Origin of the sequence: Luteolibacter algae, from assembly GCF_042683045.1 — a bacterium.
Classification (GTDB): domain Bacteria; phylum Verrucomicrobiota; class Verrucomicrobiia; order Verrucomicrobiales; family Akkermansiaceae; genus Luteolibacter; species Luteolibacter algae.
Map to the genome: position 1 here is coordinate 173015 of NZ_JBHUIT010000003.1, position 57671 is coordinate 230685.

Below are 57671 nucleotides of genomic sequence, written 5' to 3' on the forward strand. Positions count from 1 at the left end.
CTCGCGAGCGCTCACGCCGCCGCTAAGCCAAGCAATCCCACAACGTTACTCTCAGCCATTTTACAAAACTCCCGATGAATCGCCACTCCGCCATCCTGATCCTTCCGTTCATCCTTTCCCTTCCATTGTATTCGCAGAACGAGAATGCTCCGGAAATCCCGGGAATCATCCAGCCTCCTATCGCGGCTCCGGCTCCCAATGCCCAGCAACCGGACATTGCAGTCCAGGCGCCAAATCCGGCCGACCTTGGAAATACCCTGATCAAGGAAAGCATCGAGCAACTCAAGCTCTCCGGAAACGATTTGGCCGCACTTTACCGGAAATACACCGGCAGACGTGTCATCGTTTCCTCCGCAGCCGCGGAAGCGGAATTTTCCTTCATCCAGCCGGCATCCCCACAGGATCCTCTCACTTATGCGGAAGCAGCAGCCCTTCTCAGAAAAGCTGCCACGGTCGAGAATTTCGTCTTCGTCCCGGATGCATCCGATGAAAATCTCGATATCCTCACGCTTGCCACTGCGGGACTCAAGCCCACCGGGCGCGGTGTGAAAGTCTACACGGATAGCGATGTCCTTCCCGAAGGGGACGCCGTGATTTCCTATGTCATGAGCTTGAACTACATCAAGCCTGATGAAGCCGTCCGCACCTTCACCCAGATCATCGGGCAATTCGGAGCGTTTGGTTCCATCGCCGCCGTGCCAAACGCGGCATCCGTGGTTATTACAGAAAACACCTCCCTAATCCGCCGATTGATCGATCTCAAGGAGGAAATCGACAAGCCCTCCTCCCAAGTGGCCACCCGCTTCATTCCGGTCCGCTACGCGGATGTCACAGAGCTTTCCACCACGCTCAATGAACTCCTCGGGACACAGCAGGAGGCCACCCGGACAGCCGGTGTGCAACGCACCCAGAATCAGGCACCACAAGCCGCCGGACTACCGGCGGACGGCATCACCGGCTCCAGTGGATCTGGCGAGGAAACCCCTGTCCAGATCATCCCTGACGCCCGCACCAACCGTCTTTTCGCCATGGGGCGTCCTGTCGATCTGCTTTTCATTGAAGGACTTGTGCGTGAGTTTGATACCGAGTCAGACCAACGGAACTTCCTCCGCAGAAAGCTGAAATTCCTCGCTGTTGCCGACTTCCTTCCTATTGCGGGAGACGCGCTTACGCGGGCGTTTTCCGGCACCGGCAATACTGATCCGAACGCGGCTACCCAGGGTGGAAACAACAACCGTCAGAACAACACCCGGCAAAACAATAGCAACAACCTGTTCAACGGCGGCGGCAATACCGCACAAGGCGGAAATGGTTCTGGCAGCTCATCCGGAGCTAGCCGTGGGAACGCACTCTCGGATCCCCAGGTAAACTCCGCACCTGAGTCGTTGCTCATCGGCCGCACTCTTCTCGTCGCCGATAATATTACCAATTCTGTCATCGTCCAAGGCCCACCATCCGGAGTGGAAATCATCGAAAAGCTTCTCGACCAAGTGGATGTGAAAGCGGATCAGGTCATGATCTCCACGGTCTTCGGCCAGCTCTCACTGGGCAGCGGTGTTTCCACAGGAGTAGACTGGCTGAGAGCCTATCGCGGTAACGACAATGGCGGCGTGGCAGGTTCTTCAATCGGCGGTGGCGCAAACGGAGCCGATAATTCCGTGAACCCTACCAGTCTTACCTTGCCTTTCGTAGGCGATGTGGCCGGAGCTTTCCCAGGGCAAAACGGCCTCTCTCTCTACGGCAAGATTGGCGATTCACTTGCGGCCTATGTCAATTTGCTATCCGACTCCAGCGATTTCACCATCCTATCCCGTCCGTCGATTTTCACCGCAAACAACCAGCGCGGGACGATCTCTTCCGGACGCCGCATCGCGATTCCCACTTCCACAACCCAAAACACCGTTGGGCAACCGACCACCAGCATTGAATACCGTGATGTGGTGCTGAAGCTGGAAGTCATTCCTCTGGTAAACTCCGAGGACGAAATCACTTTGCAAATCTCCCTTATCAGCGATGACGTCATCGACACCTCGGTAATCAACGGGGTCGGCACCGTGCCTATCATCGGCACCCGCGAATTACTCACAACAGTCACCGTGCCGAACAATCAGACCATTGTTCTGGGTGGGCTCATTACTAGCAGTGACACAAAAAGTGTAAGCGGTATCCCCCTACTCAGTGATATCCCAGGTCTCGGCAGGCTTTTCTCGACGACGACTGACACCGTGGACCGTGATGAATTGATGATCTTCATCCAGCCCTCCATCGTAAACAGCACCAATACTCTCGACTACGTTCAAAGCGATATGGACTCCCGTTACAACGTGTCGGATGAAACCCGTCGCTTTGCCGATGGCACCATGCTTCCACCGCTCGATGTCATTGAGGAAAAGGGCGGCAGTCCGCGCCCGGTGGCCAGGAAAGAAGTGCCTGTTGCCACTCCGGTGGAAACCGAGAAAAACTACAATAGACCCTCTCTGCGCCCAATCTTCCGCCGCTGAGACCCACTTCTTAAAATCTACTTGCGGGCGGAGAGCTTTTCTCCGCCCTAGCCGGAAACGATCGAAACTCCAGGGATCACGCTTGAACCAGCGCCTGATCGAAGTCTTTCCAGACTGGATCGATATTCTGGTTCCGAAGCATTTCCGCGATTTCCGCAGGGCTACGGGTATCGTGGATCTGGAATTGCTCGGTGGCTTTTTCCTTGCCGGACTTTTCCGCCAGCTCCACCCGACGCCCTTTCACCGTGAGGTGCAGATCCTCTGATCCGGCTCCGGTGTAGCCTCCCGGCTCCGTGCGGGCACCTGCCGACATGTGGGTGATTCCCAGTGAAGCCATCGCATCCCGCAGCGGTGCGGGCTCCCGGGTGGAGAGCACGATCGCGACCTGGGGGAAGATGATCCGGAAAACTGTCACCAGCCGGAGTAGATCGGCATCTGGCAGGTAGCGATTCGGATCCGGCTCGTATTGATAGTTCCCCGCGTAGGGGCGCATCCGCGGAAACGCCACTGAAAACTGCGCTTTCCAGCAATGCTTGTAGAGATACTCAAGGTGCGCTGCCAGTGCCAAAGCCTCGTATCTCCAATCCGCCAGACCAAACAAAGCGCCAATCCCGATTCGTCGGAAGCCTCCGGTATATGCGCGCTCGGGGCAGTCCAACCGCCAATTGAAATTCTTCTTAGGACCTGCGGTATGCAGTTTCTCGTAGGTATTCCGATGATAGGTTTCCTGATAGACAATCAACCCTTCCGCCCCGTGTTCCACGATTTCCGAATATTGATCGTCCTCCATCGGGCCGACTTCCAATGCAAGGGTCGGGAAAAGCGGAATGAGCGCATCCAGGCATTTTTGCAGATAACCTTCTGAAACGAACTTCGGGTGTTCCCCCGCCACCAGCAACAAATTGCGGAAGCCTTGATCGTGAAGGTATTTTGCCTCCGTGACCACCTGATCAACTGTTAATGTTGTCCGGAGAATCGCTGAATCCCGTGAAAACCCACAGTAGGAGCAATTATTGACACACTCGTTGGAAACATACAGCGGAGCGAAAAGGCGCATGGTTTTACCAAAATGCTGCCGGGTCGTCTGCTGGGAACGACGTGCCAGTTCCTCCAAAGACACTCGATCATCGAGCAACGCAAGGAAGCGGCGCATCAGCGGTGTGGGATTGGCAATCAGCCCGGGAAAGTCAGCGGAGAATGACATGCGGGGAACGTGTAACATCAGACCCGGAACGTCCACCCCTGAACGTGCAGATTTTTCGGCTCAATTCACTTCGAATCGCTTACCGCTGGAAGAATCGCAGAAAAGCGGGATACTTGGGTGCACCCCGCCAGCCCGTAAATTTGAATTTCCTTGCCCATCTCTACCTCGCCGAAGCTTCGGATGAATCGCTCGTTGGCAATATACTGGGAGACTTTGTGAAAGGCAGACCGGAGACGCTCCAGGATCGCTTCCCGGAAGGAGTGATCACCGGAATCCGGCAACATCGTGCAATCGATGCTTTCACCGATTCCCACTCCAGCTTTGCTCGCTCCCGGATTCTGCTCCCGGCCCACCGTAGGCGCCTGGCCGGGGTGGTTGTAGATGTTTTCTACGATTACTTCCTTTCACAGCAATGGATAGGAGGAGAAAAAGCCCGAAAGGATTTTATCCATCACTGCTACGATACGTTGCGAAAACATGATTCCTGGTTCAATCCACTTTTCCGTGAAGCTCTCCCGCGGATGATTTCGGAAAACTGGCTGGAATGCTATTCCAGTCTCCCGGGTCTCGCGTTGACTTTCCGTAGAATTGCCAGCCGTGGCCCGGCGGCAAGCCCAGTCCTCGGGGCAGAAGAGGATCTTGCTAACCAGCTCTCGGCATTTGAGGCGAATTATTCAGAATTTTTCCCCCAGCTATGTCGATTTTCCCGGACTTGGACGAAGACGCACGCTTAGACCTTACGCAATTAAACTCCTATTGCGAGTTTATCGCGTTTCATTGTTGACCCTAATGCAAGTTCTTTGCACTTTTTCCCGCGCATGTCCAAATTTCTCCTCACCACCGCCGTTTTAGCTGCTTCCGCGATCCACAGCGCCGCACTGGAAGATCACCACCAGCATTCCCATGACCAAGCCGCACCAACCGGACAGGGAGATTGGCTTGAGCCCTTTGAGCACGTGCATTTCAGCAAAAGCGGCACCCCCGTGGTTCACTCCTTTGGCATCGAGCCCGCGCTCACCGGCCGGGACTTTTTCCTCAGTCATAGATACCGCAAAGGTGATGGCACGCATGAACACGAGATCGAGGCGGAACTTGAGTGGGCGCTGACCCGCCGACTGGGGCTAATTTTCGAGCTTCCCTACGCCTACGTCGATGAGGAGAGTGTTGGCACCAGCGAGGGATTCGGCGATCTTGCTATCGTGCCCCGTGCTTTGGTTTATGAAAGCGAGCGATTCCTTCTCACCGCTCAAGTGGAGGTGATCGCCCCCACGGGTGACGATGAAATCGGCGGCGAGACATCCATCGCCCCGGGCTTTGCCGCCTGGCTGGATCTCGGAAACTGGTGGACGTTGAATAGCCAAGCCTCCGTAGAACACGTGTTCGCGGAAGATTCCAGCGAGTTCGTGTTTGGCTTCGGACTTGTGAAAACCTTCGGAAAAAGCGGTGTGGCCACTCACTCACATAGCCATCATAGCTCTGTTGGTCTGCTGAATCTCCACGCCGAAGTCGCGGGAACAGTAGGACTGAACGGCGACGAGAAAGGCAGAATCAATGCCGAAGGCCTGCTGGGAATCAGCTACGGGCTCAGCTCCCGCCTCGATATCCGCGCCGCTTATGAGTTCCCGCTCACTTCACCGGAGGATTTCGATCACGGTGTGGTTACCGGCATCATTTACCACTTCTAGTCTCGCAGATCACATGGGTTCGCTATTGCGAAATCCCGCACAGCCGTGAACTATCCGCCCGTGTCAATTTTCCTGGCGATAGAAAGTTCTTGTGATGAAACGGCGGTCGCCATCCTACGTGGCGAGCCCGGTGGTGTGTCCGAAGTATTGGCTAGCGAGATCGCCTCCCAGATCGAGGAGCATCGGGAGCACGGCGGAGTCGTGCCGGAGCTGGCCTCCCGCAGTCACTCGCTGAGCCTCAACGGCCTGGTGGAGCAGGCACTATCCACGGCGGGGATAGCGATGGCGAACATTGATGTCTTTGGCGCCACGATGGGCCCCGGCCTGGCCTCGTCGCTTCTTGTCGGCAGCACGGCCGCAAAAGCGATGTCTTGTGTCTCCGGGAAACCATTCGTCGGGGTAAACCACCTGGAAGGTCATTTGCTTTCACCTTTCATGGACAGAACGGAAGTCCCCCGCCATGTGGGGCTGATCGTCTCCGGCGGACACACCTTACTGATGGAAGTCAATTCTGCCGGAAACTACACCAGACTAGGCAGCACCCGCGACGATGCGGCAGGCGAGGCTTTTGATAAGGTGGGAAAAATGCTGGGCCTCCCCTATCCCGGCGGGCCGGAGATCGAAAAGGCAGCCAGAAACGGCAATTCCAGGGCCTATGATTTCCCCCGGTCCATGATGCAGGGTGGTGAACTCGATTTTTCCTTTTCCGGGCTGAAAACCGCAGTGCTTTACACCCTGCAAAAGGATCGGCAGGCGAAGTTGGAAGACATCGCGGCATCCTTCCAAGCCGCTGTGGTAGAGGTCTTGGTGGATAAAACCATTCGGGCGGTGAAGCTGGTGCGGGCGGAGACGGTCGGTATCTCAGGCGGGGTCAGTCTCAACCAACAAGTCAGGAATGCCTTCATCGAGCGCTGCGATAAAGAAGGCCTTGAGCTGGTGATCGCTGAAGGCAGTGTCTGCACCGACAATGCGGCAATGATCGGTTTTGCCGGCCTGCTCAAATACTTTGCGGGGAAAATCGATGGATTGGACGGCGATATCGATCCAAACCTCAAACTCTGAGGAAAAGTCCGCTTTTGTCTGGCAAGAGCGATCCATGCCGGACAAATTTCCACCGCATGAAATACAGGGCGCTGATTTTTGATTTCGACGGGACGATTGCCGATACGCTCGGAGAAACCCGGAAAATATTCAACGAGCTGGCTCCTGATTACGGGATCCGCCAGGTGGAAGAACACGAAATGGCAGCCTTTCGCCACCTTTCCCTGAAGCAGATCCTTTCAGAACTGGATATCCCGAAGCGCCGGGTGCCTTCGATGATCGCCCGCGGCACCGGCATCATGCGCGCAAATATCGATCGCCTACAGCTCATCGAAGGCATGAAGGAGGCACTGATTGATATCCGCGAGCATGCGGACAGCTTTGGCATCCTCACTTCCAACGCCACTGCCAATGTGGATGTCTTCCTGCGAAACCACGGAATCCGTGATCTCTTCGAGTTTGTATCGTCCACTTCAAAACTGACAGGGAAGGCACGGCATCTACGCGCGATCCGTAAGACCTTTTCCCTGCGATCCGAGGAAATGTGCTACATCGGCGATGAACTCCGGGACATGAAGGCTGCCAAGAAAGCAAGAATCCCCCACGCCGCTGTCAGCTGGGGCTTCAATTCACGGGAATCTTTGGAAAAAGTGAACCCCACTCACATTTTCAATCATCCCAGCGAGTTTGCCATACTGAAAGGCTGAATCACTGGCTGATTGACAGAACAGCACGGCATTCGACAGGGTCTCCCCATGTCAGAAGAGAAACAGGTGGAAGAGACCAAAATCGTGGACGAAACGGTGACGACCCACACCGAATCCGTGCAGCTGGATCCTGAGGTCACCCCCGCCGAAGGCCCTGCGGAGGAAAAGAACAAGATGGCCGGGATGATGACTCCCATCGTTTTCCTTTTGTTCATGATCTTCGCGATGGTTGTGGTGCTTGTCGTTAGCAACATGAAGCGCGGCAAAACCTCTACTCAAACAAACCTGGCAGACGACCCGGCCGTCGCCGCGCTCAAAGCCGATGTCGACGCGCGCCGCAACGAGCTCAACCGCCAGCGCATGGCAATGGGACTCCCACCCATCGAAGGCTCTTCTGAGCCACTGGAAAATATTGCAGAACGGCTCAAGAATGATGCCGATACGCTGGTGAATCTATCCAACCGTTTTCAGCAAATGCTCGCGGAAAAAGATACGGAACTCTCCAGGCGCAATAGCGAGATTCTACGCCTTGAAAAACTCCGCCAGGATGTCTCCGCGGAAAATTCCCGCATCCAGGCGGAGCTCCAGAGAGCGCTTCTGGGCAGTGCGGACAACGAGCAACTCAAGCGCATGTTCAACGACGTCAAGTCCCAGAGGGACGCACTCTCCGATGAGCTTGCGACCACTCGTAAAAAGCTCAATGAAATGTCCGGCAGCGTGAATGAGGAAGAATTTGCAGATCTTCAGCGGCGCTTCCAGGAAACGCTCCGGTCGAAGGAATTCTTCGAAAACCGTGTCAAGGAGCTCGAAGCACAGCTGGGAAAAATGAACCTTTTTGCCAAATCGGAAGACGAGCTTCTTCCAGCTGCCGTGGAGTTGTTCCGTAGACTGAGGAAGCTGGAAGGCCTCCCGGATTCCGACCTGACGACGGAATACAGCAAGCTCGGCGTCGATCTGGGAGCAAATGTTCTCCATACCCTCCACTTCAAAACCGGCTCCAGCGAGCTGACACAAACCGAACAGGATCAACTGAAACATATCATCGAAGACGATGTCCCGGATGGCGATCTTGTCTTGATTGTCGGCTATGCCTCTACCACTGGCGATGCAGCTGCCAACGAAACACTTTCCTCAAACCGCGCCACTGCCGGTGCTGAATTTTTTGCCAGCCGCAAGCGTTCCGGACAGCGCGTCCAAGCCGTTTATCTCGGCCAGACGGATCGCTTCAGCAGCCGGATTCCAGAGCGCAACCAAATTTGCGAGGTCTGGAGAATCCGCCAGAAGTAAATTCCAGCTTTCCCGACACGAGACCTGACACTGATTTTCCGGTGTCAGGTTTTTTTATGCAAAATTCTCTTCACTTCGACATGTCAACCGATTAGTTGTCACCACTGCCCCAAATTTTGGAGCAGTATAAAACCCAAAAACAAAACCCAAGCCTAGTATCCCGATACCCCGGCAAGCAGGCGGTAAACATTGCTTACCCCAGCCTACCGAGTGCGGGATACAAAGCAGAGCGCTGTCGATAAAAATCAGGTCCCCTATTTTTCTCGGCAGCGCTTCTGCCCCGGCCAGCCGAACCTCCCGGCAAAAAAACCAAAACTATGAAAAGCTTTTCACCGAAAAGTCGACTGAAGGCTACCCGTGTAGGCCTCGGCATGTTCTCCCTTGCCAGCACACTCCTGGCGAATCCGCCCGAAGTCTCGGCAGTCGGGAACCACATCGAAGTGAAATTACCGGACACCGCATCGTCCGATTTCCGCATGATCGAATGGTCACCGGATTTGATCAATTGGGAGCCCATTGCCCGCCGCCATGGAGCCAGCTGGGAAAATCTTTTTCCCTATGCCTTGCCGATCAGAACCACCGGCAGCAACCAGGTGCTGACGGACTATCCCGATCAACCCTCCGGCTACTATCGGGTTGTCACTGAAAGCGGATCCGGCTTGTCCAACATGGAAGCCGCTTCACGCTTTCTCCAGCAGGCAACCTTCGGGCCGACAAGGAACATGATGGCGAGCTTTCCCGGGATCACGGAGCCAAGCGGTTTCAATGAAGCTCCTTACGTTTTTTTTGACCAATGGATCACCGCGGAAATGGCAAAACCGGTCGGCTCTCTAAGGGCCTACTGGCGGCAAAGGTCGAATCCGGACTTCGTCAACATGACCGGCAATTCCCCGTCCGAGGTAGGCCATAACCCCGCTTACGGACAGGAATTCAGCTATTATTCATCCGGCACGGTCGATCCCAGTCCGAGGATTGTTACGATTTTCAATACCAAACAAGCCATCTGGTATCATCATGCCATCAGTGCGGATGACGCTCTCCGGCAGCGTGCGGCATGGGCATTGAGCCAGATATTTGTCATGTCCACCGCTGGCTTCAGCGGCACAGATACCGTCGAGTGCTGGCTGGCTTACTATGATATTTTCCAGCGCAATGCATTCGGGAACTTCCGCGATATTCTCGAGAAAGTAACCTACCACCCGATGATGGGCGATTACCTTTCCTACACAAATAATCAAAAAGCGAACACCTCCACCGGCACGTTTCCCGATGAGAATTACGCGCGTGAAATCATGCAGCTCTTCACTATTGGTCTGTGGCTGCTGAACCAGGATGGCACTGCGGTTCTCGATGCAAACGGGAACCAGATCCCAACGTATGATAATGACGATATTTTTGAGTTTGCAAAAATTTTCACCGGCTTCCGGAAACAGGCGAACCGGGACAATGTGGAAAACAAAAACGGCACCGGAAACCGGGTGGATCCGATGAGGCTCCAGTCAAGCTGGCACGATTTCACACGCAAAAAGCTACTGGATTATGATGGTCCCGAGGGGCCTGCGACCGCGCCGATAATCGGTCCCTTTGATTCCAACGATGCGGGAATGCGGGAGGAAGTCTCTGTGTTTCTCGACCATTTGTTCAACCACCCGAACACCGCTCCTTTCATCGCAAGGAACCTGATTCAACGGATGACAGTTTCAAACCCGTCCCCACAATACATACACGATGTGGCCGGTGCATTCATTTCCGGCAGCTACAATGGGACTGGCTCAAACCAGCGTGGCGACATGGGTGCTGTTTTCCGGGCGATTCTCCTTCATCCCGAAGCCCGTAATCCATCCTTATCGGGCGATCCCGGACACGGGCGGCTACGCGAGCCATTGATCCGCCTCATCAGTGTGGGGAGAGCGTTCAATCTCACCCCCTCGCCCGGAACCGTGAACTGGAAAACCAACCCGTTGGAAATTTTCACGTTCAAAAACACGGATGAAATCGTCGGCCAAGAGCCATTCGGCTCACCCTCGGTATTCAATTTCTACCTTCCTGACTTCCAGCCACCAGGCATTATCTCAGACCGTGGCCTCTATGCTCCCGAGTTTGAGATTCATACCGATGTTCTGGCCATTACCCTGCAGAATGCCTTACACGAGCTGGTGATGGACGATTACAAGCCCACGCTGTTCTACAACAGTGCCCACTCCGATCTGGATCTGAGTTATGAGATCTCGCTCGCGGCCGATAATCCATCCGGGCACCATGCTCTCATCAATCATGCGGCGACAATGTTGGCTCCCGGGAGGTTGCTGGAAACAAACCGCGCCACTATTTTCGATGCCATTGATGCGATCAATGGGAATAGTAATTCCGATCGGGAAAAGCGCGTCCGGCTGACTCTATGGCTCATCACCCTGCTGCCGGAATTCAATACACTCCAATAAATCCCAAGCCATGAAACCGAACCTAAACCGCCGACAATTTCTGCAGCAAACCAGCTGCGCCGCCGTGGGGACGGCATCCCTATTCTCCACACTCCTTTCCCTGCGGCTCACTGCTGGTGCGGCATCCGGCGGAACATTTGGAGATTACAAAGCGCTCGTCTGCCTCTTCCTTTCCGGGGGAAACGATTCCTACAACATGTTGGTCCCGCGTAATTCCGGAGCCTACTCCGCCTACAGCTCCGCCCGCTCCTCGCTTGCTTTGCCGAAGTCCGATCTCTTGCCTGTTACCAGCACTGGCCAGGCTTATCAGGAATTCGGCATCCATCCGGAACTTCCCTACCTACAAACCCTGTATAACAACGGAAATGCTGCCTTTGTTTCCAACATTGGCACCTTGATCGAGCCTACCAGCATCTCATCCTATCAGAATAAATCCGCCAAGCTTCCCACAGGGCTATTTTCACATGCCGATGAACGGCTGCATTGGCAGACAGTCGTTCCACAAATCCGTGGTGCGGGTCCGAAGGGATGGGCGGGGCGCGTGGCCGACTGCATGGCGCAAGTCAATTCCACTGGCTCAATCGCCATGAACCTCTCCCTATCCGGAAACAATGTGCTGCAAACAGGAAAGAGCACGGTGCCTTATATGACTTCGCCCAAAGGAGTCGTTTTGCTGGATGGCTACGATCCGACAAATCCCGGCGATCCCAGCACCATCGCTGTGAACAGTATTCTCAGCCAAAATTACAAAAACCTGTATCAAAAGACTCTCGCCGAGAAAAACCGGGGATCGATAGACACTGCCTTCGCATTTGATAGTGCCGTTAGTCCTTTGAGCACCACGGAAAACTTCCCGAATACTACAGTCGGCAGCCGTTTGGAAACGATCTCGAAGGTGATGAAAGCAAGAAATACGTTGGGCATGAACCGGCAGATTTTCTTTGTGGAGCGCGGTGGATGGGATCACCACAGCGCGGTTCTGAGCAACCAGCAGAATCTTTTTTCCGAAGTCGATGCAGCCATCGAAGCCTTTTGGAAAGAAATGAACCAGCTGGGACTACAGAACGATGTCGTCCTTTTCACCGCCTCGGACTTCGGGCGCACGCTGACTTCAAACGGTAGTGGATCGGATCACGCCTGGGGCGGCAACCAGTTTGTCATCGGCGGCAGCCGCACAAATGGCGGTCCGCTCAATGGTGGAAAAATTTATGGAGAATACCCGGATCTTTCGAGCGGCAGCTCATTGGACATCGGCCGCGGGCGATTGCTTCCGACCACTTCGGTGGATGCCTATGGCACAGAGCTAGCCTCCTGGTTTGGCGTTCCCAATAGCGAACTGGAAACCGTATTCCCGAACGCCGGGAACTTTTTCAACCCATCCACCACGCCACACCCTCTGGGAATGCTCGCATGATCCGGAACTCTTCACCTACCACCGCCACTTGTGCTTTGGTCTTCAGCCTCTCCTTTGCTTCTCTGGCTTCCGCCGGTCTTTCCCTGACCACCTCCACCTTTGACAATGATGACGATGGCTGGCGTCCCTGGGCAACTTCCACGGAAAGTCCGATTACCGCTGGAAATCCTTATCTGAAGCTGGACTCAGATGGAGCGGAAGAAAGGGGCAGGCTCATCACCTTCAGTAGAGAAACGGCGTGGACCGGAGATTACATCTCCATGAACGTTACGGCTGTTGAGCTGGATGTCGCGAATTTCAGCAGTAGCGATACCTTGCACCTGCGGGTAGCTCTCGGCACCCGGGCTTCTCCCATGCAATCCGGGGGGACTTGGTTTGTGAGCTCCGCCGCCGTCATTGTCGGGACCTTGTCGGACTGGACCCACGTATCCCTCTCTGTGGCGGAAAACGAGCTTAGCCGGGTGGGAAATTTTGCCGGGGAAATAGGCACCGACACCTACGCGGAAGCACTTTCCAATATCCAGACCATCAGACTTTTTTCCGCCGTCCAAATTGGCACGGCAATCGGTGATGAGTTTATTGGTCCTGTCGGCTTTGATAATATTTCACTGATTGTTCCTGAGCCCTCCTCCTCCGCATTCATCGTATTCTCCTCACTGATTTTTTGCCTACGCAGAAAACGCAGACATTAAAAAACCAGAGAGCAGCCGATGCCACCCTCTGGTTTGTGAATTGAATCCGGTAGGTTTCTCTACTCGGAAACTTTCGCCGGCAAATCGCCCATGCTCTCTGCGGCAGGAGCTTGATCGTGCTCTTTGCCATGCTCCACACCCTCTTGAGCCGGACCGTTCGGCAGAACGATGAAGCATAGATAGAGGATAATAGTTGGGACCAAAGCTCCTAGGAACAGATAAAGGGGAGAAACACCGCCTTTGAAGAAGCGAGCAAGAATGCTCTGGCCCGCAGGGTTCGGAGCATTCGCAATGACTGTCAGGCCACCACCTGTTACAGCACCGGCGACAACTGCATGCTTCGCAGTGATCGAAAGTCCCTCAACCTGCGAGGCAAGGTAGGTGATTGCCGCATTGTCATTGAAAGCGGTAAGAATTGTGGATCCAAGCATCAGGGTGGAATCACCCAGAGAGCGGATCACGGGATCAATCCACCAACCTTGCAAGCCACCGTGGATGATCAGACCAGCCAGGAAGAAGCCAACAAGGATAGGGCTCCGGAGCGATACCGAATTTTGGTGATGTCTTGTCGACATGCGGAATGCCAGGAAGAACAGGAAGCCACCCACGAAAAGAACCGGATAGTGCGCTGTGTATACTGTCCAAGCCAGGAAGACGAGATGCACCATGGTGATCCAGGTAGGGATATCGTCTTCACGCTCCTGCCATGGGAGGCGTCGGCCATCCTCGTCCTCGCCTTTTGCTTGATTCACGCTGAGCTGTTTAAGCTCCTTACGGAAGTAAACGTAGTAGCAGAAAGTCGCGATGAAGATCCCGGTGACTGCTTTCCAGCCGAAATGCTCAAGCATGAAAAGCGTGCTCCACTCCCACGTTGCAGCTACCATCAGCACCGGTGGAGCAGCAAAATTTGTCAGAGTTCCGCCGACTGAAATATTCACAAACAGCAAGCCGATAGTCGCATACGCGAACTTCTTCGAAGGATGATTGCGATAGAATTTTTTCGCCAGCAGCATTGCGCCAATGGTCATTGCAGCCGGTTCGGTGATGAAGGAACCGAGAATCGGAGCTACAATCAAAACGCTTACCCACCAGGCGCCAGGCGAGCCCTTGCCGAGGCCGGCAGCCTTTGCCATTAGTTTTTCCGCAAACCGGAGAACCGGGCGGCTGGCGGCAATCGCCATGATAACCGCCACAAACATTGGTTCGGTGTAGACCCGGTCATTGTTCACATAGAGTTTGAAATCCTGCCACGAATAAAAATATGCGGCCGCTCCCGCGAGTGCCAGCACCCAGAGTCCGAAAATTGCCTCCACTTCGCCGAGGAAATGGAAAACTGTCGCACCAAAGGAAACTTCATCCTCACCGTCGGGATGCGCGTCATCCTTGGGCCCGCGGATGCGGAGCCTCTCCGCATGTTCCACTTCAAGCTTGTGGGCAATCTTGTTAAGCGGGCCCGCGGCGAATGTATGCAGAATCGCGAGCAGGAAGATAATGGTGGCCGCCACGTTGAAAGGATTCTGGGAAGCTCTCGCTTTCAATACATCCATCAATCCACCTTCCACTTCCGGGTAATTTTCCGTCGGCATTGGCAGATGCGAATACTGCACGGAGCCATCCGCGAATGTATAAGCAGCCTCTTCGGAAGAAGCTGCCATAAGCTCGCCTGCAGGCATCAGGAATAACAGCAATAATAGAACTCGGATGAAAAATTTCATAATACAGGCGTAGCCAATAGACTGACATCAGCAGTTCCGCAAGGCGAACTTGGAACTCCCGCCCAAGCTTTACATTGGCAATTCGTGCCAGACGGGGTTAGTCCTCTCTGGCGGGAATCCGCAAATACTATCTCATGGACAAAAACCTCACCGTTATCAAAGCAGGCACAGGAATCCTTACAAAAGTCGCAGACGGCACAATTGATCGCGCGGCGCTCGTTCATCTGGTTACCGCAATTGCGAAACTCATGAAGAGAGGACACCGGTGCGTTTTCGTATCATCGGGCGCGGTCGGTTCCGGAGTTTCAGCGATGGGTCTTACCGAGTATCCGCAGGATATCATCACACGCCAGGCATGTGCCGCTGTCGGCCAGGCCCGCCTGATGAGGATCTACACCTCGCTCTTTGCGAACTTTGACATTTCCGTGGCCCAGATTCTTTTGACGGCCGGGGATATCAAGGGACCACAACGCGCTGGATATATTCTCAACACGCTCAACCGCCTCATCGTCGAGCCACGTATTCTACCGATCATCAACGAAAACGACTCCGTCGCCATCCGCGAGCTAAACTTCGGAGACAATGACATGTTATCTGTCAGGGTTGCAAAACTCATCGGGGCAAATCGCGTCATTCTCCTCACAAGTGTCGATGGTCTGCTAGATCCGGAGACCAACGAAGTTATTCACGAAGTGGACGATATCGACAGCGTCTTCCAGCACGTCCGCTCGGACAAAGGGAAATTCTCCATGGGTGGAATGGCATCCAAATTAAAAGCCGTAAAATTCGCGGTCGAAGAAGGCATCGAGGTGCACATTGCCAACGGCCGGGAGCCGCACAGACTTTCCGAAATCGTGGCAGGCAAAGGCCTGTCCACACGTTTCAAACCCCAACTCAGCTGATTCATGCCAGACAAGATTACCGAACAAATTCACGAAATGGGTCGTCAGGCCCGCGCCGCTTCCTATCAGCTATCCCAGCTCTCAACGGAAAAGAAAAATAGCATCCTCCTAGCAATGGCTGCCGGCCTGCGCGAAAGCTCCGCGGAAATTTTATCCGCTAATGAAAAGGACATCGCCGCTGGAGAGGAAAAAGGTCTTTCCTCCGCTATGCTGGACCGGCTTCGCCTCGATGAAACACGCCTCGGGAATATTGCAGAGGCGCTGGAACATGTGGCAACGCTGCCGGATCCCGTCGGGCAGGTTCTCGATGCATGGGACCGTCCGAATGGCATAAAGATCGAGCAACTCCGCGTCCCCATCGGCACGATCGGAATCATCTACGAAAGCCGTCCGAACGTCACTGCGGATGCAGCGGCACTCTGCTTCAAGACTGGCAACGCCACCATCCTCCGTGGGGGGAGCGAGGCCATCCATTCAAACCGGGCCATCGCCACCGCTTTGCAAACCAGTGGAGCGAAGGCGGGCCTTCCGGATCATTCCATCCAGCTCGTGCCATTCACGGACCGCCAGAGTGTGGCGGCCATGGCTGGTATGGATCAGTGGCTGGATCTAATTATCCCACGTGGTGGAAAAGGGTTGATCGAGACCGTTGTGTCACTCGCACGCATGCCTGTCATCAAACACTACGATGGTATCTGCCACCTTTTCGTCGAGAAAAACGCTGATCAGGAGATGGCGGTTGCGCTAACGGTCGATTCCAAAACCCAGAAGCCGGGAGTTTGCAACGCATTGGAAACTCTTCTAATCGAGAAATCGATCGCCGCGGACTTCCTTCCCAAAGCCGCGATGGCACTTCGTGAAAAATCCGTAGAATTGCGGGGTGACGAGGCATCTCGTGCGATCCTCCCGGATCTTATCCCCGCAACGGAAGAAGATTGGGGCACGGAGTATCTGGAGAAAATCCTATCAATCAAGATCGTCGACGGCATTGATGAGGCCATTGAGCACATCAACAGCTACGGCTCCCATCATACCGACTGCATTGTCACCACTGATACCGATGAGGCCGAAAAATTCCTCCGCGCGATTGATTCCGCATGTGTGATGCACAATTGCTCCACACGTTTTGCCGATGGCGGGGAATTCGGGTTCGGCGCGGAAATCGGTATCTCCACTGACAAGCTTCATGCCCGCGGCCCGATGGGTCTTCGCGAACTTACCAGCTATCAATACCGCGTCCGCGGCGAAGGCCAGGTTAAGGCACCCGTTTCCTGAAAATCATCAGCTCCCGCTTTCCGCACTCTACTCGGTCCATTGATTGGGCTCAGTGCGGAAAGCCTGATAGCGATGGGCGGTTCTATCCCAAAGATAGACATGCCAGAGGTAACTGCGGAACGCCAATTGGCAATTCGCACGGATGAAATTTTCTTCCCGTGCTCCAGCATATTCCCAGCGTAAATTGCGAGTCCTCGAACGGAGCTTTTCACGGTTTACCACAATCCATACCCGCTCCTCGCGCGCGAAAATATCCTGGAACTGTGCCAACCGGTTGATGACTTTTGCATCACCGTTCCGATCCCTGAGCAACCCGTCATCGGAATAGGCGAAATCATAGAGAATCGGCAAAGCCAGATCATAATCCGCTTGGCCGAGCTCCATCTTCGCAGCATGCGGATGAGGCTCCGTAATCATTACCTTGTCTTCGCTCCGCAAGTTTGAGCGCACAAATCTCAGCGGAGTGATCGGATCGCCCAAGAGGGTTTCATCATAAGACCCGGGGATGCGCCACGGGCTCCAGCTGAGGATAATTCCCAGCCCTAGCAATGCAGCAATCGCCGGCCCCATCCGGCGTGGCGCACCCACCCGGCGCAGCTGGAAAACCACCTGCCGGGATACCTCTGCCACTCCGTGGACACAAAGCGGGATCCATAACGTCGTGTATGCATATTGGTAGCGGAAGCTCGTGGAAGTGACCAAAAGGTTCGTAAACAGAACTGCCGTATACAACAGAGTGTGCATCGCTAGAATACTCCGATCACCACGTCGCAGCGCGGCCATCAAACTGAAAGGAAGAAATGCGCTCGCCAGCAAATGAAGGCGCGAGTAGCCGATAAACATCGACACTAGATTTCCCAGCTCCCAGAAATTTGGGGCAATCGTCGCCTCGACATTCGGCGACACACCGGAAGTCCACGTGAGGCATTTCATCTGGAAAACCAGGACATCAATCACGAATAGAGCTCCGATAATCACTCCCGCCAGCCCCGCCTTGAACTCCCAACGCCACGGAATATCCCGGCCGAACAGGAGGTAGGTCACGAACAATGATGGAGCAAACCCGATGCTGATTTCCTGGCTCAAAATCGCCGCTCCAAAACTGAACACTGTGGCAAGGATCCATCCCGGTCCGGCAGCCTGCACAAAACCGCGCATCAAACATACTGCAGTAATAGTAATTAGAAGCTGCTGCTGCTGGTAAAAACGCGCGATGTGTGAGGTGAAAATCAGAAATGGATGTAGGGCGAAAAGTGCTAATGATCCCACCGCTATCCAGCGATTTTTAAAACACACACGGCACATCCACCACACTGCGGCACCGGTCGCCACTCCGGTGAAAACGGAGAACAACCGCAGTGTCCACAGGTTTGTCCCGAAGATCCAAGCGACGGCGGCGGCCACATAATGATACATCGGGCTGCGGGTATACCAGATGTCTTTTCCGATCTCGGGAACCCCTTTCACCACGATTGAAGCCACCCCTTGGATCGAAGCAAATTCATCGTCATCGATGGGTTGTAAATCAGCTTTCCAGCCGCGCACAAAAAAACATATCACCAGTAAAATTGTGAAGGCCATCCAACGTCTTCCTTTGCCCCGGGTGCGCATTCCGGAAGATTTCTTCAACACCAATGGTGCCATCACCGCGATGCATGACGAAAACAGCAGCGCCCAGCCAGCCCAATGCCGCTCGCGGAAAAAAAGAAACTCCGATCTTTCGAAAAGCGAAGACCTCAGCCCGAAGACAAGTAATGCGGCAATGGCAAACCATACGCAGGACAGCACCAATTTCCCCGGCAGGTAGCGGATGATCATGCGGGCGCCAAGGGCTGAGAATATGCCCAGAAATATCGAATACACCTTCCATAGCCTGCCCGGCCATCCGTTGCCGACGAAGCTCATGGGCGGAAGTTTTTTGCTATCCGCCAGAGAGTTGAAAGCAGGTGCCGCAGAAGATCTCGCCCCGTCATCCACCCGCCATGCGGAACTCCCGGTGGCAAAGAGCTGCCTGGCACCTCCCGCGTGATCCGTAACCAGCTCCGCTGCAATACGCCGCGTGTTGCTTCTCGTGTATCCAGCATCCAAGCCCGGCACCAGGCGGATGCGTAATTCGTTCGCACCGCGACGAATCATACCATCGACACCGTAGCCGAAAAAGCCCTCGTCATTGCGAATCCGGGAGACTTCCAGCGGCACTACCAGAGCGGCTTCTTCATCATAGCCCAACGGATCTGCCTCGCGGCCTTTGACTTCCTTTTCCCCATAAGTGTCATCCAGGCCTTCACCTTCCGCAGTGGAATTCGGCCGCTCCCGGGTGCGGTTCAAAGTATTTTCGAAACGTTTGAAATCATTCGCAGTGGGATCACCGTGCCGCGGGTTTTCAAAACGTGTTCCCGAAAACGGGCTCGATACCTCGTCGGGATCCAGCAGCGTCGGCATCGTCGCCAAAGGCCGGCGCCCTTCCCAGCCGACCAACCATCCACCATCGTTCAATGAGCTTTTCTCACGGCTTCCCGGACGGAGTGCCTTGCCATTGATCGATACCGCGTAGGCCTCTGCGGTAGCGACCCGAAGGATGGCATTTTGTGGGAGTTTTCCTTGATCCCAGTTCAGCACCAGCTCCTCGTAGCCAGCACCATTCTCCAGAGGAGAAAGCCCTACCCAGCTTGCATGAAACGGATTCTCGAACGTTCCTTGGGGAACCATTGTTTTTCCGGAACGAGGGCCACGCGTCCATGCCTCGGCCTCTCGCCATCCTTTCATTCTTATCTCCGGCCTCACCCATTCCTGCTGGGTGCAGCCGACCGGGACAGGCTCCGCCAGCCAAGCGCTATTCGTATTGATCGGGACCACAGAACCACCCACCAAGCGGATTTCCCCGGTCAAAATTACGGCCGGCTGCGGTTTCCTAGCCTCGGTTTCGATGCAGATCGCGTTTTTTCCCTGCCGCAAATATGGACGGATATCGAAATAGATCGGCGTCTTGTGATTTGCATGGCCTGTCCACTGGAATTCCCGTGGAAAGTTCAAGGCCATCGCCGGATCCGAGGCAGTCAATCTTTGCCCGGGTGCGCCAAGACCGTTTTGAAACTGTCTGGTCGAGCGCCAATAGGTCCAGGCTCCCACCGGATCTCCATTCACCGTGATTTCAAAACCTCCCTGTGCGGCAATCCTCACCCATGCGGAGTCCACATCCTCGATAAGGGTAAAGTCCTGCCTGAAGCAAGCAGTTGACTGCAAATCATCTGCTGTGCGAATCCATCGGGCATCCGCCGGCCATACAACTTCCCGCACCGGCGGATCGTATGGCTTCCACCATTCCCCGCCGAGCAATACAGCCATGGCGACAGCAAGACCAATCCAGATGGCAGGCCATAGTTTCAAAAGATCGTTCCGCTGGGATTTCATCGTCCTTGGGAGAGTTTTCTAGCGGCGATCGCTTCCTGGTCATTTCCCGCGGCAGCTTCTCCCTGGGCTAAAAATCCTTGGCTGGCGGCCAGAATTCCCCGGCGCTCCTTCCGTAAAAAACTGCCTGTGAGAGGCTTGATTCTTGAGGCGGCAAAACGGTTTCCGGCGAGATCACCCGATTGCAGGCAGGCCAGCTGGTAATGAAACCAGGCCTGCATACACGTCGGCTCCTCATCCAATAACAATCCGAACTTGCGCTTGGCCTCGGTGAGGCGGCTCGAGTTCACATCGTCGATACAGTTTCTCAAAAGTCCCCGCAGCACCTCTCTCCGCTCCGATACGGTCAGCTGCTGCCTTCTTTTCAATAAGTCCTCCAAAAGCGCTGACGACCGCGCACCATATCCTTTATCGAAGAGCAACCATGCCTCGTGGAGCTTCGCCGCAGGGACATCCGTCTGTCCAAGCTGCCGGAGCAGGGCCCCACGCTGTAGGATCACGCCACTGTCGATGCACAGCGCAGGCAGCCGCTTCCCCGCTAACTCCAATTTTTCCAATGCCTCCCGGGGCTGCCACGACATGGCATCCTTTCTGGCCTCCCTCAACGCTCTTCCACCGAGAATCAGAGGTATCATCGTGAGTAAAACGAAGATCGCCGCGGAGCCGCAGAGCGCAATCGCGGTCCCCCGCAACAAATACTTCCGCTCTCCCTTCGCGGCTCCCCGTTGCCCCCAGCCGAAACTTCCTGTCAACATGAAGAGCACGCCGAAGACGCAGAGAAACCAACCTTTTCCCGCGAACTGACTAAAGGCCGGATTGTATCCAAACCACCAGACCATATCCGGTATTTCCGCGATGCCCAGTGAAAGCGAACCAGACATCGGCGGACGGAAAACCGCGAGCCGGTCAGGCGGATCCTGGGCCCACAAACCCATTCCACCGGGAACGGGGCGTTCCGAATGCCCCCGATAAATATCGCCGCCCAGCCAGGTCAGGTTATCAAACTGCTGCTGCAGCCAACCGGCATCTCCGGAGGTCGTCTCGTCCATCACGATCACCGACTGCGGAAACCACAGTAAAAATGGCAGCACAGCGGCGAAAACCGCTGAAAGCGTAGCATGTTGGCCCGCCGTTTTTTTTCGTAGAAGCAGCCAGCCCAACGTGCCTGCAATAATGAAAACACAGCCAGCCTTCCACCACAGCGTCGAAGGGGCATCCCTAACGATCAAACTCCCATCCACTTCAAAACCCGTGGGCAGCGCAAACCAAGGCATGCATAGACCGGCGAGAAAGAAAAGCAGTCCGCCCAAAGCCATCAGCATGGAGAAAATCGAGCGCATATCTCAATCTCCGGCAGGTGGCACAAAATCCTCCCAGCGCCGCTCGATTCTAATCGGATCACCCTCCTCCAGCACCCAATGACCGCGGACGATGACTTTCTCTCCCGGATTGAGGCCGGAGAGGATTTCAACCTTTGTATCCTCGACGATCCCAACCTCCACCAAGCGTGATGCCCAATTGTCATTTTCATCCACCACGGAGATATAGCCGGTGCCGGCGGATATGGATACTAGCGCCCCACGTGGAATCGCCAGGTTCTCCTTTTTGATCCTGATTCTTGCAAAACCAGTCATGCCCAGCGCCGCCTTGTCGGCCTTCGGAGTGAGGCCAATTCTTGCATTGAACGTAGCCGCCCATTCCGCCGCTCCGCTACCCCGGGGACGCAGCGGCCGGTTGGTTTCCGGACCACCCTGGTTGAACGAAACCACCGGAACGATCAACGACACCGTGCCGGGAAAAGGATGTCCCGGGAAGGCTTCCAGATGAACTTGGGCTGCCATCCCGGTTTCCACATCTGTGAAATCCGCCTGATCGAAATACGCCTCAAACCAGCGGCCCGCAGCAATTACGAATCCCGGTTTTCCACTATCCTGGTTATATTCTCCTGGATTCAACAACACCCGCTCCACAATCCCCGCATCCGGTGCACGGACATCATACCCGAGCAATTCCCGTTCGCGATGGCGCACCGCTTCTTCCGCATCTTTCACTGCGTTTTCAGCGATTTTCAGGCTTTCCTTCACTCCCTTCTCCGACATCGCCATCTGCAGCCTGGCTTGGGAAACCTTGCGTGTTGCCTCCGTGAATTCACCCTCTACGGCCAGCAATGCCGTCCGGGAAACCGCGCCACGGGCAAATGCCTCACGATATTTCTTCACCTTTTCCTCAGCTTGCAAAATCAGCTCCTCGTCCGCCGCCAGATTGACCTTTTCCATCGCCGGACGCTCCTGCGCGAGGACATAGGCGGAACCTAGCTGGACCCGGGAGAGCTCCGCCTTCGCAGTATCAACAGCCAGCTTCGCGGACTCTAGTTTGATCAATGCCAGGGTATCATCCATCCGCGCCAGCACTTGATCCTTCTTCACGACGTCACCGGGCTCCACGAGAACTTCTCTGACCATTGCCATTGGAATAACCGGCGCGAGCAAAGGAGTGCTCGCGCATGTTCCCTCTCCCATAATCCACCGCTCGAACTCCGCGTTTTTTGCGATTGCGATTTCCACAGGCAATGGCCGGCCGAGCTTCCGTATGACGGATGGATAGCCGAGCTTTGAGCTATAAAATTTCGATCTCGGATCTGTCCACGAAGGCGCGATCACCGCGACAACAAGCAAAATCCCAAGCAGACCTGTGGCAACAATCGCCATCAGGAGCTTGAGATTCGACAAGGTTAGTTCGATCACCAAAGACCACAAATCGTGGAATTTGGTCATCAGGAAACGCATCGCTCTGTTCATCACTGGGAATACTTAATAATAAATATACACGAACTACCAGAGCGATCCGATCGGATTCCTGCAGAAGTAAAACTCTCCTTACTTAGCTACTTCACATTCCGATACGGGAATTTCCTGATGACTCAAATGACCGATTAGCAGGCTGCCGCCAAGTGCCAGAAGCTCTGCAAAAATTTGAAGCGCGCGCCACATCACCGCGATCGCGATCGCATCGGGCAAAGGGAGATAATTCGCGAGAAACCAAGCAATCCCGGCCTCTCTGACACCTATCCCCCCTGGCACGCCGATGGCGAAAAAGCCGATCAACCACGCCCCGCCATCCGCTGCGGATGCAGTCGCGAAGGAAAAGTCCACCGAGTCTGAAAACACGGCTTTGACCAGCAGCATCAGCATAAAAGCATGGAATACGCATAGCCCCAGATAGGCCAGGAACGATCTCAAAAGCGGCAGCGCACTCCAGCCGTGCACACGAAGTGGGGCCAGGCGTTTCAACACCGCGCTTCTCACCGGCTTGATTGCAACAAGAGCTGCGCCGATAGCTGCTCCGGCAACTGGGATTATCCAGTACAATGAGCCCGCATCCGCATTTTCTCCGCCGAGTTTGATCAAAAGCTCATCAAGGATTTTCCCATCCAGCAGGAGTCCCACTCCGCCCAAAACCGCCCAAGCCATGATCGTAATCAAAAGCTCGGCCACAAGACTCGCCCCCGCAATTGCCTTGGGCACGCCGATTGCAGGAGCTTTCACAACTCTCGAAGCATAGCCCCAGATTCCTCCCGGCAGCCACTTCATGGCCTCGCATTCGATCCAGGTCCTCGTGGCAGTCAGCCGACTCACGCCACAGCCGAGGCCTCTTAAAACCTCCGACCAGACCGATGCATTTATAATCGTATAGGCCACCAGCCCGAGCAGCACCATTGCCACCAAGCCATAATTGGCTCCCTTGGCTGCTGAGAGCACTTCAGGAAGATTTTTCCACAAGATCGAAAGGGGCAATCCGATCGCGCAGGCGAGCAGGACGGGCTTGATGGCTTTTTTGATGTTCATTTTAAAAATGGTTATAGCTCCTACCAGTTGGAATTCGATTACGCGGCTAGCTCCGATGAAGCTGGAAGTTCGGAAAATTCCGGAACCTCGCCGCGATAGACTTCGAGCGTGAGCTTGGCGCAGCGCTCCCAATCGAAAGCCCGCGCCGCATGCCGAGCTCCTTCCTCACCGAGGCGGGCAGCCAATGCCGGATTTTCGATGATGCGTTGGATCGCAGCAGCAAGAGCGGCTTCATCCTTTTCCGGAACGAGCAACCCGGTTTCCTCATGGATGATCACATCCACAATCCCCCCCACACCGGAGGCAACCACCGGCTTGCGGTTGGCGAGAGCCTCGATCAGCACGACTCCGAGCCCTTCGGTGTCTCCTTTGTCATCGAAGATCGCCGGATGAACATACATCGTGCAGGTGCGATACAACTCGCTGAGTTCCGCATTCGAAACAAAGCCTGCAAAACGGACTTTCCCTGTCAGGCCAAGCTCTGCGGAAAGGGCTTCCCACTCCGCCTTGCGGTCCCCTTCTCCGGTGATGACCACTTCCACATCCTGTTTGGCAAGAACCTGGGGAAGGGCGCGGAGTAGTACATCGATACCCTTGCGCTGCACCAACCGTCCGCAGAAAAGCAGCAACGGAACCTCGCGAATCTCCGCATGGGTATTTTCCGGAATTTCCGGGACCGTCGCACCGTAAGGCACGACACGGGATTCCACCCCACAGAGGCGCTTGACCTCCGCTGCGGTATGGGAGCTATTCACGCAAACCTCATCTGCCTGACGCAGCAGGAAAGAAAGAATTTTACAGATGATGCGATTGTTTCTGGCCAGAGCCAGCTCCGCACCATGGCACATGGCTACAACTCTCACACCGAGAAACCACTTCGGTAGCAGCGCCCAGAATCCATGGGGAAACGGCCAATGAACATGCAAAACCTCGGTCTTGTCCTTGATGCACCAGCGGAAAATCGAGAAAACACCGGACAGAAGGTAGGGAATTACCAAAAGCTTGTAACCGAGTGAGCGGGCTTTGTTCGGTGCGCCGGAATCATGGGTCAACGTCTCCAACGCAGCAGTCGCATAGCGGAAACGGTGGACTTCGATCCCATCGATCTTGTGATCTCCGAGGCCACGGAAAGTCGCGGCGTAAACTTTCAAAGACTGCAGCGAGGATACGGTGCGGCGGGCCATTTCGCGCATCCATGGCACTTGATGATCATCCTGCGAGCGGGAATATGTCGAAGTAACTACGGCTACTCTCGGGCCGCGGGTGTTATGGATTGATGCTGATTTCATGACTGGGGATAGCTGGAAAAGGGTTGAAAAATTTACGCGGTCTCAGGCTTACAGCCCCATCGCTGTAGGAGGCACCTCTTCGTTCCCCAAATCGGCGGAAAAGCGATCCAGCTCCGGCACTACGCGCAACTGGGGAATCTGGGAGGCACTACGCTCCGCGACCGGAAGGCTACGGCCCGGCTCCATATTGGCATGAACGCGATGCTCAAGACTGAGCCCCTGCCCAACGGCACTGACAGCCGCAGCGATAAGCACGGTGCCGGCAAGAAGAAGCGAGGCAGCACCGGAGCCCCCCATAACCAGTGTGGCGACAGCACCTGTCCAGATCGCCAGGGCAAGGATGCTTAGGACGATTGCGATGCGCCCGAAGAAGTGCATCGGACGGTTGCGGTAGGTTTTGAGGAAGCCGACGGTTGTCATATCAAAGATGCCGCAGAGGATTCTTTTCACACCGTATTTGCTTTTACCGAACTTCCGTGGGTGGTGCAGCACAACAAGCTCTGCGGTTTTGAACCCCTCGAACGAAGCAAGGGATGGAACCATGCGGTGCATCTCACCATACATCGGCAGCTGCTTTGCAACCTCACGGCGGTATGCTTTGAAGCCGCAGTTGTGATCATGAAGTTTGACACCAACGATGTGGCTGAGCATTGCGTTGAAAACGCGGCTTGGCAGGACTTTGTGCCACGGATCGTGACGCTTTTGCTTCCAGCCGGTCACAATATCATAACCTTCTTCGATCTTTTCGAGGAAACGAGGAATTTCATTCGGATCATCCTGAAGATCCGCATCCATGGTGAAAATTACATCTCCGTTGGATTCCGCATATCCGAGAGAAAGGGCATCCGCCTTACCCATATTCTGGCGAAAACGCAGGGACACGATATTCTTTGGCAACTCGGAGGCCAGACGAAGCATCTCGCTCCAGGTCCCATCCGTGCTACCATCGTCAATAAGAACGATCTCCCACTTGTAACGGAGATTTTCCATTTGTTTTTGAATCTCTGTGCAGAGCGTTGCCAGAGTTGCTTCCTCATCCTTCGCAGGAATGATGAAGCTAACGGTAGGACGGATGATGGAAGAGTAAGGAGAGATAGTTTTCATGACGATAACTACATCGCTAAGATCGTGCCAAATCGACAAAAAGACTTACAACTACCTAACTACAAGCTCCTTACAAAAACTCCGAAATAATCCACCCATTACCCCTCGGCAAAAGATCCGGTAAATTTTACCTGACCCGGAAAATATGACCGGTAAATTTTACCCCATTTTAGCAACAATCTTCCTTGGATTCCGTCTGGTCATGTCCGACCATGGACGTTAGAAAATCATCCACGAATGCGGAGGGGGGTAATTCAGGTTCAAGGTTTGATACTGGCTAGCGTTGCGCTGCTGGGCTGCACCGTGGTTGGACCGGACTATGAATCCCCTGTCACACCGGTTCCGGATGGCTGGACCAGGGTTCTGGAAAAAGAGCAGTCCGCTTCCAAAACCGGTGCGCAGAAATGGTGGGCGGATTTCAACGACCCGGATCTCACAAAACTGATTGCGACAGCGCGTAAGAACAATCCGGACCTGAAAAGGGCCCGCGCCCGGATAGAACAGGCCTGGCATCAGCGTCGTGTCATCCGCGCGGCATTCTTCCCCCACAGTGATTTTTTCGGCAGGCAGGATCATGGTTTGGGAAGCTTTGACCGAAGTGGGATCGATTGGGATCCGGGCAGCTCCAGTGATGAAATTGCCCAAGTTGATGTGGGCTGGGAGATCGATTTGTTTGGTGGCATCAGCCGTCAGGTCGAATCAGTCACCGCAGATTATGAGGCCAGCATCGAGGGCTGGAGGGACTTTCATGTGATCGTGACCGCGGAAGTCGCTCTTCATTACATCGCCCTCCGGACTCTTGACGCGCGCCTGGCGGTCAGTCGGGATGGTGCTGCCAATTACAAAGAAATAGCCGATCTTACCAAAGTTAGAAAAGAAGAGGGAGTGGGCTCGGATATGGACGTCCTGGAGTCTTCCGCTCGCTTGAAGCAGCAGGAATCAAAAATTCCCAAGCTGGAGGCGGAACGGGCAGCTATTTTGAGTAGATTGGCGGCCTTGGTGGGGACTTACCCGGCCCAGGCCACTGCGATGATCAGGCCAGCTTCCCCCATCCCAACCCCACCAAGAAAGCTTTCCACAGGCCTACCTGCGGATCTATTGAGATCCCGGCCGGACATTCGCCGGGCAGAGCGAAAGCTCCAGGCACAGAGCGCGAGGATTGGCATGGCGACTGCGAATTTATATCCAAGCCTCTCACTCTCTGGCGCCATCACCTACGAACGAAGCGTCACCAAAGGTATCACCGATCTTTTTCGCAGAGATCTCGGGCTAGGCCCTACGCTCCGGTGGAGGATTTTCCATGCCTGTGCGGATCAGGCAAAAATAAAGGAGCAGGAAGCCGGATTGGAAATGGAGCTTGCACAGTATGAGGAGGTCGTCCTCACCGCGGTGGCGGAAGTGGAAGAGTCCCTGGCCGGTTGCTATTTCGAAAAACAGGTTCTGGAGAAACTCTCTGAATCCGCTTCCGAATACCAGCGGACGGCCGAGCTGATGACAGATTCCTATCGCTCCGGGCTTGTCGATCTCCGGCGCTTGCTCAACGCGCGTCAGGATGCGATCGATACGCGCGACGAGGCTTCCGCGACCCGGGGCAGGCTCGCGGCACATTCGGTAAAACTTTTCAAGGCCCTCGGAGGTGGCCCGCTACCCATGCCGAAGGGCATGGAGCCCCCACCCTCCGTGGCGGAGGACCAGGACTAATCCAGCACTCCGGCATCTTTCAGCACAGCCAATAGCTGTGGCGGGCGAAACGGTTTCGCCAGATAATGGTTCATCCCGGCATCAATACAGGCTTTCTGATCAGCCGGCAGCACACTTGCGGTAAGAGCTATAACGGGCAGTATTTTCCCCCGCTCCCCGCATTCGCCGGCCCGTAGTCTCCGGACTGCTTCCGTGCCATCCATCACTGGCATCCGCACATCCATGAAAATGGTCACAGCCTCTTGCTCCTTTTTGAAAAGGTTTAAAATCTCCAGGCCATTCTCCGCATGCAGAACACGATATCCGAGATTCCCGAGCAGAATTTTCATCAGACGTGCGTTAACCGCATTGTCTTCCGCAATCAGAATCGTCCGCCCTTCCGCATTTACCTTTGAGGGAATCCTCGCCGGGAAAATTCCGTCATCCTCCCTCTCCCCTGCTGATTTCTCGGGAACAGACAGCGGGATATAGAAGCGGAAAACCGATCCTTCGCCAGGCTCCGATTCCGCAGTGATCCCTCCATTCATCAAATTCAACAGTCGGTCACAGATCGCCAATCCGAGACCCGTCCCACCATATTCCCGCGTAGTGCTGGCATCGGCTTGTTGGAATGGCTTGAAAAGCTGCTCCATGATCACCTGATCGAAGCCGATACCGGTATCCCGGACTTCGAAATTGAGCCTGGCGTCCTCGGCCCAGATTTTTAAGGTTACACTCCCCTTCCCGGTGAATTTTATCGCATTCGCCAGTAGGTTCATGACGACCTGACGCAGCCGCGCGGGATCTCCCATTACGGAATCCGGTGTCCCGGCATCTATATCCAGGAGGATTTCCAGCCCTTTGCTTTCGGCGCTCTGTCGCTGGATTGCAAAGCATTGTTCAGCAAGAGCCGATGGATTGAATGCTATCTCCTCGATCTTCACCGCACCGCTCTCAATCCGGGAGTAATCGAGGACGTCGTTGATAATATGCAGCAAAATATCGCCACTGTTGCGGATCGTGCTCAGATGCTCCTGCTGGGTCCTGGTGAGAGATGTTTCCGCAAGCAGATCGGAGAAACCAAGAATCCCGTTCAACGGTGTCCGAATCTCGTGGCTCATTGTAGCAAGAAAGAGCGATTTCGCTTCGTTCGCACGCTCTGCAATTTCCTTGGCCTCTCTCAAGTCATCTTCCGCTTGCCGCCGGGCCACGAACTGCCCCACCTGGAAGCCGATCTCGGTGACGACCTGCGAGAGAGCTTCATCGGGCTCCATGATGTGCTGCCCACAAAGCTCGAAAATCCCGATAATCCTTCCATTCGAAACGATCGGGAATGCGAAGGCTCCGTGTAGTCCCAGGCCAGCCGCCACTGTGCTACGGGGACATTCCTTATACAGCCCTAGATCGGGAACCCAGATCGCATCTCCGGATTCCCACACCAATCCCGGGAGATAACTTCCAATGGAAATTTCCCGGTCCAACGATACATCCAGAAACCCGGCGACATTCATCCGGGGATCATGCCAGGTCTCGACACATCGCAGGTTATTGGTCTCCGGATGCAACATCCACATCAACCCGAGAGAGCCTCCCAATTTGGGACAAACCGCTTGCAGAATTTTCGCTCCGGCTTGCTCCGAAGACAACGGAGATGCCAGAATACTGGAAACCGCATGCTGGATCCAACGGCGCCGCTCTTCCTCTTTCACACGGGTCACATCCCGCTCCACCGCCATAAAATTCCGGAGAGACCCGTCCTCATTGAACATTGGCTGAATCTCCATTGATAGCCAATATGAACTACCATCTTTCCGGTAATTTAGAATATCAGTCCGCAAGCCTTTCCCATTTGCCAGGCTCTCACGAATATTGGCTACCGTGTTTTGATCCGTTAATGGCCCTTGTAGGAACGAGCCGGGCTTCCTTCCCGCCACCTCTTCCAATTCGTAACCGGTTATCTGCACGAATGCTTCATTGACCCACTCGATACAGCCTGCCGCATCGGTCACGATCACCGCATTATCGGTCCGCTCAGCCACCAGAGCCAGCGTCCTGGATTCCGCCTCTTTCTCAGAGAGGCGCTTGTTTGCAAGCCGGAGTTTTGTCCGTTCACTGGTCAGAGAATCTGCCAACGATTTCAGCTCGGCAACCGCACCCCGGTGATTTTGCACCAGCTGCAGAAGATCAAAGATCGGATCGTGAACGGCGAAATCCGAAAGGGTCAGGCCGCACTCAGCCACCTGTTCAGGAATATTGAACCAAGGAGAAGCCAGGAAGAAGCCGGCCTCATGGGCTGATGATGGAAGCACCAGCTGTGCTCTGAAAAGCTGGTGGGTCTTCTTGTGCCGGAAAAGATAAAGCGAATTTTCGTTGGACCGTAAAAAACCTTCCGCCATTTCCATATCTCCGGCGGGACGCTCGAAAAAAAACAAGTCGTCAAACGCGGCCCCGACTTTCACATCAAGACAGATTTTATGCATACTTCCGCCGTATCCTGAGACCCTGAATTTCTCATCCCAGCGGATAAAAAAAGGAAAAGCCCTTTCAAGCTGCTGGCCGTGAAGACTCACCGCATCATCGTCCGGAGGATTCATCCGGCCTCTCCCTCCACCCAGCTGACCGCAAAAACATCATGGTCCGCGCCTTCAGCCTTTCGCTGTGCGACTACGATCTTAGTGGAGGTATTAAACATTTTCCCCAGTCCCTGCAGCAAACCGATTACAAAGTCTGTCAACCCCGGACGATGGGAGTGATAATGAAGCAACAGTGAGTTTTCCTTAATATCAGTGCAATTGAAACGTGGGGGTTTTAGGTCGGGAAAGATCATCGCCACCCGAGTATGAAAAGTCGGTAGATTGATCAAAAATTCCGGGAGGGTTCGGCCATTTGCCTCCAGCATACTGCCATAGCCCTGTCGCGCCGTTTGTAACACCCAGTGCTCGCCAAAGGCATGTAGCACCTCCCGTCCGGAGACTCCCAGCACTTCGCTAGCCGCTTCGACCAGATCATAGGTCATCTCATCCGGATAGCTTTCATTGGAGAGAAACACATCCACTTCCACTCCAGCCTTTTGCTTGATCAGATCCCATTTTTCATCGCCAAAATTGGTGATGACGAGGTCTTGCACCGCTTTATTAACCATCCCATACATTAGCTATGATCTTCTTATGTATTTTCGGCCGGTCAAGCAGCAAGGCTTTATCTCACCTTACGTATTTGCGTAGGCTTTGAGCTTATTATAAACTGATTTTTCACTGATCCCCAACCTTCTCGCGGTCTCCGCCCGATTGCCCTGGCACAGTTCCAGAGTTTGCTCAATGGCAGCACGAATGACTTCCTCCAGCGGCATCCCCGCCAAATAACCCGCAGATGATGAACTTCCCTTGGAAGTCGCCTGGTTGAACTCTGGAGGAAGATCCGCGAGCGTGATCTCCCCTTCTTCGCAAAAGGCCGAGCAACGCTCCAACACATTCTCCAACTCGCGGACATTTCCAGGCCAATCATATTTCTGGAAAAGCTCGAACACTTCCGGGCTGAGACGAATCTGCGGGCAATTTCTTCTCTGGGAGATGTTCCCGAGGATTTTCTCCGCCAAGGGCCCGATCTCGTCCCGGCGATCACATAGCGAGGGAACTTCCAGCGGAATCACGCTCAAGCGGTAAAACAAATCCTCACGAAATGATCCTTCTTTGATCTTAGCCGCAAAATCAATATTGGTTGCCGCGATCAAACGGACATCCGCTTGAATGGTTTTCTCGCCGCCGACACGTTGGAACTGTCTGTCTTGCAACACATTCAGAATCTTCGGCTGCAAATCAATCGGGAGATCACCGATTTCGTCCAGAAACAGCGTGCCACCCGCAGCGGATTCAATTTTCCCGATACGCCGCTTCACAGCTCCTGTGAATGCGCCCTTCTCGTGGCCGAAGAGCTCACTCTCCAAGAGTTCCCTGGGCAGTGCCGGACAACTGACCGTCACAAACGGCCGTGAGGAGCGGCCGCTTAAAGAATGAATCATGCGCGCCAGCATTCCTTTTCCCACTCCACTGTTCCCAGTCAAAAGCACACTGGAATCCAAGGGAGCAATTTTCCTGGCCTTGCTCATCAGGGCGACCATTCCCGGAGAGACTGCCACCATATCCTCCGTGTTGGCGGATTCACCGACGGCGTCACGGAGATTCTCGTTCTCCTCGCGCATCCGATAAAGATCGAAGGCTTTGAAAACGACTGCAAACAACTCTTCCGGATCAAAAGGCTTTGTAAGGTAATCCACCGCCCCGAGCTTCAAGGCCCGCACTGCCTCCGCAGCCTGATCCGCCGCGGAGAGGATGATCGTGGGGATTTTCGGGTGATTCAGGGCCATATATTCCAGCGATTTGAACCCATCCCACCCAGGCATGCGCAAATCCAGCAAAACCGCCTTGGTCTCGTGCCCAATGAGCTTCATCGCAGACTCACCATCCGCAGCGCCCGCAGCTCTTACCCCCCGTTGTTTTGCCAGCAATAAGAGGAGGTTCCTAGCCGTATTACTGTCTTCAGCAACAACAAGCTCCGGAGATTGGTGACCGCGCATCATGGGCCGATTCTACTTGTCTAATCTGTTATGACAAGAAAGCGTCTCAAACATGAGCGCTGGTGGAGAATTCAGTCCAGATGATATGAAGCTGATTCATATCGAACAGTTTTCAACCATGCGAGATACGCTTGGTGATGATTTCGTCACCTTGCTGGAAAGCTTTTTCAGCGATTGCGAAAAATACCCGGCACGGCTGAATCATCATTTGGAAAATAATGATGCGAGCGGGTTTTGCGATCTTGCCCACGAGATCAAAGGCTCCGCAGGATTGCTGGGTCTAGCAGCGATTTCCGACTGTGCAAACGTCTGGGAGGAGCTCTCAAAGTCGAACCAGTTTCCTGACCCAAAGCATGTCACGCAGGATTTCCCTCAGCTGGTAGCCGCCACTAGGTCCGCCGTAGGGAATCAATAGCCTACGAATGTCCGCGAAATTCTTTTTCCAGAATTTCGCGACGGTAACTGAAGATTCGCTCCAGTTTCGGACGCACAAACACTTCATGTCCGATCTCGCCAACGGGCCATAACGGCAGGGCATAATGGACCAGGTCTTTCATGAGCACGCCGCCCTGAACCTGCTCAAAACGATGCAAATGATGCCAGAACTTGTAGGGGCCGAAGCGTTGCTCATCGATAAAAGATAGCTGTTCCTTCACACATTTTATTTCCGTTACCCAAGGCACCCAGAATCCGGGAAACAACATCACCCGATATTCGATGATCTGTCCTTCATACATTTTATCACCGGGCTGATGGACAATCTTGAATCCTAATTCGGCAGGCGTAATCCGGTCCAAATTCCGGGGGCTGGAAAAGAAATCCCATGCGTCTTCCAGAGAAATCGGGAGAAACTGGGATTGTTCTAATGTGTGGATCATGGCCGGAACCATCGTTCGTTTTCCGGCTGAAGCAAGCGGGCAAGGATCCCAAATATTCGTTTTCAGCGATTGCGGATGAAAAACCCGCCCTTACGTTCGGTGCGAAAGTCCGACCGAAATAGAAACAAACAAAGATATGAATTTAGAACTTACAGGAAAACTTGCTCTCGTAAGCGGAAGCACCGCGGGAATCGGATTTGCCATCGCACAAGCTCTCTCCGCAGAGGGAGCAAGAACCATCGTCAATGGCCGCAGCGAGGAATCTGTCGCAAAAGCGATCGACGAGCTGAAGGCAACGGCGAAAGGCGAACTACTGGGATTTGCCGGCGATCTGTCATTGCCGGAAGAGATCGCAAAGCTGACAAGCCAATATCCCGAAGTGGATATTCTGGTGAACAATCTGGGTATCTTCGAGCCCAAACCTTTTGAAGAAATTCCGGACGAGGACTGGAAACGTTTTTTCGAGGTAAATGTCCTCAGCGGGGTGCGCCTCTCCCGCAGCTATCTCCCGCGGATGAAGAAAACAAACTGGGGACGGGTGATCTTCATTTCCAGCGAAAGCGGCGTGCAGATCCCTGCGGAAATGATTCATTACGGAATGACAAAAGCTGCTCAGATCGCCATTGCACGGGGAATCGCTGAAGACGTCGCCGGCACTGGTATCACGGTAAACAGCGTTCTTCCAGGCCCCACAAAATCACGTGGGGTGATCGGATTCATTGACGATATGGCAAAACAAACCGGCCAGTCAGCGGAGGAATTTGAGAAAGATTTCTTCAAAAACAACCGACCGACCTCACTCAATCAGCGTTTTGCCGATCCAGCCGAAGTTGCCTCCCTCGTAGCCTATCTCTGCAGCCCGCTGGCTTCCGCGACCACAGGAGCCGCCATGCGTGTGGAAGGCGGCATCCTCAAAAGCGCCTTCTAATCCTGTTTGTAAAAAAAAGCCCACACTCCTCTCCGGCGATCTGAAAGCCTACAATTTTTTCACGCGGATCGTAACGATATGCTCTGCTCCATCGCGTGAATCCGTGGCGATCAGCACATGCTCCCCTTCAACGAGGTGGGCGATTTCCCCATCGATCTTAAGCGTTGCACATCTCCAGGAGACGAGGTCCGGGAAATTGGTCAAAAGCCGTAGTTCGGACTGATTGCCGGGTATTTCCGGATCCAGCAGGATCGTGGATCCATCCAGAGGCCGGTAAATCTTCAGTGGAACTTCATTTTCCGCGGAGTCGTCCATAATCAGCTCGTCTCTGCGAAAATTCTGGCCGCTACGATACCACTGCGAATATACGGGCGGTAGCTTCGCACGTCCGGCGCCATCATAATCACTTGGCCCACCAATAGGTATCCCACGACCTTCCGGTATCCATTCCTCTCGGGAAAATTTCCCGGGCTTTCCCTTTTCAATCCGTTTTCCCGTCCGCGGATCCACCCTGACGATCTGCCCACCCTCCGGTCGATCATACCATTCCGCAGCCGTCTCCCCTTCCGCGCGAACTAACGCACGATGAAAAATCGGCCCTGCCCCTGAAACGCCGGAAATATTTTTCATCGGTTGGTTCTCAAAATTCCCGGCCCATACCCCTACCGTAAAACGAGGCGTAAACCCGATGCACCAGTTGTCACGGAAATCCGATGATGTGCCGGTTTTTACCGCACAGCGGAATGGAAGATCCAAGGGTCCACCTGTTGAAAACGATGGAGCACGTGCTTCCTTATCGGATAAAATATCAGCGATCATCCAGGCAAACTCTGGCTCGATGAGGGGCTCGGGCTCCGCCTTCTTCTCATCCATGAATAAACGCGATGGCAGGTAGTTTCCCATTCTCGCGATCGAAGCGTAGGCATTGGTGAGCTCCAGCAATTTTACCGGCGCGTTCCCAAGGGTAAGGCCCAATCCGTAGAACGCGGGTGGCTCATGTAGAGTGCCGATTCCCAAGCTCTGCAGAAAGTCGTGCAATCGCCCGGCCCCTCCAAGGCTTTCCAACTCACGCAATGCGGGGATATTCAAAGAACATGCCAACGCATGCCTGATCGTCACGGGTCCGCGATATTTCCGATCGTAGTTTTCCGGTAATTGGAGCCCCTGTGATGTCTGCAAGCGCATGGGGACATCCGCAAGAACGGTAGATGGCAAATGATCCAGATGACGGAATCCCAGAAGATACGTGAATGGCTTCAGAGCCGATCCGGGAGAGCGTGGAGTCAGCGCGCCATGCAACTGCCCGCCGCGTGGATCATTCCAGTCGGCGGAAGAAACCATCGCAAGAATATCGCCGCTCCTGTTTTCAATGACCACCACTGCGGCATGCCTGAGATTGGAGTCCTTGAGCCTGGCGGTTTCCTCGGAAACAATTTGCTCCAGATCTTTCTGCAAATCCAGATCCAGCGTCGATCGCACATGGTTTCCACTGCCGGGCCTGCGATTGAGCCATGGTGCTGATTTCGCCTCGATCAAGGGACGCAATGACAAAGGCTCCTGCCGCGCTAAATCAATTTCCTCCTGGCTGTATTTCCGGCTCACAGCCAAGCGATCCAGGACGATTTCCCGGCGGGCCATGGCGCGCTCCGGGTGGCGGAGCGGATTCAGCCGTGACGGAGCCTGGGGTAGGCCCGCCAACAATGCGCATTCACCCAGGGACAAATCCGACAACGGCTTTTGGAAATAAAAACGGGCTGCTTCCGACGGGCCGATACGGAGATTCCCGTAATCCAACCTCTGGAAATACGCCTCCAAAATGCGGCTTTTCTCCCAGCTCATTTCCAAGCGCCGGGCCACCATCGCTTCCCGGAATTTTGCGGCAATGTTCCGGGGTGCCGGGGGAGCGGATATCTTTGCCAGCTGCTGGGTAATGGTCGATGCTCCGGAAACGACTTTCCGTTTTCTCAGGAAATCGTAACCCGATCTGCCGGTGGCGAAAATATCGATCCCATGATGCGTGAAAAACCGCTTATCTTCAGCTGCGAGTGTGCAATCGATCAATGTCTGCGGAACTGATGATAACCCAATAGCTGCGGAGCGGGTGAAATCCTCCGAAGTGAGGTGATGGATCGCCCGTCCGTTCCGATCCAGCAGAACCGGAGAAACCGCAGGCTTTTTGAGCAATCCCGGGGATAACGGAAAGAACCAGGGCAGCACAAACCAACAAAAAGCGGTAAAAAGCAAGATGATCAGAAACCACCTCACCACGCGCTTCCAGCGCAGCGATATTTCCGGCTCTGAAGTTTCCTTTTCCACACTACAATTACTAGAGGGCAAAACTCCATTTTACAGTGATTTTTCTGTAAAACTCAATCTTTTGCTTGGAAGAACGCTTGGTTCGGTTTCGTATTGTGAACACATGAAAATGAAACTCATTTTATCCGGACTCGTAGCCTCCCTGATGCTTTCCCAGCCTACAATGGCCGACGACGACACCCCGCTCGCAAAGCAGATGGAAGCCATGAATGATGCTTACAAAGCAATGCGCCGCGAGAAAGATACGGCAAAGGGCGCTGCTCTCGCACGCGAAGCACAGGATGCAATGATCAAGGCCATCTCCGAAGTGCCTACAATGGTATCCGACATGCCGGAAGGCGCACCCAAGTCTAAGGCTTCCGCCGAATACCGCGCGATGACGGGGCAACTGATTGCTATCCTTGCCAATATCGAAGTCGCATTCCTTGATGGCGATACCGACAAGGTGGCGGAACTCGTCACAGAAATGCGCGAAAGCAAAAAGGTCGGTCACGACAGGTTCATCGAGGAATAAGTCTTAAAGGGAATCGATTTTCCCCTTGGCAAAATTTCAATAAAAAGACCCGCTGGATCAGAATCCGGCGGGTCTTTTTTTGGATGGGAAAGAGGAATAAACTCAGGATTCCAGAAGCTACTTCACAACAACTTTGGAACCTACTTTAAGCTTCGAGAAAACGACGGGCATGGTTTTGCTCGGTCCCCGGATACATGCGTGGGAAGCAGGATAGCGTTTTACGTTGCCGATGTGATGTCCCACGCCATCCCATGTCAGACGCATCCAGTATTTCATTGGAGCACCCTGGAAACGGCCACCCTCGGGGATCTCGTCCTCGAAAGCATTCGCATCGCCATTCACCAGATTGCCTTCGGCATCATAAATACGACCATATTTGTTCGAATGCTTGTCCGCGATCTTCTCGAGGATCTCATACTCCCCCGGAGGAGTCGGGTGGCTGGATTTACCGGTGCTCACGGGGTAATCCATCACTACTTCCTCACCGTTCATCAGAAGCGCCCGCTGGGCTTTTAGATCGATACGCAGCCAGGAGTTTGACTGATCCGTGACAGGAAGTTTCTGGGTATTTGTCCAGACATTGTAGGTCTTGGGATAATCCTTTTCCGCCTTGAAATGCTCATAGGAGCCTGGCTCGTAAGGGTTTTTATAACCTTCGTCGGTTTTGGACAAAGTTGGCTCGGCGGGCTTAGTCGTGGCACAGCTGGCAAGCAGGGCGACAACGCCACTAGCGCACAACAGGCTGATTTTTTTAAATAACATAAATACAGGCAGGCTGGTTGGCTGGGGGTCGTATGGCATTTTCCCTGTGATTGCAACCTTTCTAATTTGCGGCATGTTCACACAGACAGTTAATTCTCCGCGTAACAATGGTCTCCCAAGAGCTAAAAAACAAACTCCGCGATGTGCCGCACCAGCCTGGCGTCTACCTGATGAAAGATCGCCTGGGTTCCATCATTTACGTCGGCAAAGCTCTCGATCTCAAACGCAGGCTGTCCTCATATTTCACGCCATCCCGCAAGACCCGCGCGAATATCAAAACCCGTGCGCTGATGGATTCCATCCATGATTTTGAAATTCATATCGTCCGCAATGAACAGGAATCTCTCCTGCTGGAGGGAAAGCTGATCAAAGACTACCGGCCGCGCTACAATGTTGCCTTTCGTGATGACAAGCGTTTCCTCCACGTAAAAGTAAAACTCAGCGATCCTTTTCCAAAATTCATCGCGGTCCGCACCAAAAAGGATGATGGTGCCAGATACTTCGGCCCCTTCCCCCATTCGACCGCACTCCACGACACATTGAACTGGATCAACCGTCGCCTCGGTCTCCGCGTCTGTCGGCCACTTATCCCTGGCGAGACGGATTACCGCCATTGCAATGCCGATATCATCCGGAACTGCTCGGCCCCATGTATTGGCCGTATCTCACAGCAGGAATATCTGGAAAAAGTTGAGGAAGCCTGCCTGATCCTGGAAGGAAAAGGGAAAAAGGCGATTTTCGATGAGCTCCAATCGGAAATGCAGGCAGCTGCGGAATCTTTGGATTTCGAAAAGGCGGCCACCCTCCGCGACATCTTGGAGAACCTTAGAAAAACCTTGTCCCCGACCCGCCAGTTTTCACGCGGCCGTGGGGTTCCTACAACCGTGAAACCCACCGCGGATCTCGCGGATCTCGGAGAAGCACTGGGCCTCGGCGGACCTCCCCGCGTCATGGAATGTTTCGATATCTCCAATGTTTCATCGAACCATATTGTTGCCTCGATGGTGCGTTTCACAGACGGCCAGCCAGACAACCAAAATTACCGCAGATACCGCATCCGCACGGTTTCCGGGCAAGACGATTTTGCGTCCATGGCAGAGGTGGTTTTCCGCAGATACTCGAGGATTCTCCGGGAAAACATGGGAGAAGATTCCGAGTCTTCCCAGGAACCCCTGATCGAGGCGCAGCGGCGACTTGCCCGCAAAGGTAAGGCGAAGATTATCCTGCCCGACCTCATCATCGTCGATGGAGGAAAAGGGCAACTCTCCAGTGCTTTCAAGCAACTGCGCACTCTCGGATTGCAGGAATTGCCACTGATCGGTCTCGCGAAACAACGGGAGGAAGTATTTTTTCCGGGCGAGTCCGAGCCCCTGCTCATTCCCCACGATCGAGGAGCTCTGAAGCTGCTGCAACGCATTCGGGACGAAGCTCACCGCTTCGCAAACGGCTACAACGAACTGCTCTATCGGCGCAGGATGAAAGAAAGTCTCCTCGACGACTACCCCGGGATGTCTCCACGCCGCAAAGCCCTGCTTCTTGCAAAATTCGGCTCGCTCGCACGCATCCGCAAGGCCAGCGCCAAGGAGATCGCAGGGATTTCCGGGATTTCGGAAAAATTCGCGGAAGGCCTGCTGGAGTTTCTTGATGCCGCCTGATCCGGGAATCCGCATTTTTGCGAAATATGCAGTCGATTTGGTTCTGCCAAGCCCCTAAGATAAATGCATGCAAAAAGCTATTGTTACCCATTTCGATGATATCGAGCCCACCGAATGCCCTTGCGGAACCACCCGGCGCGCCTTTGCGGTCCCGGAAAATACGACTGCCACAATCCACTACGTGGACATTTCCACGGACGCAAAAACCCATTATCATAAAAAACTCACCGAAATTTATCTGATTCTGGAAGGCGAGGGCCATATGGAGCTGGATGGCGAGCTCCACCCTGTCCGCCCGATGTCCACCATCTTTATTCCTCCCTTCGTGCGGCACCGTGCGATCGGTAAAATGAAGATCGTAAATATCCCTGTTCCCGCCTTTGATCCCACCGATGAGTGGTTCGATTGATCACGCCGATGTGGTCTTTCCATTGACCTGATGCCCATAGGGTATTACCCAGTGGCCATGGAAAATGATCTCTCACTCGCAACGGAAGCCGCTGTCACCGCCGGGAAACTGCTGCGCAAGCACTTCGGAAAGTCTCTCGTTGTCGATGAGGCGATGCATCACGATATCAAGCTGGCTCTCGATAAAGAGTCCCAGGAGCTTATCACGGGTATCCTCCTGGGTGCCCGCCCTACTGACGCGCTGTATGGTGAAGAAGGAATCGCAGGGAATCAGGATTCAGGCCGCCAGTGGATTGTCGATCCCATTGATGGCACGGTGAATTTTTTCTATGGAATCCCCCATTTCTGCATCTCAATTGCCCTGCGGGTCGATGATGAAGTGGTGCTGGGTGTCATCCACGACCCGATGGTCGGTGAGACCTGGACGATAGAAAAAGGCGGCGTGCCGCTTCTCAATGGAGAGCCCGTTTCTGTCAGCTCCCGCGAAAAGCTTGAGGAGTCGATTCTCTTCGTTGGCTGTGGGAAATCCACAGAAGCTCTCAACACAGGGATTGAGCGCTTCCACAAAGCCTCCCTCCGTGCCCGTAAAATGCGCATGATGGGCTCTGCAGCCCTCGGGATGGCCTATATTTGCTGTGGTCGCCTTGATGCATACGTCGAGTCCACGATTTCGCTCTGGGACATTGCCGCCGGGAAACTGCTGGTAGAGGCAGCTGGCGGAAAAGTGACGCTTACCCGCCGCGAGGGAGAGGCCGACTCCTGGTCTATTGTTGCCACCAACGGAAAAATTCCAATCGAGGAAATTCTATGATCGGAATCGGCTACGATGTGCATCAGTTCGCGGAGAATCGTCCGCTGATTCTTGGGGGCGTGGAAATCCCGCACAGCCATGGTCTCTCCGGCCACTCGGATGCGGATGTTCTCTGCCATGCCATTGCGGATGCGGTCCTCGGTGCGATGGGGAAACCGGATATCGGATATTATTTCCCGCCGGGTGAGGATTTCTGCAAGGATATCTGCTCATTACGCATTCTTGAGAAATGCCGGGATCTTTTGGCGGAAGAAAATCTGAAACTCATCAATATTGATTCCACACTTATCGCGGAGGCTCCGAAGGTCCTCCCCCATCGCGAGGCAATGCGCCAGAACATCGGCACAGCTCTGGGCATTCCTCCGGAACGCGTCGGCATAAAAGCCACTACCAACGAGACCATGGGCTTCGTCGGCCGCAAGGAAGGCATTGCCGCCATGGCTGTCGCACAGGTCGATTAGTCCGTTTTATACATCTGTTCAAATGAAGCTCCAAGACACCCTTTCACGCTCTGAAAAAGCCATCACCCCTATTGATGGCAAGACCTACCGCTTTTATTGCTGCGGGCCGACGGTCTATGGCCCGGCACATATCGGAAATTTCCGAACTTTCGTGCTGCAGGATGTTTTCCGCCGCACTTTGGAAACAGGCGGCACCCGCACATTGCACGTCAGGAACCTCACAGACGTAGACGATAAAACCATCAGGGACTCCCAGGCAGCAGGGAAGACGCTCAAAGAATTCACCCGGATCTGGACGGAAAGATTCCATGCGGATTGCAAAGCGCTCGCCTGCCTCCCTCCGCATATCGAGCCCTCCGCCATTGAGCACATCCCCCAACAGATCGCCATGATCGAAAAGCTCGTCGAGAAAGGCCACGCCTATGCATCCGATGATGGCTCGGTCTATTTCAAAATTTCCTCATTTCCTGATTACGGAAAACTTTCACGCCTGGACGAACGTGAGCTTGATCTGGGTAAAACCCAGAACTCCCGCGCGAATGCGGACGAATACGAGAAAGATAGTATTTCAGACTTCGTCCTCTGGAAGGCGCGGCGCACGGAAGACGGAGCCAACTACTGGGAATCCCCCTGGGGCCAAGGCCGCCCGGGCTGGCATCTCGAATGTTCCGCAATGATCGCGGAATATCTTGGCGATTCATTTGACATGCATTCGGGTGGGGTCGATCTCGTTTTTCCTCATCACGAAAACGAAATCGCCCAGTCCCAATGTGCGTGCGGCGGGCACTTTGCGGCCCATTGGTTCCACATCACCCACCTGCTCGTAGATGGTGGCAAAATGTCCAAATCCCTCGGCAATATGTATACGCTGGCCGATCTTGAGGCCAAAGGTTTTACAGCCATGGAAGTGCGTTATGTGCTCATCGGCGCCCATTACCGGAAGCAGTTGAACTTCACGTTGGATTCCCTCTCAGGGGCAAAGGAAGCGCTCGGAAAACTGGCAAAATCCGCAGCAAAAATCGCTGAGAACATGGGATCCGAGACCTTATTGCCATCGGCCGATTTCGGCCCGTTCCAAACTGCCTGGGATTCACTCAACAACGATCTGAACACTCCGGGCGCACTTGGCGGGATCTTCACAGGCCTGCGCGAGGCAACCAAGCTGACTGGTAAAGACGCGGCTGCAGCGCTCGCCGGCTTGAACCGTATCCTCAAGGCCCTTGGCATCACTCTGCCGGAGATCTCCCAGGAAACCACAGAAGTTCCCGCAGACATCAAAACCCTTGCGGAAAACCGCTGGGCCGCCCGCTCAAACAAGGATTGGGCGACCTCCGATAAGCTGCGCGACGAGCTCACCTCAAAAGGGTGGGCCATGAAAGACGGCAAGGATTCCTACGAACTGGCAAAAATTTGAACGACGATCGCACGCGCCTTTTCTACGGCGCACCGCACTTCCAATAACGAATGAGATTTGCAGTCCTCGGTTCCGGCTCGGCAGGGAATTCCACCATTCTGGAATGCGGAAAAACCCGCATTCTGATTGATGCCGGGCTTTCCGCGAAACAGCTCTGTCTCAGACTGGAGGCACTGCGCATAGACCCCGCATCACTCACAGCCATCCTACTTACCCACGAGCATGGGGATCATGTCCGCGGCTTGAAGAATTTTATAAAAAAGCACCCGGTTCCGGTTTTCGCCACTGCCGAGACCGCTTACGTCGTGCGGGAGCAGAAAGTTGGCGAGGTGGACTGGCAGACTTTTGAAGCAGGTCAGGCGTTTCCGGTTTCCCATCTCAACATACAGTCCTTCGCCATCCAGCACGATGCCGTCGATCCCGTGGGGTTCGTCGTAGCAAATTCAGATTTCCGTTTCGGGCTACTCTCGGATGTCGGACAGGTGACCAGCAGTATCACGCATCATCTGAAAGGTCTGTCGGCGCTATTTGTAGAGGCAAACTACGACGATGAGCTTCTGGAGTTGGACACCAAGCGCCCATGGTCGATCAAACAACGGATTTCGTCACGTCATGGGCATCTTTCGAACGTTCAGGTGGAAGAGCTGATTCGTAAAATCGCCCACGAGGACCTGTCCAACATCGTGTTCGGACACCTCAGCTCGGACTGTAATTGTCCGAAGAAAGTGACCTCGCTTTTCACAAAAATCCTGGGGGAAATCGGGCATTCCCATGTCACCCTTCATTGCGCGAGCCAGGCATCGCCCACCCCTTGGTTCGAGATTGCTTCACCATTCCGGCTTATCTGAATTCAGGAGGAAAATTCCGGTTTCCGGCCCTCCAATATTGGTAGAGCCGGATACACGCCTCAGTCCTGCGTTATTCGAGTGTGATCGTCTCGTCCAGATTGAGAATCAGATGTGACACTGCCGTGTAGGCGGCATGCTCGGCCAGGTCGATCGATTCATCGCGGGGCGATTCCCCGATACTGAGAAAATCGGTGGCTTCGGAAGGATGTTCCGTAAAGTGGGCGAGGAAATGCTGGAAGTTTCCGGTAAATATCGCGATCTGGGCAGAATCTGGCCGATACCCGGTGGCAAGGTGGTAAATATGGTTCAAACGCCCTGCGACATCACTTCCCCCTTCACGGATGCCCCTTGCCGCGAGATGGCGTGCAGCCTCCACAAACGTCTCGTCGTTCATTAGCGCCAGAGCCTGAAGCGGCGTGTTTGTCACCTTATGACGGACGTTACACACCTCCCGGCTGGAGGAATCAAAGATCACCTGACGAGGAGGATTCACGGCACGTTTCCAATAGCTATACATGCTCTTGCGGTAGAGATCCTTTCCTGTGGATGTCCTGTATCCCTCACCCTTATTGGCTGCCACGCTTTCCCATAAACCAGCGGGTTGATACGGTTTCACCGGCGCTCCCCCCAGTGTGGGATTGAGCAGGCCCGAGGCATTCAACGCCAGATCACGGATTGCGAAACCATCAAGCCGGTAGCGGGGACCCCGCGCAAGCAAACGGTTCTCCGGATCCACTTCATTCAGCTTCGCGCTGGAGCGGGACGATTGCCGGAAGGCGTGACTTGTTGCGATAAGCTTATACATCGCCTTGGTGTCCCAGCCGGAGTCGATAAACTCCACTGCCAACCAGTCGAGCAGCTCCGGATGGCTTGGCATTTCCGCCTGCGAGCCAAAGTCCTCCGTGGTCTTCACCAAGCCCACGCCCATGAGATGCTGCCACATACGATTGACGACTACCCGCGCGGTAATCGGATTATCCCGGCTCACGATCCAGCGGGCTAGCTCCAGACGATCGCCTGGCTGTTTATCCCCTTGGAAAATTGCCTCGATCACTCCGCGCGGCAGCTCCTCGGACTTATCCGGATCATCGTATTGACCGCGGTTGAGGAGATAGGCCGGAGAGCGGGCTCCGGATTTTTCTTCCATGACCATGACTGGAACATTGCCGTATCCTTTGCGAGTGAGCTCTGCCTGGACAAGCTGCTCATTGTAGCGGACATCCATCAATCCCGGGTCAACGCTCTGGTGATATTTCCGGAGAAGCTCTGCCTGACTTTCGGTCAAATCAGCTTTGGCGAGCCGGAGTGCCTCAAATATCTTCGAGCTGACAGCAAGCGGCTCCCGAGTCGAGGGCTGCGCTTTTTCCGTGACCAATACCCGGAAGCGCTTGATATTCTGATGCGGCTCGTCGGTATTGAACCGCAGTTTTACCGTGATGCGATAATCGTTATCCGTAGGCACCGGGTTCTCGAAAATATAATACACCGAAACTTTTTCCCCGGCATCGCTTTCGACCTCCCAGCCGGTTTCTTCCCGGCCGTCCACAGAATTCATAGCGATACCACTGGAGGATTCTTCATCGGCCGCGGCCTCCCGCACCTTGAGAGTCCCGCGTTTATTGCCCGTCCTCGATGAGTAGGAAAACTCCACCTCATTGAGAATAAATGAGCCGTCGCCCGATTTATCAAATCCTCTCAGGAAGGATCCCGGCATGGCATCAATACGAACCCCGGTGATCGCTTTTCGATCCCCCGGATTGATCATCAGCTCATACGTTGTGGCTTGATCTCCGGCACCTTCGAGAAGGTAGGAATTATCCGGCAGTTTCTTGAATGAGCCTTTCCCTCCGTCTTTTTTCACAAAATTCGACCTTATAAGGTTTGCCGGACTCCAGTCATTTGTGCTGGCGAGAGCGACCGAATGTTGCTTCTCAAACCAGCTGTCAAAGCGTTCGGAAGCGTTTTGCTTTTCTTCCTGCAGCACTTTGGTTGCCTGATCCAGCTTTGCTTGAAGATCGGCGGGACGCGGATTCAGTGGGGAACCAATGTTCAGGATCGGATGGGTATCGATCCCTTTTCCAATTCCCTGCTCCCCGATATTGTTGAAGAAGGCATACAGCTGGAAAAATTCGCGCTGGGAAATAGGATCATACTTGTGATCGTGGCAGCGGGCGCATCCGGTGGTAAGCCCCAGCCATACCGTCGAGGTTGTCTCCACGCGGTCGATCACATTTTCCACCAGGAATTCCTCAGCCAAGGCACCGCCCTCGCTATTCTGACGGTGGTTCCGATTGAACGCGCTGGCCAACCGCTGCTGTGGAGTCGCATCCGGCAACATATCCCCGGCTAACTGCTCAATGGTGAATTCATCGAATGGCTGATTGTCACGAAAGGATTTGATCACCCAATCCCGCCAAGGCCAGTTGGTGCGTTCATGATCGTTCTGATAGCCATCTGTGTCCGCATAGCGAGCGGCATCGAGCCAATACAAAGCCATCCGCTCGGCGTATGAATCCGTATCGAGCAAGCGATCCACCAAGCGCTCGTAAGCGCCCGGTTTGGAATCGCTCAAATAGCTCTGAAGAAGTTTTTCATCCGGCTGCAGTCCGGTCAGCGCGAGGCTCGCACGGCGTGCGAGAACTTCGGGCGGAGCTTCCTCCGAGGGTGACAGGTCCGTCTCCTCCAGCTTTTTCTGGATGAAGGCATCAATCGCATTGTGCTGCGGCGCTTTTGTCTCCTTCACCTCCGGCAGCGGAACTTTCTCAGGCTTTACGAAAGCCCAGTGATCCTCGTATTCCGCCCCTTCGTTCACCCAGCGACGGAGTAGATCCTTTTGTTCTTCCGTCAGACTACGGTTTGAGTCTGTGGGCGGCATTGGATCATGCTCGTCGAAAATCCGTAGGATTGCCTCACTCTTTTCCGCATCGCCAGGGACGATCGGCGCAAATCCGCCGCTCTCCGCGAAGGCTAGTTCGGCAGTGTGGAGGGCTATATCGCCTTCACGTTTCGCGGGATCCGGGCCGTGGCAGTGAAAGCAATTCTCGGAGAGGATTGGACGGATATGCTGGTTGTAGCTGAGTTTCCCCTCTGTCGCCGGGAGTGGGGTCGGCCCTTGGGAAACAGAGCGTTTCAGACTGCCGGTGTCTTTCATCCGGGTCATCGTCAAGTCGTAGGTTTCCTTTGGACTGAGCGGTGACCTTTGATTTTCCGATGCTGTGCCAGCAATCTCCCTGGCTTTTTGCTCCTCGCCGGAGCCCACAAAATAGATAGCGACTGATGCCATACCGACGATCGCCGCAGCAACTGCAAGCGCTCTCGAACGGGAGTGGTTTTTCGATGGCTCAGCTGGCTGCCCGGCTGAATCGAAAGGCACCACGACATCCCGGTGCCCGGTTGGAGTATCAGCTAGATCGATGAGACTTTGATGCATTCCCGTTTGCAGCAATAAAGCCTCGCGGGCCGCCGGATCGGTCCGAAGCAGCTGATTCAAGGAATCACGCTCCAAGGGGCTGAGCGATCCATCAAGGTAAGCGGAAATAAGTGCTTGGTCTTTGAGGTCCATAATTATTGGGAAAAACGGTTGGAGGATTTGAGAAGGCAGCGCTGTAGATTGAGACGTGCCCGGTAGAGGGTTTGTCCGACAGCGGCGACGCTGGTGGAATGAAGATCGGCTAGTGATTTCAGGCTTCTTTTTTCGTAATAATGCCCGTGGATGAATTCCCGTTGGCGGTCCGGCAGGGTCTCGATGCAAGTTTTCAACTGCAAGTGATTGGCAGGATTTTCCTGTTCCAAAACCACAGGCGCTTCCGCTGCGAGCAGGTGAACGACATCGTCATCAAGAACCAGACGGCTGCGGCTCTGGCGCTTTCGAAATGCCATGATTTGGAAAAACGCGACCTTTTGGGCCCATGCCCAGAAGGAGGTTCCCGGCTCGAAATCCAGGCGTTTTTTCCATAGAACGAGATTGGTTTCCTGCAGGATATCATCGACGTCCGCGGAGTTTCCCACAGAGGCGATCAAGTATCTCGTCAGGCGTGGTTGGACAGCGCCGACTTCGTGTTCGAAGTGGGGGACGGATGGGTCTTCGTTTGCCACAAGCATCATGATGGGTTCGTGATTTCGCTCGCGTGGGCTCAGGAAAGAATATCCGTTACGACATGGCCATGCACATCGGTGAGCCTGAATTGCCGGCCTTGGAACTTGTAGGTGAGCTTCTCGTGATCAAGTCCCAGTTGATTGAGAATTGTCGCATGCAGGTCATGCACGTGAACGGGATTTTCCGTAATATTGTAGGAATATTCATCCGTCGCGCCGTAGGTCATACCCGGGCGGATGCCGCCGCCCGCGGCAAAGATGGAAAAGCACCGTGGATGATGATCACGACCGTAGTTGTCACGCTTCAGCTTGCCTTGACAATAGGCGGTCCGTCCAAATTCACCTCCCCATACAACGAGAGTATCCTCCAGGAGCCCCCGCATCTTCAGATCCTTGATAAGCGCGGCCGTCGGTTGATCGACATCATCGCACTGCCCGGGCAGCTGATTGGGAAGATCAAAGTGTTGATCCCATCCCATGTGGAAAAGCTGGACGAAGCGGACATCCCGCTCCGCCAACCGGCGTGCCATCAGGCAGTTGTAGGCGTAGGAGCCGCGCTGGTGGACGTTTGGCCCATACATCTCGAGAATATTTTCCGGCTCATTGCTGAAGTCCGTGAGCTCCGGAACCGAGGTTTGCATGCGGTAGGCGAGCTCGTATTGCCTGATGCGCGTATCTATCTCAGGATCGGCGAATTCCTGCAGCTTCTTATGATTTAGCTCCGCCAGATCGTCCAGCATACGGCGGCGGGACTTCACGGAAAAGCCATCCGGATTCGAAAGATAAAGGACGGGATCCCCGATGCTCATGAACTTCACCCCCGCATGTTGTGTGGGTAAAAATCCAGATCCCCAGAGCCGATCATACAGCGGCTGGCAGTTCGGGCGTCCTGTGCCACGGGAAACCATTGCGACAAAATCCGGCAAATCCTTGTTCACGGAACCCAGCCCGTAGGAAAGCCAGGAACCAATACTCGGACGCCCTGGAATCTGCGCTCCGGTCTGGAAAAACGTGATCGCCGGATCGTGATTGATCGCCTCCGTATACATTGATCTGATCAAGCAGATATCATCGGAAATCCCCGAAATATGGGGCAGCAGCTCGGAAATTTCCGTGCCGGCCTGGCCATGCCTTGAGAAGTGGTATTTCGAAGCAGCCAGCGGGAAAGATGTCTGCCCGGCCGTCATTCCGGTGATCCGCTGGTTCATATCCACGTGCTTCCGCAGGTCTTCGCCGAAATGCTCATTGAGCTTTGGCTTGTTATCAAAAAGTTCCTGCTGCGAGGGCGCACCACTCTGGAACAGGTAAATCATCCGCTTTGCCTTGGGTGCAAACTCCGGGATTTGCTTGGGCGCGGCAGCGAACAAATCTCTGTCGAACATGGAGGCCAGGGCAGCCACTCCTATCCCGCGTGCGGTCTTGCCAAAAAAGTGCCTGCGATTGAGCAGAAGCTTGGAATCGTAAAGTGGATTGGACATAATCTTACAGTTAAATAGCCAGCTGAAGGGACTTTTAACGGTCTTTTTGCAAAAATCTTTCCCCTCATCACCCACTGCCTTCCTCTGAAAGCGCGGCTTTGGAAAGCACGGCGATGTCTCCCCGGTAGGCGGTAGCCGCCGAAGCTCCGGATCCCGGGCCCTTTTTACCGAATCGGGTAATTCTGCTTGCATAATCTAGACGACTGGTCTAATCGTCCCGCGCAGTGAGCATACCGCATACAAAAGAACGCATCCTTGATGCCGCAGAAGAGATTATGTGGAGGCGCAGCTTCAACTCCGTCGGCCTGAACGAAATTCTCAAAGCCGTCGATGTTCCAAAAGGCTCGTTCTACCATTACTTTAAGTCAAAGGAAGATTTCGGCGTAGAGCTTCTTAGGCACTATTTCAAAAAATCCACTGATGAGAGACTCAATGCTCTGCTCTCCAAAGAGATCGAACCGGATCCGGTGGCGAGATTACTGGGGCTCTATAAGTCCGGCGTCGCCAAGTTCGATGAATATGGAGGAAAATGTCCATGTCTTGTTTTGAAACTGGCGGCTGAAGTCGTGGACCAAAGCGAGCCGATGCGTGAAGTGCTGGTGGAAGGCCTATCGGTATGGTTCTCCATTCACATCCACGTATTGGACGAAGCCAAAGAGATGGGACTTATCAAGCCGGAGACGAATACCACCATCGAAGCGGAGTTCATCCGTGATCTCTGGGCCGGGGCCGTGCAGCGCGCTACCATCACCCGATCTTCAAAACCCATGCATCAGGCATACGCATTTATTGTGGAGCGTGTCGCTTCCCTGCGGACAGAAACCAAATAGCCAACCTTCCGCCTCCTACTTTACATCCCACACCCCTAAAAATTTTGAAAGCCGACCTTTCTTCCTCCGTGCTGCGCATGCTAGCAGCGCCCACCATCCTGGCATTGACCTTGTCGTCCTGCAAACTCGTCGGGCCCGATCACTCGGTGCCTTCCAGCGAAACCGCCGCCAGTTATAAAAACGGATCAAACGATTTCTCTAAGCGCCTCAGCACCAACTGGTGGAAAGTTTTCGGCGACAGCAAACTAAATTCTTTGATGGGCAACCTGCAGAGCGGAAACTTTGATCTACGTGCCGCCGAAGCCCGTCGCAATCAGGCCTATGCCGTCCTCGGCGTAAACCGCTCAGAGCTTTTCCCGAACATCTCCGCACAGGGCAGCGCACAACGCAGCCGCTCTTCCGAGAACGATCGGGCAGGCAGCTTCGGCGGAGCACAGAGCTACTATAATCAGTATAACATCGGAGCCTCGCTGGGCTATGAGATCGATCTCTGGGGGCGCGTCCGTCGTTTGGTGGAATCCGGGCAGGCAAACGCCGCAGCCGCGGAAGTCTCCGTGGATCAGGTGCGTTTGTCCCTTCAGGCCCAGCTGGCCCGGAACTATTTTGCCATGCGCTTCCTCGATAGTGAAATCGAGGTGCTCAGGGAGGCTTTGGACACCCGGAACGAAACTCTCGCGCTAGCCACAGACCGTTTCAAGGGCGGAAAAACAAGCGAGCTGGATGTCGCCAGGGCGGAATCCGAGCTCGCCAGCACCCGTGCACAATTGGTCAGCCTGGAAGCTCCCCGCGCTTCCCTGGAAAACTCCATCGCCATCCTCGTCGGCCGCAATGCCTCGAACTTCTCCATCGCCCCTTCCGCGATCAAGGGTGGCGCACCGCGTGTGCCTGCAGGTTCCCCGGCTCAACTGCTGGGCAGGCGCCCGGATGTCTTTGTCGCAGAACGGAGACTCGCGGCCAGCTCTGCGGAAATCGGAGTCGCCCAAGCGGAGTTTTTCCCGAAAATTTCACTCATCGGCAGTGGCGGTGTCTCCTCGGTGAACAGCTCGAACTTCCTGAACTGGTCCAGCTCCGCCTTCTCCGTTGGCCCCCAGGTCGATTTACCGGTCTTCCAGGGTTTCCGCCGGAAGGCAAATGTGGAACTTGCCGTAGCCCGCCATGAGGAAGCTCTCGCCGGCTACCAGCAGACCGTGCTGACAGCCTTCGCCGATGTCGAGAACGCCTTGGCCTCCAGGCGTGGTGCGGACAAGGAGATCTCAGCCCAAGCCGATAGCATCAAGGCTGCCCGGAAGTCCTTCGATCTATCAGACGCGCGCTACAAGGAGGGAGTCTCCAGCTACCTGGATGTCGTAGATAGCCAGCGGGAGCTTCTCAATGCACGCCGCACCGAGGTTCAGGCACGCGGCAGGGCTTTTGAAGCTACCGTGCAGCTCATCCAGGCTCTCGGCGGTGGATTTTCCAGGTAATCGCCATTCTCACTTCCCCACCGTCACTTTCTTCCATCTCACACATTCTCTTTTATGAAACTTCATTATTTTCTACCACTGGCGCTCCTTTCCCTCAGCCAATGCCGCTCTGATAAAGAAGCAGAAGGCCCGCCACCTCCGATGCCAGTGCAGGTGGCTCATCCGGTCATCAAAACCGTAGCCCTTACCAATACATACACCGGACGTTTCTCTCCCGTCGAGGAGGTGGAACTGCAGGCCCGGGTCAGCGGTTACCTCGAGTCCGTTCACTTTGTGGAAGGCCAGAAGGTCGAAAAAGGTGATCTCATGTTCAAAATTGATCCGCGGGTTTTTGATGCGGCGATTTCCCGTGCGGAAGCAATCCAGAAGCAAGCTGTTGCCCGTCTCGGACTGGCAAAAAGCAGCTTGGCCAGATCCAAGGCGCTGGTTGCGCAAAACGCTGTCTCCCAGGAGGAATTCGACACCCGCGAGAGCGAGCTCGCCCAGGCGGAAGCCGATTTACTGGCTGCGGAAGCCGAGCTCCGCAGAGTGAAGCTCGACCGTGAGTTCGCGGATATTCACGCTCCCATTTCCGGCATCGCAGGACGCTTTAACGTCACGGTGGGCAACTACGTTACCGGTGGTAGCGCCGGCTCGACACTGCTCACCACCATCGTCCCGCACAATCCGATCTATTGCAATTTCGAGGTCGATGAACGCAGCGTTCTACAGTTCACCCGATTATTCTTCAAGGGACAGTCCGGTGGCCGTAGCGGCGAGCGTCCGGAAGTCGAAATCGCGGTCTCGGACGATGACAACTTCGAGTTCAAAGGCAGCATCGACTTTTCCGAAAACCAGCTGGATACGGAAACCGCTACCCTCCAGATGCGGGCCAGGGTGGAGAATGAAAATGAATTCCTCACCCCCGGCCTGTTTGCAAGAGTCCGCGTCCCTGTCGGCCACCCGGAGGAACTTCTCATGGTGAAAGACGCGAGCCTTGGTTTCGATCAGGACAAGCGCTTCGCATGGGTGCTTACGAAAGACAATTCCGTCGAGCGCCGCTACGTGGAAACCGGACCGCTGGAAGGCGATATGCGGGTCATCTCGGGTGGCATCGATAACGACGATCTCATCGCAATTTCCGGCATCCAATTACTCCGCCCCGGTGCAAAGGTAGCCCCTACCACAGCTCCGATGGTTGCCGAATAATCACCCAGGATCCTCACTGATAAACATTCAAACAGAAACCGCACGTAGCTCCGGCTGCGGGCGGATCTGATTCTTTTCGCGGTTTTTCTTTCCTTTCTTCCAATGAAAAATTTCTCCTTCTTCTTTATCGACCGTCCCCGCTTTGCGACGGTCATCTCGCTACTGATCATTTTCATCGGGGCGATTTCCTATTTCTCGCTGCCGGTGGCCCAGTTCCCGGAAGTGGCTCCTCCCACGGTGACGGTCACAACCGCATATCCCGGGGCGTCTCCCGACACGATCGCCAAGACCTTGGCTGCTCCTATCGAACAAGAGGTCAACGGAGTGGAAGACATGCTCTACATGACTTCGCAAAGCACGGCGGACGGAGCATACTCGCTGACGGTTACCTTCAAGCTCGGCACCGATTTGGACAAAGCCCAAGTGCTCGTGCAAAACCGCGTGGCACTTGCCGAATCACGGCTACCGGAATCGGTCCGCCGCATCGGGGTGACGGTCCAGAAAGCCTCCCCCGACCTCCTGCTTGTCGTGCAGATGTTCTCAAAGGACGGCACCTTCGACATGGGCTATATCTCAAACTACGCACTGCTTCAGGTGCGCGAGAGGCTCCGCCGGATTGATGGCGTGGGCGAGGTCCGCCTTTTCGGAGGCCGGGAATATTCCATGCGGGTATGGATGGATCCGGAGCGGATGGATTTCTATAAACTTTCCGCCACGGAAGTCGTCGCCGCACTGCGGGCCCAAAACGTCCAGGTGGCCGCCGGAACCATTGGCCAACAGCCGTTGGATAAAAAAGTTCCTTTCCAGGTGAATGTCACCGCATTGGGCCGCTTGTCCGAGAAAAGCCAGTTCGAGAAAGTGGTGGTAAAAACGAGCGACGATGGCCGTATTGTCCGCCTGTCGGATGTGGCCCGGGTGGAGCTCGGCTCGCTCGATTACAATGTTAATGCCTACCTGGGCGATACGAGGACGCTCGCCCTGCCTGTTTTCCAGCGCCCCGGTTCCAACGCATTGGAAATTTCCACAGCCATCCGCACCGCGATGAAGGAGATGGAAGCGGATTTCCCGGAAGGGCTCGATTACGATATCGTTTACGATCCGACACAGTTCATTGACAAATCGATCGAAGCGGTGCTTCACACCCTCTTCGAGGCGGTCCTGCTCGTGGTGCTGGTGATGATTATCTTCCTGCAGTCCTGGCGTGCGGCGATTATTCCCGTCCTGGCGATTCCCGTGTCACTCATCGGCACCTTCGCGGTCATGCAGGTCTTCGGTTTCTCTGTCAATAACCTCACCCTCTTCGGTCTGGTTCTTGCCATCGGCATCGTGGTGGATGACGCAATCGTCGTGGTGGAAAACATCGAGCGGAATCTGGAAAAAGGACTGGCCCCGCGGGAAGCGGCGAGACAATCCATGGCGGAGGTCAGTGGTGCCATCTTCGCTACCTCTCTGGTGCTGTTGGCCGTCTTTGTCCCGACAGCTTTCCTCTCGGGAATTTCCGGTCAGTTCTATCGCCAGTTCGCTCTGACAATTGCGGCTTCCACAATGATCTCAGCATTGATTTCGCTGACGCTCAGCCCGGCTCTGGGAGTGCTTCTCCTGCGTCCGAAACACGATAAACCGGACATCCTCAGCCGCATGTTGAATTTCCTCTTCGGATGGTTTTTCAATATTTTCAACCGCCTCTTTGATCGCGCCAATAACGTTTATACCTCGCTCGTCCGCCGCAGTGTGCGCATGGGAGTGATCATGATCCTGCTTTATCTCATCCTTCTCGGAGTGGCGGGCCTTGGGTTCAAATCAGTTCCCGGTGGTTTCATTCCATCCCAGGACCAGGGATATTCCATCGTTGCCGTGCAGCTTCCCACAGGCGCATCGCTGGACCGGACGGACGAAGTCGCCCGCGAGGTTATCGACCTGATCCTGAATGTCGAAGGAGTGCAGGACACTGCTGCCTTCGCTGGATTCAGCGGGGCGACCTTTTCCAACTCCACGAACTCGATGGTGGTCTTCACAATTCTCAAACCGTTTGAGGAAAGAAAATCTTCCACCGAAATCAATAAACTTATCACGGCGGAACTTCATAAAGTCGATGCTCTGGGTATCGTGATTCCGCCGCCGACCGTCCGCGGACTAGGCAATGGCGGTGGCTTTAAAATGGAGATCCAGGATCGTGCGGGGCTCGGCTATGGCGAGCTTGAGAATGCGACCTGGGGCCTGGCATTTGCCGCATCCGCGGAAAAGGAAGTCGCCCAGGCATTTACGCCGTTCACTTCATCCGGCCCGCAGTTCTATGCGGATATCGATCGTGAAAAAGCCCTGATGCTCGGGGTGCCGCTGGAAAATCTTTTCCAGACTCTGGAGATCTATCTTGGTTCCTCCTTCGTCAATGAGCTCAATCTTTACGGGCGAACTTACCGGGTAACGGCCCAAGCGGATGCGCCTTTCCGCGATGACCTTGATGATATCGCGAAGCTCAAAACCCGGAACACCTCCGGCGGCATGGTGCCTCTCGGTTCACTGATCGAAATGCGCCAAACCACCGGACCCGACCGCGTGGTCAGGCACAACCTTTACCCATCCGCAGAACTCATCGGCACGCCCACTCCGGGAATCAGCTCCGGCCAGGCAATTGCCAAAATGGAAGAACTGGCGGCAAAAATCTTGCCTCCGGGCATCAGCTTCGAATGGATCGATCTAGCCTACCAGGAGACCACCGCATCGACTTCCGCGACCATGGTTTTCCTGATCGCCATCCTATTCGTGTTCCTGTTGCTCAGTGCCCAATATGAAAGCTGGGGTCTGCCTCTTGCGGTGGTGCTCACCGTTCCCCTCTGCCTCGCCGGTGCGATCTGGGGCATCTATATCCGCGGGATGGATAACAACATCCTGACGCAGATCGGACTGGTGGTTCTGGTGGCACTTGCCAGTAAAAACGCGATTCTCATCGTCGAGTTTGCCAAACAGCTGGAAGAGGAAGGGAAAGACCGGTTCGAGGCTGCGGTGGAGGCTGCTTCACTCCGCCTGCGCCCGATCATCATGACCTCCCTTGCCTTCATCCTCGGCGTGGTGCCGCTGGTGATCGCCACCGGCCCGGGTGCGGAAATGCGCCAGTCTCTCGGCACGGTGGTATTCTTCGGAATGATCGCCGTTACACTCTTCGGCGTCATGTTCGCGCCACTATTCTACGTGCTGGTAAGACGCGGGGCGAAAAAGCCTGCCAGCCATTGATCAGTAGGTGATTTTTACCGGTGTGCCGATCTTGGTCTTCCCGAAAAGAACCGGCACAAACTCCTTCGGCATGCGGATGCAGCCGTGGGAGGCCGGCTCCCCGGGATTCGGGATTATTCCCGCGTGCATCCCGATCCCGTAGTCGGTAAGTCTCATCCAATACGGCATTGGAGCAGGCATGTATCGCTCACCGGGTCCCACGGGATCACCGGGAGACGCATCGCCGTTCACTACTTCTCCGTATTCGTTTTCAATCCAGCCATAGCGGTTGGAATGTTTGTCTACGATTTTCTCTGTGATCCGATAGGATCCGGGGCGGGTCGCGCGCCCTTCTTTTCCAGTCGCCACATAGGTCCAGCCGATTTCCCGGCCGCCTCTTTTCACCTCGGCGATCTGCTCGGAAAGCTTGATATGGATGGAAACCTCGCCCTGGCCATAATCGTCATACCATTGATACATCACACGGTCCGCCTTCGCTGGAACAGGCGGTTCTAGCGGCGTACAGGAAATGGAACACAGGGCAAGCAGGCCACCGGAAAGAAGCAAAAGAGGATGTTTCATGAGTGCGGGCTTAGCTTTCGAACGGCAAACCTTTCGTGTAAAGGAGTTTCCGCTTCTCGCACAGGCAGTTACCCCTGTTTTTTTGTTGAGAAAATATCTCTCATTTGGTCGAAAAACATGAAACATGCCGTCAACAATATACGTTATTTTAAACATGTCTCGCATCCGGCTAACATCCCTATTTCTTACCTCTCTGGTATTTTCCCCACTACTGCATGCGCAGGACGGTGGTCAATTATACACATTATACTGCTCCGCATGCCACGCACCGGATGGCAAAGGCGCGACCGGAGGAGTTTTTCCTCCACTTGCAGGCAGCCCTTGGGTGGCCGGAGATGCACGGCGCTCCATCAGTGTGGTTCTCAAAGGCCTCCATGGCCCGGTGGAAGTGAACGGGAAAGGCTATAACCTCGAGATGCCCCCCCAGGAGTCTGTTCTGGCGGATGATGTGGTTGCCGCGATTCTTACCTACGTCCGCTCCTCGTGGGGGAATAAAGCGGGCCCGGTGACTACGGATGAGGTGAAAGCTGTGCGCGCCGCCCTTTCCGAGCGCACGGAAGCATGGACCGCCCCGGAATTGCTCAAGCTCTACCCGCTCCCGGTCAAGGAGACCGCCTTGAAGAACCTGACCTCACGCGTTTACAAAGGTCAATGGGTCGACCTCCCGAATTTTGATAAAATTCAGCCCGAAGGTGTGGAGGAAGAGCACAATGGTATTATCGACCTCGGTATTACCAATCTCAAAAACAACTTCGGCATCGTCTGGGAAGGCGATTTCATTGCGAAGAAAAAAGGGCCCCATCGCTTCTTCCTGGATGCCGATGACGGAGCCAGAATCCTGATCGACGGCGAAGTCGTGGCCGCGGTGAAAGGCATGGGACCTGTCGGCAAGCGGGCACAGAAGAAAAAGGTGGTGCTCGATGCCGGCACACATTCAATCCGTATCGAATATTTTGATGCGGGTGGCAACAAAGCCCTCGCGGTCGGTTGGGAACATCTCACCGAGAAGAAATTCAATTGGCTCTCCGTGGAAAGGTCTGAAGTAAAACCCGATTGGCCGGAGATTA

General features: G+C 54.6%; 45 protein-coding genes (2 of these 45 running past the window's edge). 27 read left to right on the plus strand and 18 right to left on the minus strand.

Going from position 1 to position 57671, the window contains the following annotated elements; translation table 11 throughout:
- Together ACFSSA_RS05055 and ACFSSA_RS05060 are read left to right on the plus strand one after the other, a co-directional pair.
- On the plus strand, positions 1-26 hold the 3' portion of the coding sequence (locus tag ACFSSA_RS05055) for a hypothetical protein (RefSeq protein ID WP_386818927.1). Its footprint begins 604 nt before the window's first position; only the last 26 of its 630 coding nucleotides appear in the window; the start codon falls outside the window, past its left edge; its stop codon occupies positions 24-26.
- A gap of 48 nt (positions 27-74) precedes the next feature.
- Positions 75-2501: a secretin N-terminal domain-containing protein gene (locus ACFSSA_RS05060; protein WP_386818929.1), complete on the plus strand. Its 2427-nt coding sequence runs from the start codon at positions 75-77 to the stop codon at positions 2499-2501.
- Between the two features lie 76 nt (positions 2502-2577).
- On the opposite strand, the gene ACFSSA_RS05065 is transcribed toward ACFSSA_RS05060, so the two are convergent.
- On the minus strand, positions 2578-3705 hold the full coding sequence (locus ACFSSA_RS05065) for a radical SAM protein (protein WP_386818931.1): 1128 nt from the start codon (positions 3703-3705) through the stop codon (positions 2578-2580).
- Between the two features lie 140 nt (positions 3706-3845).
- On the opposite strand from ACFSSA_RS05065, the gene ACFSSA_RS05070 reads away from it, so the two are divergent.
- The 8 genes from ACFSSA_RS05070 (at position 3846) to ACFSSA_RS05105 (ending at position 12972) form a co-directional block, all read left to right on the plus strand.
- Complete coding sequence (locus ACFSSA_RS05070) at positions 3846-4439, plus strand: acyl carrier protein phosphodiesterase (RefSeq protein ID WP_386818933.1); 594 nt, start codon at positions 3846-3848, stop codon at positions 4437-4439.
- A gap of 84 nt (positions 4440-4523) precedes the next feature.
- A complete protein-coding gene (locus ACFSSA_RS05075; RefSeq protein ID WP_386818935.1) occupies positions 4524-5390 on the plus strand; it encodes a hypothetical protein in 867 nt (288 codons plus the stop codon).
- Positions 5391-5450: 60 nt separating this feature from the next.
- Positions 5451-6452 carry a tRNA (adenosine(37)-N6)-threonylcarbamoyltransferase complex transferase subunit TsaD gene (gene tsaD, locus ACFSSA_RS05080; RefSeq protein WP_386818937.1) on the plus strand — a complete coding sequence of 334 codons (1002 nt, stop codon included), beginning with the start codon at positions 5451-5453 and terminating at the stop codon, positions 6450-6452.
- Positions 6453-6508: 56 nt separating this feature from the next.
- Positions 6509-7138, plus strand: a complete 630-nt coding sequence (locus ACFSSA_RS05085; RefSeq protein ID WP_386818939.1) for an HAD hydrolase-like protein — start codon at positions 6509-6511, stop codon at positions 7136-7138.
- 48 nt (positions 7139-7186) lie between these two features.
- Complete coding sequence (locus tag ACFSSA_RS05090) at positions 7187-8425, plus strand: OmpA family protein (RefSeq protein ID WP_386818941.1); 1239 nt, start codon at positions 7187-7189, stop codon at positions 8423-8425.
- A 317-nt stretch (positions 8426-8742) separates the two neighbouring features.
- A complete protein-coding gene (locus ACFSSA_RS05095; RefSeq protein WP_386818943.1) occupies positions 8743-10866 on the plus strand; it encodes a DUF1800 domain-containing protein in 2124 nt (707 codons plus the stop codon).
- 10 nt (positions 10867-10876) lie between these two features.
- Positions 10877-12280: a DUF1501 domain-containing protein gene (locus ACFSSA_RS05100; protein WP_386818944.1), complete on the plus strand. Its 1404-nt coding sequence runs from the start codon at positions 10877-10879 to the stop codon at positions 12278-12280.
- Positions 12277-12972: a hypothetical protein gene (locus ACFSSA_RS05105; protein ID WP_386818945.1), complete on the plus strand. Its 696-nt coding sequence runs from the start codon at positions 12277-12279 to the stop codon at positions 12970-12972. Before ACFSSA_RS05100 ends, ACFSSA_RS05105 begins: the two co-directional genes overlap by 4 nt.
- 59 nt (positions 12973-13031) lie before the next feature.
- On the opposite strand, the gene ACFSSA_RS05110 is transcribed toward ACFSSA_RS05105, so the two are convergent.
- The gene (locus ACFSSA_RS05110) at positions 13032-14687 is read right to left on the minus strand and encodes a putative Na+/H+ antiporter (RefSeq protein ID WP_386818946.1); all 1656 of its coding nucleotides are present in this window, start codon (positions 14685-14687) and stop codon (positions 13032-13034) included.
- Between the two features lie 134 nt (positions 14688-14821).
- On the opposite strand from ACFSSA_RS05110, the gene proB reads away from it, so the two are divergent.
- Together proB and ACFSSA_RS05120 are read left to right on the plus strand one after the other, a co-directional pair.
- The gene (gene proB, locus ACFSSA_RS05115) at positions 14822-15589 is read left to right on the plus strand and encodes a glutamate 5-kinase (protein ID WP_386818947.1); all 768 of its coding nucleotides are present in this window, start codon (positions 14822-14824) and stop codon (positions 15587-15589) included.
- A gap of 3 nt (positions 15590-15592) precedes the next feature.
- Positions 15593-16864 carry a glutamate-5-semialdehyde dehydrogenase gene (locus ACFSSA_RS05120; RefSeq protein WP_386818948.1) on the plus strand — a complete coding sequence of 424 codons (1272 nt, stop codon included), beginning with the start codon at positions 15593-15595 and terminating at the stop codon, positions 16862-16864.
- Between the two features lie 27 nt (positions 16865-16891).
- Here the strand turns inward: ACFSSA_RS05120 and ACFSSA_RS05125 are convergent, their stop codons facing one another.
- The 6 genes from ACFSSA_RS05125 to ACFSSA_RS05150 form a co-directional block, all read right to left on the minus strand.
- Positions 16892-20275, minus strand: a complete 3384-nt coding sequence (locus ACFSSA_RS05125) for an ArnT family glycosyltransferase (protein WP_386818950.1) — start codon at positions 20273-20275, stop codon at positions 16892-16894.
- On the minus strand, positions 20272-21612 hold the full coding sequence (locus ACFSSA_RS05130) for a hypothetical protein (protein ID WP_386818952.1): 1341 nt from the start codon (positions 21610-21612) through the stop codon (positions 20272-20274). Before ACFSSA_RS05130 ends, ACFSSA_RS05125 begins: the two co-directional genes overlap by 4 nt.
- A gap of 3 nt (positions 21613-21615) precedes the next feature.
- Positions 21616-23070: an efflux RND transporter periplasmic adaptor subunit gene (locus tag ACFSSA_RS05135; RefSeq protein WP_386818953.1), complete on the minus strand. Its 1455-nt coding sequence runs from the start codon at positions 23068-23070 to the stop codon at positions 21616-21618.
- Between the two features lie 78 nt (positions 23071-23148).
- Entirely contained in the window at positions 23149-24117 is a 969-nt protein-coding gene (locus tag ACFSSA_RS05140; protein ID WP_386818955.1) for a hypothetical protein, read from the minus strand.
- Positions 24118-24155: 38 nt separating this feature from the next.
- A complete protein-coding gene (locus tag ACFSSA_RS05145; RefSeq protein ID WP_386818956.1) occupies positions 24156-25406 on the minus strand; it encodes a glycosyltransferase family 4 protein in 1251 nt (416 codons plus the stop codon).
- A 48-nt stretch (positions 25407-25454) separates the two neighbouring features.
- The gene (locus ACFSSA_RS05150; RefSeq protein ID WP_386818957.1) at positions 25455-26510 is read right to left on the minus strand and encodes a glycosyltransferase family 2 protein; all 1056 of its coding nucleotides are present in this window, start codon (positions 26508-26510) and stop codon (positions 25455-25457) included.
- Positions 26511-26777: 267 nt separating this feature from the next.
- Between ACFSSA_RS05150 and ACFSSA_RS05155 the strand changes: the two genes are divergently transcribed.
- On the plus strand, positions 26778-28211 hold the full coding sequence (locus tag ACFSSA_RS05155; RefSeq protein ID WP_386818959.1) for an efflux transporter outer membrane subunit: 1434 nt from the start codon (positions 26778-26780) through the stop codon (positions 28209-28211).
- Here ACFSSA_RS05155 and ACFSSA_RS05160 read toward each other — a convergent pair.
- The 3 genes from ACFSSA_RS05160 to ACFSSA_RS05170 all read right to left on the minus strand — a co-directional run bounded on the left by ACFSSA_RS05160 (position 28208) and on the right by ACFSSA_RS05170 (position 32766).
- Positions 28208-30670 (minus strand): ATP-binding protein, encoded by a 2463-nt coding sequence (locus tag ACFSSA_RS05160; RefSeq protein ID WP_386818961.1) that lies wholly within the window; start codon positions 30668-30670, stop codon positions 28208-28210. The genes ACFSSA_RS05155 and ACFSSA_RS05160 overlap by 4 nt on opposite strands.
- 110 nt (positions 30671-30780) lie before the next feature.
- Entirely contained in the window at positions 30781-31341 is a 561-nt protein-coding gene (locus tag ACFSSA_RS05165) for a heme NO-binding domain-containing protein (protein WP_386818962.1), read from the minus strand.
- A 57-nt stretch (positions 31342-31398) separates the two neighbouring features.
- The gene (locus ACFSSA_RS05170; RefSeq protein WP_386818964.1) at positions 31399-32766 is read right to left on the minus strand and encodes a sigma-54-dependent transcriptional regulator; all 1368 of its coding nucleotides are present in this window, start codon (positions 32764-32766) and stop codon (positions 31399-31401) included.
- A gap of 115 nt (positions 32767-32881) precedes the next feature.
- Here ACFSSA_RS05170 and ACFSSA_RS05175 point away from each other — a divergent pair, with 115 nt between their 5' ends.
- Positions 32882-33178 carry an Hpt domain-containing protein gene (locus ACFSSA_RS05175; RefSeq protein ID WP_386818966.1) on the plus strand — a complete coding sequence of 99 codons (297 nt, stop codon included), beginning with the start codon at positions 32882-32884 and terminating at the stop codon, positions 33176-33178.
- A 1-nt stretch (position 33179) separates the two neighbouring features.
- Here ACFSSA_RS05175 and ACFSSA_RS05180 read toward each other — a convergent pair whose 3' ends face one another.
- Entirely contained in the window at positions 33180-33641 is a 462-nt protein-coding gene (locus ACFSSA_RS05180) for an SRPBCC family protein (protein ID WP_386818968.1), read from the minus strand.
- A 136-nt stretch (positions 33642-33777) separates the two neighbouring features.
- Between ACFSSA_RS05180 and ACFSSA_RS05185 the strand changes: the two genes are divergently transcribed.
- Positions 33778-34569: an SDR family NAD(P)-dependent oxidoreductase gene (locus ACFSSA_RS05185; protein WP_386818970.1), complete on the plus strand. Its 792-nt coding sequence runs from the start codon at positions 33778-33780 to the stop codon at positions 34567-34569.
- Between the two features lie 48 nt (positions 34570-34617).
- Here the strand turns inward: ACFSSA_RS05185 and ACFSSA_RS05190 are convergent, their stop codons facing one another.
- Entirely contained in the window at positions 34618-36885 is a 2268-nt protein-coding gene (locus tag ACFSSA_RS05190; RefSeq protein ID WP_386818972.1) for a transglycosylase domain-containing protein, read from the minus strand.
- 109 nt (positions 36886-36994) lie between these two features.
- Here ACFSSA_RS05190 and ACFSSA_RS05195 point away from each other — a divergent pair, with 109 nt between their 5' ends.
- On the plus strand, positions 36995-37399 hold the full coding sequence (locus ACFSSA_RS05195; RefSeq protein WP_386818974.1) for a cytochrome b562: 405 nt from the start codon (positions 36995-36997) through the stop codon (positions 37397-37399).
- A 117-nt stretch (positions 37400-37516) separates the two neighbouring features.
- On the opposite strand, the gene ACFSSA_RS05200 is transcribed toward ACFSSA_RS05195, so the two are convergent.
- Entirely contained in the window at positions 37517-38161 is a 645-nt protein-coding gene (locus ACFSSA_RS05200; protein WP_386818975.1) for a L,D-transpeptidase family protein, read from the minus strand.
- Positions 38162-38268: 107 nt separating this feature from the next.
- On the opposite strand from ACFSSA_RS05200, the gene ACFSSA_RS05205 reads away from it, so the two are divergent.
- From ACFSSA_RS05205 to ACFSSA_RS05230, 6 genes are all read left to right on the plus strand, one after another.
- Positions 38269-39816 (plus strand): excinuclease ABC subunit UvrC, encoded by a 1548-nt coding sequence (locus ACFSSA_RS05205; RefSeq protein ID WP_386818977.1) that lies wholly within the window; start codon positions 38269-38271, stop codon positions 39814-39816.
- Positions 39817-39883: 67 nt separating this feature from the next.
- Complete coding sequence (locus ACFSSA_RS05210) at positions 39884-40225, plus strand: cupin domain-containing protein (protein ID WP_386818979.1); 342 nt, start codon at positions 39884-39886, stop codon at positions 40223-40225.
- Positions 40226-40282: 57 nt separating this feature from the next.
- Positions 40283-41035 (plus strand): inositol monophosphatase family protein, encoded by a 753-nt coding sequence (locus ACFSSA_RS05215; protein WP_386818981.1) that lies wholly within the window; start codon positions 40283-40285, stop codon positions 41033-41035.
- Positions 41032-41496: a 2-C-methyl-D-erythritol 2,4-cyclodiphosphate synthase gene (gene ispF / locus ACFSSA_RS05220; RefSeq protein ID WP_386818983.1), complete on the plus strand. Its 465-nt coding sequence runs from the start codon at positions 41032-41034 to the stop codon at positions 41494-41496. The genes ACFSSA_RS05215 and ispF overlap by 4 nt, the downstream gene beginning before the upstream one ends.
- Positions 41497-41518: 22 nt before the next feature.
- Positions 41519-42910: a cysteine--tRNA ligase gene (gene cysS, locus ACFSSA_RS05225; RefSeq protein WP_386818985.1), complete on the plus strand. Its 1392-nt coding sequence runs from the start codon at positions 41519-41521 to the stop codon at positions 42908-42910.
- Positions 42911-42960: 50 nt separating this feature from the next.
- Positions 42961-43758 (plus strand): MBL fold metallo-hydrolase, encoded by a 798-nt coding sequence (locus ACFSSA_RS05230; protein WP_386818987.1) that lies wholly within the window; start codon positions 42961-42963, stop codon positions 43756-43758.
- A gap of 70 nt (positions 43759-43828) precedes the next feature.
- On the opposite strand, the gene ACFSSA_RS05235 is transcribed toward ACFSSA_RS05230, so the two are convergent.
- The 3 genes from ACFSSA_RS05235 to ACFSSA_RS05245 are packed head-to-tail and all read right to left on the minus strand — an operon-like array spanning position 43829 to position 49331.
- On the minus strand, positions 43829-47320 hold the full coding sequence (locus tag ACFSSA_RS05235) for a DUF1553 domain-containing protein (RefSeq protein ID WP_386818989.1): 3492 nt from the start codon (positions 47318-47320) through the stop codon (positions 43829-43831).
- A 2-nt stretch (positions 47321-47322) separates the two neighbouring features.
- Positions 47323-47862, minus strand: a complete 540-nt coding sequence (locus ACFSSA_RS05240) for a sigma-70 family RNA polymerase sigma factor (RefSeq protein ID WP_386818991.1) — start codon at positions 47860-47862, stop codon at positions 47323-47325.
- Positions 47863-47891: 29 nt separating this feature from the next.
- On the minus strand, positions 47892-49331 hold the full coding sequence (locus tag ACFSSA_RS05245) for a DUF1501 domain-containing protein (RefSeq protein WP_386818993.1): 1440 nt from the start codon (positions 49329-49331) through the stop codon (positions 47892-47894).
- 224 nt (positions 49332-49555) lie between these two features.
- Between ACFSSA_RS05245 and ACFSSA_RS05250 the strand changes: the two genes are divergently transcribed.
- From ACFSSA_RS05250 to ACFSSA_RS05265, 4 genes are all read left to right on the plus strand, one after another.
- A complete protein-coding gene (locus ACFSSA_RS05250; RefSeq protein WP_386818995.1) occupies positions 49556-50161 on the plus strand; it encodes a TetR/AcrR family transcriptional regulator in 606 nt (201 codons plus the stop codon).
- 44 nt (positions 50162-50205) lie between these two features.
- Positions 50206-51624, plus strand: a complete 1419-nt coding sequence (locus ACFSSA_RS05255) for an efflux transporter outer membrane subunit (protein WP_386818997.1) — start codon at positions 50206-50208, stop codon at positions 51622-51624.
- 54 nt (positions 51625-51678) lie between these two features.
- On the plus strand, positions 51679-52812 hold the full coding sequence (locus tag ACFSSA_RS05260) for an efflux RND transporter periplasmic adaptor subunit (RefSeq protein WP_386818999.1): 1134 nt from the start codon (positions 51679-51681) through the stop codon (positions 52810-52812).
- Between the two features lie 102 nt (positions 52813-52914).
- The gene (locus ACFSSA_RS05265; RefSeq protein ID WP_386819001.1) at positions 52915-56043 is read left to right on the plus strand and encodes an efflux RND transporter permease subunit; all 3129 of its coding nucleotides are present in this window, start codon (positions 52915-52917) and stop codon (positions 56041-56043) included.
- Here the strand turns inward: ACFSSA_RS05265 and ACFSSA_RS05270 are convergent, their stop codons facing one another.
- The gene (locus ACFSSA_RS05270) at positions 56044-56604 is read right to left on the minus strand and encodes a L,D-transpeptidase family protein (RefSeq protein ID WP_386819003.1); all 561 of its coding nucleotides are present in this window, start codon (positions 56602-56604) and stop codon (positions 56044-56046) included.
- Between the two features lie 154 nt (positions 56605-56758).
- Here ACFSSA_RS05270 and ACFSSA_RS05275 point away from each other — a divergent pair, with 154 nt between their 5' ends.
- On the plus strand, positions 56759-57671 hold the 5' portion of the coding sequence (locus ACFSSA_RS05275; protein WP_386819005.1) for a PA14 domain-containing protein. The gene runs 497 nt beyond the window's last position; only the first 913 of its 1410 coding nucleotides appear in the window; its start codon is at positions 56759-56761; its stop codon lies beyond the right edge, outside the window.

Bases quoted from the DNA above. Each gene is read 5' to 3' on its own strand.
- ACFSSA_RS05095 (WP_386818943.1), top strand. From the start codon at position 8,743: ATGAAAAGCTTTTCACCGAAAAGTCGACTGAAGGCTACCCGTGTAGGC.
- ACFSSA_RS05265 (WP_386819001.1), top strand. From the start codon at position 52,915: ATGAAAAATTTCTCCTTCTTCTTTATCGACCGTCCCCGCTTTGCGACG.
- ACFSSA_RS05100 (WP_386818944.1), top strand. From the start codon at position 10,877: ATGAAACCGAACCTAAACCGCCGACAATTTCTGCAGCAAACCAGCTGC.
- ACFSSA_RS05120 (WP_386818948.1), top strand. From the start codon at position 15,593: ATGCCAGACAAGATTACCGAACAAATTCACGAAATGGGTCGTCAGGCC.
- ACFSSA_RS05150 (WP_386818957.1), bottom strand. From the start codon at position 26,510: ATGAAAACTATCTCTCCTTACTCTTCCATCATCCGTCCTACCGTTAGC.
- proB (WP_386818947.1), top strand. From the start codon at position 14,822: ATGGACAAAAACCTCACCGTTATCAAAGCAGGCACAGGAATCCTTACA.
- ACFSSA_RS05205 (WP_386818977.1), top strand. From the start codon at position 38,269: ATGGTCTCCCAAGAGCTAAAAAACAAACTCCGCGATGTGCCGCACCAG.
- cysS (WP_386818985.1), top strand. From the start codon at position 41,519: ATGAAGCTCCAAGACACCCTTTCACGCTCTGAAAAAGCCATCACCCCT.
- ispF (WP_386818983.1), top strand. From the start codon at position 41,032: ATGATCGGAATCGGCTACGATGTGCATCAGTTCGCGGAGAATCGTCCG.
- ACFSSA_RS05140 (WP_386818955.1), bottom strand. From the start codon at position 24,117: ATGAACATCAAAAAAGCCATCAAGCCCGTCCTGCTCGCCTGCGCGATC.
- ACFSSA_RS05230 (WP_386818987.1), top strand. From the start codon at position 42,961: ATGAGATTTGCAGTCCTCGGTTCCGGCTCGGCAGGGAATTCCACCATT.
- ACFSSA_RS05135 (WP_386818953.1), bottom strand. From the start codon at position 23,070: ATGAACAGAGCGATGCGTTTCCTGATGACCAAATTCCACGATTTGTGG.
- ACFSSA_RS05060 (WP_386818929.1), top strand. From the start codon at position 75: ATGAATCGCCACTCCGCCATCCTGATCCTTCCGTTCATCCTTTCCCTT.
- ACFSSA_RS05125 (WP_386818950.1), bottom strand. From the start codon at position 20,275: ATGAAATCCCAGCGGAACGATCTTTTGAAACTATGGCCTGCCATCTGG.
- ACFSSA_RS05215 (WP_386818981.1), top strand. From the start codon at position 40,283: ATGGAAAATGATCTCTCACTCGCAACGGAAGCCGCTGTCACCGCCGGG.
- ACFSSA_RS05105 (WP_386818945.1), top strand. From the start codon at position 12,277: ATGATCCGGAACTCTTCACCTACCACCGCCACTTGTGCTTTGGTCTTC.
- ACFSSA_RS05235 (WP_386818989.1), bottom strand. From the start codon at position 47,320: ATGGACCTCAAAGACCAAGCACTTATTTCCGCTTACCTTGATGGATCG.
- ACFSSA_RS05200 (WP_386818975.1), bottom strand. From the start codon at position 38,161: ATGTTATTTAAAAAAATCAGCCTGTTGTGCGCTAGTGGCGTTGTCGCC.
- ACFSSA_RS05160 (WP_386818961.1), bottom strand. From the start codon at position 30,670: ATGCATAAAATCTGTCTTGATGTGAAAGTCGGGGCCGCGTTTGACGAC.
- ACFSSA_RS05175 (WP_386818966.1), top strand. From the start codon at position 32,882: ATGCGAGATACGCTTGGTGATGATTTCGTCACCTTGCTGGAAAGCTTT.
- ACFSSA_RS05260 (WP_386818999.1), top strand. From the start codon at position 51,679: ATGAAACTTCATTATTTTCTACCACTGGCGCTCCTTTCCCTCAGCCAA.
- ACFSSA_RS05165 (WP_386818962.1), bottom strand. From the start codon at position 31,341: ATGTATGGGATGGTTAATAAAGCGGTGCAAGACCTCGTCATCACCAAT.
- ACFSSA_RS05090 (WP_386818941.1), top strand. From the start codon at position 7,187: ATGTCAGAAGAGAAACAGGTGGAAGAGACCAAAATCGTGGACGAAACG.
- ACFSSA_RS05240 (WP_386818991.1), bottom strand. From the start codon at position 47,862: ATGATGCTTGTGGCAAACGAAGACCCATCCGTCCCCCACTTCGAACAC.
- ACFSSA_RS05075 (WP_386818935.1), top strand. From the start codon at position 4,524: ATGTCCAAATTTCTCCTCACCACCGCCGTTTTAGCTGCTTCCGCGATC.
- ACFSSA_RS05185 (WP_386818970.1), top strand. From the start codon at position 33,778: ATGAATTTAGAACTTACAGGAAAACTTGCTCTCGTAAGCGGAAGCACC.
- ACFSSA_RS05145 (WP_386818956.1), bottom strand. From the start codon at position 25,406: ATGAAATCAGCATCAATCCATAACACCCGCGGCCCGAGAGTAGCCGTA.
- ACFSSA_RS05245 (WP_386818993.1), bottom strand. From the start codon at position 49,331: ATGTCCAATCCACTTTACGATTCCAAGCTTCTGCTCAATCGCAGGCAC.
- ACFSSA_RS05270 (WP_386819003.1), bottom strand. From the start codon at position 56,604: ATGAAACATCCTCTTTTGCTTCTTTCCGGTGGCCTGCTTGCCCTGTGT.
- ACFSSA_RS05130 (WP_386818952.1), bottom strand. From the start codon at position 21,612: ATGCGCTCGATTTTCTCCATGCTGATGGCTTTGGGCGGACTGCTTTTC.
- ACFSSA_RS05210 (WP_386818979.1), top strand. From the start codon at position 39,884: ATGCAAAAAGCTATTGTTACCCATTTCGATGATATCGAGCCCACCGAA.
- ACFSSA_RS05085 (WP_386818939.1), top strand. From the start codon at position 6,509: ATGAAATACAGGGCGCTGATTTTTGATTTCGACGGGACGATTGCCGAT.
- ACFSSA_RS05065 (WP_386818931.1), bottom strand. From the start codon at position 3,705: ATGTCATTCTCCGCTGACTTTCCCGGGCTGATTGCCAATCCCACACCG.
- ACFSSA_RS05180 (WP_386818968.1), bottom strand. From the start codon at position 33,641: ATGATCCACACATTAGAACAATCCCAGTTTCTCCCGATTTCTCTGGAA.
- ACFSSA_RS05195 (WP_386818974.1), top strand. From the start codon at position 36,995: ATGAAACTCATTTTATCCGGACTCGTAGCCTCCCTGATGCTTTCCCAG.
- ACFSSA_RS05110 (WP_386818946.1), bottom strand. From the start codon at position 14,687: ATGAAATTTTTCATCCGAGTTCTATTATTGCTGTTATTCCTGATGCCT.
- ACFSSA_RS05170 (WP_386818964.1), bottom strand. From the start codon at position 32,766: ATGATGCGCGGTCACCAATCTCCGGAGCTTGTTGTTGCTGAAGACAGT.